Raw genomic sequence first — 49,487 nt, 5'->3', positions numbered from 1 at the left:
ACCAATTGTAATATGCAGAGGTTTTATTCTATTTTTCCTTTTGACATTTTATAAAAAATCAAATTTCTACTGTTGGAATTACTTCTATTTTATTTTCTGATGGTTTTACTCCATATTTAATTAAAAAATATGTTAAAATCGCCACCATACCACCATTATCCATACATAATTTTTTTTCAGGGATAAACAATTTAATTTTTTCTCCAATTTTTTCTTTTATTCTTCCCCTTATATATTCATTTTGAACTACTCCTCCACCCAAAAGAAGGGATTTTACTTTATATCTATTTATTGCTCTTTCAATTTTTATACATAATGTATCTGCAACAACTTTTTGAAATGAAGCACATATATCAGGAATATTATTTAATCCATTTTTTTTAATGTGATAATTAACTGCTGTTTTCAATCCACTAAAACTGAAATCAAGGGAGTTTTTTGAAATTAAGGCAACTGGAAATTTTATTTTATTTTCATCTCCTTCTTTTGCGTTTTTTTCTATTTGTGGTCCACCAGGAAAGGGAAGGGCTAACATTCTGCCAACTTTGTCAAATACTTCTCCACAGGCATCATCAAGAGTTCTTCCTAAAAGTTCAAAATCAATATGGTTTTTAAGATAGTAAAAAGAAGTATGCCCTCCGGAAATCACAAGTCCAATTGCAGGAAACTCAATATTTTCATCAAAATAATTTGCTGATATATGTGCTTTTAAATGGTCAATTTTATAAATTGGTTTTTTTAAAGAAAAAGAAAGCCCCGACGCAAATGAAACACCAACAATTAATGAACCTTTAAGTCCTGGTTGAGATGTGACACCAATATAATTTATATTGTTAATATTAATTTTGGTTTTTTCAACAGCAATATTAAAAAGAATATCTATCTTCTCTAAGTGTTGCCTGCTTGCAAGTTCAGGAACAACACCACCAAATTTAGAGTGTATATCTTCCTGTGAAGCAACAATATTTGCTAATAATTTATTATTTTCTAAAATACCAATACTTGTTTCATCACAGGATGTTTCTATACCAATTATTATCATAGACCTTCACCTTTTTTCTGGAACATGGTTCCGGGAGGAGGAATTTATTCAACTAATGCAGAGGCAGGAACTATTTTTATACCTTCTTCTTTCAGTTCAGGTAATTTTTCTTTTAATACCTTTAATGTTTCTTTTTTTGCATGTCCAATAGCAACACATTTTCCATTTTTTTTTGCTACTTTAATAAGTTTATTTAACTGCTCTTTAATATATTCTGGATTTGATTCATTATCAAGAAAAATATCTCTTTTTGCTGTTTTTATTCCCATCTGCTCGGCAAGTGTATAACCAGTTGTATTTTTTGATGTTGCACTATCAATGAAAAACAAATTTTCTTTTTTTATATTTTCAAGAAGTACTTCCATTTTATCAGGAGTAGAAGTAAAAAGAGAACCCATATGATTGTTAATTCCTTTGATATATGGTAAATAATCATATACATTATCAAGAAATATTTTATTTATCTCCTCATCAGTCATTTCTGTTGTAATAAGTCCTTTATCCAGACATTGTTGAGGAGGTAATGGTTCAAGCGGAAGATGTAAGATAAATTCATAATCTTTCCCATTAAGCAATTTAATTAATTCTTTACTATATGGAGCTTTTGGCAAAAAAGAAAGTGTAAGTGGTTCGTTAATTCCTTCTAATTCGTTTACAATAGACCTATTCCAGCCACAATCATCTATTATTATTGCAACTGGAATTTCTTTTTCTCTTTTTTTCTCTTTTTTTTCAACTACTTTTTCCTTTTTGGCAGGTATTTTTTTACCTGGAATTTCCTCTTTTTTGTAAATTTCATTAAGAACTTTTACACCTGTAATTAAAATACCTAAAATTAAAAGGAGAACAATAGGTACAAGCCATGATGTCTCTTTTTTATCACTCTTTTTCATCTTTCTCATAAATCATATTCTTCAAAATTCTTTTTGCTTCTTGAAATTGTACATCTTCATCTGTTGCAAATATAATTTCTTTATCTTCTGGTAATTTCACTTCATAATCAACTGGTATCCCTTCTCCTTCAATACAAACATTAGAAGGTGTATAGTAATAAGCAATTGTAAGTTTTAAAGCGGAACCATCTGATAACGGAATTAAATTCTGAACAGAACCTTTACCGAATGTTTTTTCACCAACCGAGCTAATTTTTTCATAATTGTCTTTAAGCGCCCCAAAAACAATTTCAGAAGCACTGGCACTACCCTGGTTAACAAGTAAAACAATTGGTTTTTCCCAGATAGGAACTTTTTTACTTCTAAAAATACTTTTATCTTCTTTATTTCTTCCCTGTGTATAAACAATTAATTTACCTTTTTGCAAAAATAATTCACTAACTTCAACAGCAGAGGTTAAAAGACCACCAGGGTTGTTTCTTAAATCAAGAATTATCCCTTTTTTCTCTTTTTTATTAAACTCTTCTAATGCATTTTTCAAATCAGAAGATGTTCTTTCTTGAAATTCTGTAATTCTTATATATCCCATTTCACCTATGTCCTCTGTTTTTACTGATTTCACTTTTATAATATCTCTTGTTATTTCTATATCAATTAGTTTTGGCATATTTTCTCTCATAACACTTATTTTCACTTTTGTCCCTTTTTCTCCTCTCAGTTTTTTTGCTGCTTCAAGTGTTGTCATACCTTTTGTTGATTCCCCATCAATAGTAATTATTCTATCACCTGGCTTAACACCTGCTTTCCAGGCAGGACTGTCTTCTATTGGGCTTACCACTGTTATTATCCCATTTTTCAGTGTAATTTCCATTCCAACTCCTTCAAACTGCCCTTCTGTTTCAATTTGTAATTCTTTTTTAAGGTCAGGAGGAAGAAAAGCACTGTATGGGTCAAGAGACATCAGCATACCTTTAAGTGCTCCATAAATAAGGTCCTTATTTTCAACTTCTTTTACATAATTTTTTTCTACAATATTTAAAGCATCAATAAAAAGTTCTATGTTTTTATATGTTTCTTCTTTTTTATTTCTTTCCTCAGAAACTTTTACATCACTACCTAAAATTATGGTTAATAAGAAAAACCCAATAATAGTTAAAAAAAACTTTTTTCTCATTTTCTTTCTCCCTTCATCTCTTCCTATTAGGAAAGAGAAAAATATAAAATAGACGGAAAAATAAAATTATTTTTTGTTATATTAACTTTTTTATTGTTTTTTCAACAATTTCTGAATTAACTTTTCCCTTTGTTTTCTTCATAACCTGCCCTATAAGGAAAGCCATTACTTTTTCTTTCCCTTTTTTATAGTCATCAACTGCTTTTTGATTTTCGTCAATTACCTGTTTTACTATATTTTCAATAAATTCCTCATCTCCTATTTGTAGAAGACCTTTTTCTTTTACTATTTCAGAAGGAAATTTCCCTGTTTTTAAAATTTCCTTTAATACATTTTTCCCAACTGTTGAGGTTATTTTACCCTCTTCAACCATTTTTAACAAGTCAATAAATTTTTCTGGAGGTATTTTTTCAAAAAGGAATTTTATTTCTTTCCCTTTTAATAAAGACATTATCTCTCCCATAATCCAATTGGAAATAAGTTTATAATTTTTGAAAATTTTACTACATTCCTCAAAATAGTCAATTATTATTTTTTCACTCATCAAGACATCAATATCATAGGTAGGTAATCCATATTGTACTTTAATTCTCTCTTTTCTATCATCTGGTAATTCCCCTATTTCTTCTTTAACTTTATTTATGAATTCGTCATCAATTTCAACTGGTAAAAGGTCTGGGTCAGGAAAATATCTGTAATCATGTGCCTCTTCTTTCGTCCTCATGATTTCTGTTTTTTGTAATTTATCATCCCAGAGTCGTGTTTCTTGCTGAATCTTTCCACCTCTATTTAAAATTGAAATTTGCCTTTTTTGTTCATAACTTAACGCTTTTCTGACCGCTTTAAAAGAATTCATATTTTTAATCTCAACTTTTACTCCAAACTTTTCATCTCCCTTTTTTCTTACAGATATATTTGCATCACATCTTAATGAACCTTCTTCCATATTACAATCGCTTACTTCTAAATATTTTAATGTCTGCTTTAATTTCAAGAGAAATTCTTCACCTTCTTCTGGACTTGTTATATCTGGTTGTGTAACAATTTCAATAAGAGGTATTCCGCCTCTGTTATAATCAATATATGAAAAATTCTCACCCTCCTCAGAATGAATAAGTTTACCTGCATCTTCTTCTAAATGTATCCTTGTTAAATTTATTTTTTTATCTCTTACCTTCAGGTATCCCCCCTTTATAATTGGTTGTTCGTATTGTGAAATCTGATAATTTTTAGGAAGGTCTGGATAAAAATAATTTTTCCTTGCAAACCTACAAGTCCTTGCTATATCAGAATTAAATGCAATACCTGTTTTTACTGCACATTCAATTGCTTTCTCATTTATTACAGGTAAAGTACCTGGCATTCCTATACAAATAGGGCAGATATTCGTATTTGGAGAAGCACCAAATTCTGTTGAACAAGGACAAAACATTTTTGAGCAAGTAGATAATTCCACATGAACTTCAAGCCCAATTACAACTTCATATTCACCCATTTTCTTCCTTTATTACCCCTGCTTTTATCTTTACTCTCATTTCTTCATCTGGTTTTAATTTCAACTGGTCTCCTCTTTTTATTGCTTCTGCCAGATTTGGTAAAGAAGAAAATGGTTCAAGAGCAATGTTATAATTTCTTCCATACCAGGGATAATTAAAACTGCCTTTTGCAATTCTCCAGAACCATAAACACTTAAATACTGATAAAGGAAATTCAAAAAAGAATGATAATTTCCTTTTTTTATTAACAATTTCATATTTTCCTTCTTTAAGGTCAGTTAAAAACATCATATCTGATACACAATCATTTTCAGAGGGAATTTTACTTATATCAACTTTATTTCTATCAATTCCTTCTAAATATGGCCATATTCCTTCGGTTTGTTTTAAATTTGTAATTGATTTTCCATCACCATGAACAACTTTAATTTTACATTCAGGAATTTTTATAAAACAATCAGATGAAAGAAATGGTTTACCAATAGCAGGATGGTGTCCCCATATAAAATCCATATCTTCACCACCAATATTTTTTACTTTTTCCTCAATTTCAATATATGGTTTTTCTTTCTCAATAGATATAATTTTTTCAATGTAAAATGGTGTTCTATATGTTTTTACTGAAAAAAGGACTGAAATTTTTTCGGAAGAATCTTCAATAATTTTATAATCCCATGGTAGTAGAGCAATTTCTCCATGTAATCCCAAAACCGTTCCTTTATATTCACATGGGGAACTACCATTTGGAAATATTTCTTGCCATCCACCTGGATAAAAATCAATAAAATTTCCTGAATCTAACTCTTTTGTTATAGGGAACATAAAACGATTATATAAAGGAATAGGACTTCTCCACATGAAATCTATATCTTCTGGTTTGTAAAGAAATTCAACTATATCTGTTCCTTTGTCTGCAAGAATTTCTATTCTCAAAATTTCATTTTCAATTACAACTATTTTTAAACTATTCCATAAATATTCACAGCACCTACAATTACTATTTCTTGACATCATTTTTAACCTCCAAAAACGCTGCTACTAAATGGAATATACCTTTTTAAACATACAAAATGACTTTTAAAATACGAATTTTCAAGAGAATCTATTTTAACTTTCCTATCACTGCTACTGGCGTGAATAAAAAGTTTATTACCGATATAAATACCAACATGTCCAATTCCTATGCCTCTTCTAAAAAATACCAAATCACCAGGTAATGCTTCATTTAATGTAACTTCTTTGCCCAATTTTGCTTGTTGATAAGATGTTTTTGGTAATTCAAAACCTATTTTTTCATAAACAAGGCGAGTAAGAGTTGAACAATCAATACATTTTTCCCCATTCCCACCTAATTTGTAAGGCATATTAAGATAGGAAAATGCAATATCAAGAATTTTTGCTCTTGTTAATTGTTCTTTTTCTATATCTGTTTCGCTATTTGTTTGACTTTCTGGATTACTTGTTAATTGCTCTTGTTGGGGAATAATTATAATCTGCCCTTCTTTAAAATCATTATCACGCAAAAGATTATATTTTTTAAGTTCTTCAGGCAAAACAGAAAATTTCTTTGCTATTTCTTCAAGAGTATCTCCCTTTTTTACCTGATAAAAATCCTTTTGTTCAGTTCCTATTATTGGCTCTATATTTTCTATTTTAGGCACTTCAACTGGAACTCTAATTTTTAACTGCATTCCTGGTATTATTTTACTGCTTTTTAAATTATTTTCTTTTTTTATAGATGAAACTGAAATGTCATATTTTCTACTTATTTTAGAAAGGTTATCACCTTTTTTTACTACATAATAAACTGTGTCATAATTTCCAGAAGAGGTTGTTAATGATTCTTTATTTGAAGATAAATTTTTATTTTCCTCTTTCTCTATTTTTTTAACAACAAGTTTTTGTCCTTCTTTTATAAGAGATGTTTTTAAACCATTTAGTTCTTTTATCTTTTCTACACTTGTTCCATATTTTTTAGCAATTGCAATTAAGGTCTCGCCTCTTTTAACTTTATGATAGACCTTTACTATTTCACAATATCCTGAAAAAGATAAAATGAAAATAAATAATGAGGATAAAAATAAAATATTAATTTTTTTCATTTTCATTCTCCTTTATTTTTGAAAAAATTTCAGAAATTTCTTCTTTTTTCATAGCAAAATACTCATCTATTTTTGCTTTAATACCTTCTACACTTTCAAGTTTTATAATCCTTTCTTCATGCTTTTCAATTTCATCAATAACTAATTTTAATGCATCTGCAACAGGGTCGGGAAGATTACTATGGTCAAGTTCTATTTTCCTTTTTTTCTGTTGTTTCACAACTCTACCTGGAACACCAACAACTGTTGAATCAGATGGAACATCTTTAACCACAACACTACCTGCACCAATTTTTGCACCATCCCCAACTTTAACTGGACCCAAAACAATTGCTCCTGCTCCAATAACTACATTATTTCCAATTGTTGGATGTCTTTTCTTCTTCTCATGAGTTATTCCGCCTAAAACAACCCCCTGGTAAAGCAAAACATCATTACCAATTTCTGTTGTTTCTCCAATAACAACTCCACAACCATGGTCAATAAAAAATCTTCTTCCTATTTCTGCTCCTGGATGAATTTCAATTTGTGTAAAAAATCTATTCACATTAGAAATTATCCTTGCAAATGTTTTCATATTTCTTTTCCATAAAAAATGAGCAAAACGATGTCCCCACAGCGCATGTAAACCAGGATAACTTGTAATTACTTCAAAAATATTTCTTGCTGCTGGGTCTTTTTCAAAAACAGTGTTAATATCCTCTTTTATTCTCCCTATCATTTGTCATTAAGTTTTATATATACAATATAAACCATACATATATAGCACAAAGTTATTAGTAGTGTAAAATGTACAATTGAAAACAAAAAAGAACTAAATTTTTAGATTTCAAGTCATAATTTTCATCTTTTGCTTTCAGTTTTAAATTATTAGTTATCATTTTAAAATTTACACTTTTACCTTTAAATTTATAAATTTTCTCTCTTTTTTTACTTTGTGCCTAATTGTATATATTATAAAACTAAAATTGAGGGATTTTCAAGTATTTCTTTAAAATAGTTATAAAAAGAGCCAGCATAACTTCCATCAATAACTCTATGGTCAAAAGAAAAAGAAACACTCATAATTCTTTTTACTTCAATTTTATCTTCTATAACAATAATACCTTTTTCTATTTTACCAACTCCCATAATTGCAACTCCTGGTGGATTTATTATTGGCTGAAAATTCTCAACTCCATACATCCCTAAATTTGAAATAACAAACCTTGCTCCTTTTAAATCATTCTCTTCTAATTTCCCTTCCTTTGATTTCTTTGCAATTACCTTTCTTTCTTCAGATATTTCTTCAAGTGTTTTCTGACAGACATTTCTTATTACAGGAACAACAAGCCCCGTTTCTACTGCAACTGCAAGACCTATATCAACTGACTTATAAACTCTTATCTCATCATTTTCAACAGAAGCATCAATTAAAGGGTATTTCTCAATTGCTTTCCCAGCAAAAAATAAAAGAAAATCAGTATATGAAAAATCATTACCTTCTTTTTTCTTCAATTCCTTTATAAGTGCAATCTGGTCCATAATAAATTTTCCTTGAAAATAATAATGTGGAATTTCTCTTTTACTTTCTGTCAGTCGTTTTGCAATAATTTTTCTAATAGGAGTCCATTTTATTATTTCATATTCTCCTACTCCAACTGCTTTACTTTCAATATATTTTTCAACATCCCTTTTTTCAATTCTTCCACCAGGACCTGTTCCCCTTATATTAGAAATATCTATTCCTCTTTCCTGAGCAATTCTTTTTGCAACAGGTGTTGCTTTTATTTTCTCCCCTCCTTCTACTATTTTTTCTTCTACTTTTTCTTTTTGTACTATTTCTACTTTCTCTTCTTTTACTTCTTTTTTCTCAATCTTTTCTTCTTTCTCAGGTAATTGTTCATCTGGATTATCACTTATATAACCTATAACTGTTGTTACAGGAATTGCTTCATCGGATGAACTAAAAAGTATCTTTCTTAAATATCCAGAATAAGGCGATTCTACTTCAAAATTTGTTTTATCACTCATAACTTCAAAGAGAACTTCGCCTTTTTCAACTTTTTCACCTTCTTGTTTTTTCCAGGAAACAAGGTACCCCTCCTCCATTGTTTCTCCTAATTTTGGCATAATAATTTCTCTTATCATTTCAATACCTCCTTCACTCCTTCTTTAATTCTTTTAACATCAGGTATTGCAAGTTGTTCAAGAACTTTACTTTTTGGCATAGGAACATCTGCACCTGCAACCCTGATAATTGGAGCATCTAAATAATCAAAAGCATTTTCTATTATTTGCATCCCTATTTCTGCGCCTGTTCCCCCCGTTTTACAATCTTCTTCCACTATAACAACTTTATTTGTTTTTTTTACTGAATTTACCATTGTTTCAATATCCATTGGAAGGAGTGTTCTTAAATCAACAACTTCTACACTTATTCCTTCTTTTTCAAGTTCTTCTGCTGCTTGAAGTGAAAATAATGTCATCCTTGAATATGTAAAAATAGTTACATCTTTCCCTTCTTTTTTCACATCTGCAACTCCAATTGGTATAGTATATTCTTCTTCAGGAACAGGTCCTTTTGTGTTATAAAGCATTTTATGTTCAATAAAAACAACAGGATTATCATCTCTTATTGATGATTTCAAAAGACCTTTCGCATCATAAGGAGTTGAAGGCATAACAACTTTTATACCAGGAATATGAATTAACCATGATTCTAATGACTGTGAATGATGTGCTCCCAATGTTCTTCCTGCACCACCTTCTGTTCTTATTGTCAAAGGAACGGTACATTTTCCACCAAACATATATCTGATTTTTGCCACTTGATTATTTAACTGGTCCATACAAAGACCAATAAAATCAATATACATAATTTCTGCAACTGGTCTCATCCCTGTTAAAGCAGCACCAAGTGCAGTTCCAACAATAGCATTTTCAGATATAGGAGTATCAATTACTCTGGTATCCCCATATTTTTCTAATAAACCCAATGTAACACCATAAGCACCACCATAAATTGCAACATCTTCACCAAAAATAAATACTTTTTCATCTCTCATCATTTCTTCGTCAAATGCCTCATTTAACGCCTGTCTATAAGTTATCTCTTTCATTTTTCATCTCCTGTTAAACATATAAGTCAGTATAAAGTTCTTCTGGCTGTGGGTCTGGACTATTTATTGCATATTCAGTTGCTTCTTCTATTTCTTTATCTGTTAGTTCATCTATTTCTCTTATTTCTTCTTCTGTTAAAACACCAACTTCTTTCATTTTATCAGAAAAAATTAAAATTGGGTCTCTTTCTTTCCAGAACTTTTCTTCTTCTTTTGTCCTGTATACCCTCGGGTCACTTCTACTATGTCCATAATATCTGTATGTATTTGATACAATAAAACTCGGACCATTTCCATCTCTGGCGTAATTCACCCATTTATTTACAATTTCTCTTACTGCAAGAACATCCTGTCCATCTACATTTTCACTTGGCATATCAAAAGCAAGTGCCTTTTTAGTTAAATCAACAACAGAAGATGCTCTTTCAACTGATACACTCATTCCATATTTATTATTCTCACATAAATAAATAACTGGTAATTTCCATAAAGATGCCATATTCAAACATTCAAAAAATATACCATTATTAGTTGCTCCATCACCAAAAAAACATATAACAACTTTATCCTGTTTTTGTAATTTTATTGAAAGACCTGCCCCTGTTGCAATTCCAAGCCCACCTCCAACAATTCCATTTGCCCCTAAATTACCTTTTGAAAGGTCTGCTAAATGAAGAGACCCACCTTTCCCTTTACAAACACCTGTTTTTTTCCCTAATATCTCTGCCATAAGTGCTTTTAAGTCCCCATCTTTTGCAATTGCATGACCATGTCCTCTATGTGTGCTTGTTATATAGTCATCAGGTCTTAAAACAGAAATTGCTCCAACTCCTGTCCCTTCCATTCCTGCGTATAGATGTGAACCACCTTCTGCAATGTTTTTTGAAAGCAATTCCATAATTTTATCTTCAAATTTCCTTATTTCCATCATCTGTTTTAAAAGTTTTATTGCAAGTTTTCTATCAATCTTTTCCATTTAAAAGTCCTCCTTCCTTTATCTTCTGTTATTAAAAATTTTTTAAACTCTGTTTATATTTTAGTAGTGAGTAGAGAGTAGAGAGAACTAAATTTCCCCACTTCTCCACTGTGCTTGGAAATTCCTAAAAATCCCCTCATCCTCGCCCTCGGGCGTAGCCCTACGGGCGAGCCTTCTCCCCATCGGGGAGAAGGGTGAAATCCCCCTTAATCCCTCCGCCAAAAAGAGCGTCGGACAGGCCTTTTTAAAAGGGGGAACTAATTTACTCCCTCATCCCCCTTGACATAATCCACCGGGCGAATCTGCGGATAAAACCATGCCCTAAAAACATAGACACGAAGATATTAAAAAAGTAAAATGTAAAGAGTAAAATTAAAAACAAGACAGCAAAAAAATTTTGAATTTTACGCTCTATCTTTACACTTTTAATTTTAAATTTAATTTTGCTACTTGCTACTCTCTACTTTTCAGGAATTACTATAACTTTCAGCCCTTTTTTATCCTCTGCTGTTTTTAATGCTTGTTTGATTTCTTCTAATGGAAATTTATGAGTTATGTATTTCGTCCCATCTATTCTTTTGTTTGCAAGAAGAGATATTGCTATTTTATTGTGAACAGGAGAAGAACCGTGAGTACCTGTTATAAAAAATTCTCCATAATGAACAAGGTTACTATTCAAATTTATAAAAGGTACTTCTTTTGGCAGCCCTCCAAAAAAATTAACTGACCCTCTTTTTGCAACAATTTCAACTGCTGTCTCTTGTGCTTCTTTTGCACCTGCTGCAACTATAACTCTGTCTGCCATTTTTCCTTCTGTTTCTTCTTTTACAACTTCTTTTATATTTTCTTTACTCATATCAACAAGTTTTGCTCCTGTAAATTTAGCCATTTCTAATCTTTCAGAAGAAATATCACCAAGTATTACTTTACTTGCTCCATTTATTTTTGCAAGTTGACTGTGAAAACATCCAATAGGTCCTGCACCTATAATAACAACTGTATCTCCTATTTCAAGCATACTTAAAATTTGACCATTTATTACACAAGCAAGTGGTTCAGCAATCGCTGCTTCTTCAAAACTTAAATTTTCAGGTAATTTATTTACACAACCATTTAAAACAGCATTTTCAGGAACTCTCATATATTCAGCAAATCCACCATTATAAAGATAACCAATTGTTTCTAAATTATCACACATTGATTGTTGTCCCTTTCTACAATACCAGCATCTTCCACACGGAATAGCAGGAGCAACAGCAACTTTATCACTTTCCTTAAACTCACTTACTTTTTTACCTTTTTCAGCAACAATACCACTTACTTCATGCCCTGTAATTCTTGGAAAAACAATTAACTTATGTCCATGATGATAGACCTTTATATCTGTTCCACATATAGCACAAACCTTTACTTTTATAACTATTTCATTTTCTCCAGGTATTGGTTTTTCAATATCAATAATTTCTAAATTCTCTATTTCTTTTAGAAGTGCTGCTTTCATTTTTTATTTCCTCATAATGTTTTAAAATTTCATCTATAATTTCTTTATTTTCCAGTTTACATATTTCTTTAAGAACAAATTCCACACTATTATTTCTTATTATTTCTTCTAATTCAACTGCCTGCTTATCATTTTGGTAATTATAACATAAACAGGCAGAAGCAACAACACAAATATTGGCTGGAAAGATATTTTGAGAAAGACATAAGTTTATACTACCAATTATTCTATCATCTGGACCAAGTTTCCTTAAAGGGTCTCTTCCAACGCGAAAAACAGTATCCCCTAATAATTTATTTTTAAATCTTGTTTGAAGGTCATAAATATAATCATCAATTTCTTTCTCATCAAATTTATGTTTCTTTATAAGTGCTTCTTTAACCTCATTTAATACGCCTTTAAAAATTTTTAGAATTTTTTTATCTTCCATGCATTGCCAGATATATGTATATCCACTTAAATACCCTAAATAAGCAAGACACGCATGTGAAAGATTATGAACAAAAATTTTTAATTCTTCATATGGATATAAATTCTCAACAGGATAAAGTCCTTTAATATCAGGAATTTCTCCTTTAAATGCCTTTTTATCAACAGGCAATTTGTTATATGGTTCAACTCTCACAATTAAAGGATTTATTTTCTTTATTTCATCAGTAATAGGTGCTACCATTCTGCTTACAACTGACTCAACAAAACCAACTTTTTGAAAAACAACTTCTTTAAATTCAGGTGGAAGATATTCTAAAACTTCTGAGTATAAAATTTTTCCACTCCCAAGTAAATTCTCACAAATTATAATATTAAGATAATCCGATTTATTTGCAGAGAATTTTTTCAAAATCCCTTCAGAAATTAAAGGTGCAAGAGATTTTAAGTTGTTCACACCAACAGCAGTAAAAATTAAGTTTGCTTCTTTTATTTCATTTGATACACTTTCTTTATCATCAAAATATATACCTTTAAAATTCTCTATGAATTTCTCTTCTTTTTCTTTACCCAGTATCCATAAAGGATATTTTTTTTCTTTATTAAGTAGGTCAATTACATTTTTAAAAACATCAACAAAAACAAGAAAATAACCTGAACTATAACATATTTCTCCTATAAAACCCCTTCCAATCTGCCCTGCCCCAAATATAATAACCTTTTTTCTCATTTTAATTTTTATATATTAAAAAAGTGCAATATCTTTTCTATAATGTTTCCCTTCAAAATCAATGGTGCTTGCTGATTTATAAACATTTTCCCTTGCTTTTTCTATTGTTGAGTTAAGTGCAGTTATTCCAAGAACCCTTCCACCATTTGTATAAAACTTCCCATTTTCTTTTTTGGTTCCTGAATGAAAAATTAAAACATTTTTTTCAACTTTTTCTAAATTTTTTATTTCTTTCCCAGTTTCATATCCTCCTGGATATCCACCAGAAGATAGTATTAAACAAACACTTTTTTTATTACTCCATTTTATATCTATTTTTTTCAGTTCCCCTTCGCAAACCGCAGTCATTACATCAATAATGTCTGTTTCCATTCTCGGTAATATCACCTGTGTTTCCGGGTCTCCAAACCTAACATTATATTCTAAAACATAAGGACCTTTTTCAGTTATCATTAAGCCAAAATATAAAACACCTCTATAATCAATATTTTCTTTCCTCAATCCATATATTGTCCTTTCAACTATTTCATTTTTTATTTTATTATCAAGTTCTTCATTAAAAAAAAGTGGTGGAGAATAAGAACCCATTCCACCTGTATTTTGTCCTTTATCTCCATCAAAAACTCTTTTGTAATCCTTTGCTGGCACCATTGGAATATATGAAATTGTGTCTGTAAAAATAAGATAGGAAAGTTCTTTCCCAATTAAACAATCTTCAATTATAATTTTCTTTTCATTACTTTTAAAAATATTATCAATAAAAATTTCTTTTAAGTACTTTTCACCTTCTTCAAAACTCTCAATTACTCTAACTCCTTTCCCAGCAGCAAGCCCATCGTATTTTATAACATATGGGACTTCCTTTTTTTCAATTATTTTTATTGCTGACTCATAACTTTCTGCTATCTGGAAGTTTGCAGTTGGAATATTATACTTTCCCATAAACTCTTTGGCATAACATTTTGAACCTTCAAGAATAGCACCCTTTTTTATTGGACCAAATGCCTTAATGTTTTTTTCTTTTAAAAAATCTACTATCCCATAAACAAGAGGATTTTCAGGTCCCACTACAACAAAATCAATTCCTTTATTTTTTATAATGTTAAAGGCATCACTAAAATCTTCAATATCACCTTTAATACATTCAGCAATTTCAGATATTCCTCCATTTCCAGGCAATGCGAACAACCGTACATTTTTATTTTGTTTGATTTTCCAGCAAATACAATGTTCTCTTCCACCAGAACCAATAACAAGTATTTTCATTTTTTGCCTTTTTTCGTTTATTATATCACAAAATTTTGTCCTGCTTGGTGAAATTTAATAAAAAATACAAATAAATTTGTAAAAAAGTTATTGAAAAAATGAAGACCTATTGATGGCCAGAGATACCTATGCCTCTCAAAAATAATTGACAGGAAACAACCAAAAATAAAAATTCCGGCAAAAGTAAAAAGGTCATTGTGAAAAAGAGAAAAAACTAATGAACTTAAAATTACAGCAATTGAAAAAGAAAAATTATTTCTCAATGACTTATATAAAATACCTCTAAATATTATTTCTTCTGTCAAAGGAGCGATAAAACAACTTAAAAAAAACATAAATAAAATTATTTTAATTGACTTAATTTCTAAATAAAAAGAGACCATTTTTTGAATTTCTACATTTATATGTAATTGTTCAAAAATAGCATATACAATGAGAGAGACAATTGAAATAATAGGAATTATAATCAAATAATACTTAAAACCAGAAAAAAAAAGAGAAAAATTAGAAAAGATGTTTTTGAAATATTCTGGATATTTGATAAAAGAAAAGTAAATAATTCCAACTTCAGTCAAAAAAGTAAAAATACCCCCCTTAAATAACTTTTCCTCAATTGTTAAGTTTCTAAATAAAAAAGAGAATATGAGTGACAAAATTAGTATAATTGAAATGATAGAAATGGAGAAAAAAAGGTCTGGTTCTTTCCTATTCTCCAATAATTTTTGAGTCCTCATCTAAGTAAATTCCTCTTAAATTCATTTCAAGTGCATGTGGTGATGGAGATGCAGCAAAACCTTCTTCTTTACTAATTATATCATTTTGAATTAATTGGACAAGATGTTGATTAAATGTTTGCATCCCTACTTCTTTATCTGATGCCATAGCAGCATATATTTTGTTTAATTTGTTGTCCTGTATAAGTTTAGAAATTACAGAATTTACAATCATAATTTCACAGACAGGAACAAGTCCAGAATTATCTTTTTTGGTTAAAAGTTTTTGACATATTGTTGCCCGTAAATGATAGGCAACAATTTTTCTTACTTGTTCATGTTGAGAAGATGGGAAAAAATCAAGAATTCTTGTAATTGTTGTAATTGTATCTATTGTATGCAAAGTAGCAAAAACAAGATGCCCTGTCTCACAGGCATTTATTGCTGCCTGAAATGTATCTACATCTCTTAATTCTCCGATTAAGATAATATCTGGGTCTTCTCTTAAAACACGTTTCAAAGCAGAATCAAAAGCAATTGTATCAATTCCAACCTCTCTCTGGTCAATAATTGACTTTTTATCTTTATAAATATATTCAATTGGGTCTTCAATTGTTACAATATGAACAACTTTATTTTTGTTAATATTCTCAATCATAGAAGCAAGAGTTGTTGACTTTCCGCATCCAGTAGGACCTGTAACAAGAACAAGTCCATCGGAAAATGAAGCAATTTTATTTAAAACAGGTGGTAAATTCAATTCTTCAATGGTGGGGATAACATCTTTTATTCTTCTTAAAACAAGACCAATATGTCCTCTTTGCCAGAAAGCATTTACCCTATACCTGCCAACTTCTTCCTGTTCAAAGGCAATGTCCATTTCTTTTTGTTTCTTAAATATCTCAATTTGTTCAGATGGAATAATTATTGAACAAATTTTATTTAATTCTTCATCATTAAAAATATTCTCCCATTCTTCTACTTCTTCTAATTCTCCTTTTATTCTAAAAATTGGTTTCCTTCCAAATTTTATATGAAGGTCAGAAGCATCTTTTTCCTTCATGCATTTCAGTAATTGAGTAAAATCATTCATTTTCTTATCCTGTAAATAATATTTAATGAACCTTATAGGTAAGGTACACAACCTGCAGGAATATTTATTTTATACTTTTTTATTTTTTATCACCACTAAGTAAATGTTCTTCTATTACTAATTCATGTGGTGCATTGCCACTTTCGTCTGATTTTATTTTTGCAGGTGCACCTGAAATTATTTCATGTGCTCTTTTTGCAAGAATAACTATCAGCCGATATATATTTTCTTTTTTATATACTTTATCAAGAAGTTTTAAATTTTTATTCATTTTTCACACTAATTTTATAATTACTTCCCTTGCTCCATCTCCTCTTCTTGTGGAAAGTTTAATTATTTTTGTATATCCACCTGGTCTATCAGAATATCTCTTTGCAACTTCTTTAACTTTTTTTACACTTTCTGGATGATTTAAAAAAGCATTGAGCATCCTTGTACTCTTTAAGTCCTGCTTTTTACCAAGTGTTATCATTCTTTCAACAACTCTCTTTAATTGTTTACCTTTAACTTCTGTAGTTCTTATCTCATTTGATTGGAAAAAACTTATTGTCATGTTCCTTATCAGCCCTTTTCTATGGGACTTATTTCTACTTAATTTTTTAATATCTTTTTTATGTCTCATCTTCTTCCTCTTGTTTTTCTGCTAATTCTTTTAATGTTAAGAGTTTAATGTCCCTTTTTTTCAAAATATTTTCTATTTCTTTAATGGATTTTTTACCTAAATTTTTTAGTTCTTCTAATTTTTCCCTTGGAGTATTTATAAGGTCCCTAATTGTTTTAATATTTTTACCTGTTAAAGCATTAATAACTCTTGTTGAAAGTTTTAAGTCACTTATTGGAATATCAAGGTCTATCTTGCCAACTTCTTCTTTTTTTACTTCTTTCCTTCCAATTGTCTGCTTATCTTTTATTAAATTTAGATGACTAAGAATAAGGTCTGTTGCATAACTAACTGCATCTTTCGGAGTAATTGCACCAGTTGTTCCTATTTCAAGAACAAGTTTTTCATAATCAACTGATTGGCCTACCATTATATTTTCAATATGAAAAGATACTTTCCTAATAGGAGAATAAATTCCATCTATTAAAATTGTACCAATTGGAGGAGTAGAAATCATAAGTTTCATTTTTTCAACAGGTAAATAGCCAAAACCATTAGTTATTTCTATTTCCATTTTGTATTTCTTAGTCGGGTCAACCGTAGCAATATGCAAACCACTATTTATTACATATGCGGAACCATCGGGTATTAAATCCCCTGCTACTATTTCATCTTTTCCCTCTATTTCAATTTCGACTTTATGAGGAAATTCAGATATAACTGGTTTTAAAGCAACATTTTTCAAATTCATAACTATTTCAACTACATCTTCTTTTACCCCTTCAATTGTTGAAAACTCATGCATAACACCATCAATTTTCAGAGATGTTATTGATATCCCAGGGATTGAAGAAAGAAGAATTCTTCTGTACAAATTACCTAAGGTGACTCCATAACCTCTTTCAAGCGGTTGAATTTCAATAATTCCATAATTCTCTCTGTATGTATCTTCATCCCAAATAAAACTACTGGGAAACAAAAATTCTTTCATATTTACACCTCACATTTTTTATTTTGAATAAAGGTTGATAATGAGTTGCTCATCCACAGGTATAGAAACTTCTTCCCGTGTTGGATATCTTACAATTTCTATTGAATAATTTTCATTGTTAACTTTCATCCATGTTGGAATCTGTCTATGTTTAAAAATATCAATATTTTCTTTAACTTTTTCTATGTATTTAATATTTGTTTTAATTTTTATTTCTTCCCCTTCTTTTACAATATATCCATCCCTATCTGCTTTTCTCCCATTGATTATAACTGCACCATGAGAAATAATTTGTTTTGCTTGTTTTCTCGAAGAGACAAAATTTGCCCTATAAACAACATTATCAAGACGTCTTTCAAGAAGTTGGAGTAAATTTTCACCAGTAACACCCTTTTGTTTCTTTGCCATTTCAAAATATCTTCTAAATTGTCTTTCTCTTACTCCATAGTATATCTTTACCTTGTTTTTTTCTCTTAATTGATGCCCATATTCTGATGTCTTTTTACTCTTTATTAATCTTATATTCTTTCTTCTGGGGTCTATTGCACATTTATCCGATTCACACCTTATGCCTTTTAAATATAACTTTATTCCATATTTTCTACAAACTTTACAATCTGTTTCAACAACTTTCGCCATTATACTCTCCTTCTTTTCGGTGGTCGACAACCATCATGTGGTATCGGGGTTACATCTTTTATTGAAACAACATTTAAGCCAGTTGATTGTAATGCCCTTATTGCTGTTTCCCTTCCAGGGCCAGGTCCTTTAACAAAAACAGATACTTCTTTCATATTAAACATGTTTATTGCTCTTTTGGCAACATTTTCACTCACAAGTTGAGCAGCAAAAGGTGTTCCTTTTCTTGTTCCTTTAAAACCAATACTCCCTGCACTTGCCCATAACAAAACTTTCCCTTCAAGATCCGTTAGAGTAACTATTGTATTATTAAAAGTTGCCTTTATATGTACAATTCCTCTTTCAATAGATACCCTTTTTTTTCTCTTTTTTACATATTTTCTCGCAGCCATATTATTCTTCCTTTCCTTTTTCCTGTCTCATTGCTTTCCTTGCTGTTTTATCTCTAACTATTCCAACTGTTTTTCTTGGACCTTTTCGTGTTCTCGCATTAGTTCTTGTTCTTTGCCCCCTTACGGGTAAGGAACGTTTATGTCTGAAACCTCTATAAGAATTTATTTCTACTAATCTTCTAATATTTTCAGAAATTTCTTTTTTTAAATCACCTTCAACTTTAAAATTTCTCTGGATATAATTTGTTATTTTGCTTAATTCTTCATCAGTCAGCTCTTTAACTCTTTTTTCGGGAGAAACACCTGTATCTGACAAAATTTTTTTTGCTGTGGGCTTACCAATTCCATAAATATAAGTTAAAGAAATTTCAATTTTCTTATTATCAGGGATTTCAACCCCAAGTATTCTTGCCATATTTCACCTCATCCTTGTTTCTGTTTATGTTTAGGTCCATCCTGAGGATTCGTACAAATAACCCTTACAATTCCTTTTCTTCTTATTATTTTACATTTAGGGCATATTTTCTTCACTGATGCTCTTACTTTCATTTCCTTAACTCCTTTAATATCTTTTTATTATTCTACCTTTTGTTAAATCATAAGGTGAAATTTCAACTAAAACTTCATCACCCGGTATTATTTTTATATAATGCATTCTCATCTTTCCTGCAAGATGAGCAAAAACCTTATGGCCATTTTCTAATTTTACCTCAAATGTAGTTCCCGGTAAAGCATTTATTATTTCTCCTTTTAATCTTATTTTTTCCTCTTTATTCATTTAACTTAAAATTTCTCCTTTTTCTTTTCTTACAAGAACTTCATTTTCATAATGAGCAGAATATTTTCTATCAGAAGTTATAGCAGTCCATCCATCATCAAGAATTTTCACTTTCCATGTACCTTCATTAACCATTGGCTCAATACATATAACCATACCATCTTTCAAAATTTCTCCTTCGCCCTTATTCCCAAAATTTGCTAATTCAGGGAAATCATGTAATTTTTTACCAATACCGTGTCCAGCGAACGCCTTTACAACTGAAAACCCATTACTTTCAACAAATTGCTGAATTGAATTCCCTATATCACCTGTCATTACTCCATCTTTTATGTAATCCACTCCAATATAAAATGCTTTTTTAGTAACATCAATTAGTTTTTTATGTATCTGCTTTATCTCTCCAACAGGAAATGTATCTGCACAATCACCATAAAATCCATCATAAATTACCCCAATATCAACTGAAACAATATCTCCTTCTTTCAATATTCTCTCCTTTTTAGGAATTCCATGCACAACCTCTTCATTAATTGAAACACAAATATTTGCAGGAAATCCTCCATAGTCCTTAAAGGCAGGTACAACTTCCCTTTTTTTCATCATCTCATAGGCAAGTTCATCAATATCATATGTACTTATTCCTGGCTTTATAATTTCGCTTATTCCTTCTAAAATTTCTCTTACTATTACACATGCTTTTTTTACTTTTTCTATTTCATCAGATGTTTGAACTATCATTTTAAAATCCTTTTTATTTCGCTTAATGTATCTTCAAGTTCCCCTTCGCCAGAAATTTCATAGAAATTGCCATTTTTCTTGTAATAGTCAATAATTGGTCCAGTATAACTATGATAAACATCTAGTCTATTCTTTACCACTTCTGATTTATCATCTTCTCTTTGAATTAATCTTCCTCCACATTTATCACAAATACCATCTTTTTTTGGTGGTAAATTTATAAGATGGTAAATATATCCACATTTTTCACAAATTCTTCTATTAGAAAGCCGATTAATTAAAAAATGATCAGAGGCAGAAAGATAAATAACAATTACTTTATTATTATTCATAAGTATTTTATTTAAATCCTCTGCCTGTTTTAAAGTTCTCGGAAAACCATCAAGAATAAATCCATTTTTACAATCTTCATGTCCTATCCTTTCTTTAATAATATCCTCAACAATTTCGTCAGGAACAAGTTCCCCTTTTTTAATATAAAAATATGCCTTTTCACCAAGTTGAGTATGGTTTTTCACATTGTCTCTCAATAGGTCACCAGAAGAAATTAAAGGCAAATTATAAAAAGAACTTATATTTCTTCCAACAGTCCCTTTTCCTGCTCCTGGGGGCCCTAAAAGTATCAAGATTTTCTTCATCTTATTCCTTCCTTTTTAATAAATCCCTGATAATGTCTTAAAAGAAGATGAGACTCAATCTGTCGGATTGTTTCAAGTAAAACAGAAACAACAATTAAAAGACCAATACCACCAAAAATATGTGCAACTATATATGGAATTTTTTTGTAAGCACTCATAATTATATATGGAAATATAGCAATAGCCGCAAGCATCAAAGCACCAGGTAAAGTTATTCTATTTAGAATTCTTTCAAGATAAAGAGCAGTTGATTTTCCAGGTCTTATACCCTGAATATATCCGCCATATTTTTGTAAGTCCTCTGCAACACGGTCTGGACTGAAAATTATACTTGCATAAAAATAACAGAAGAAAATTATCAAAACAATATAAAGAAACATCCCTGGTCCTGAACTTGGTGATAAATATGCAGCAACTTTTTGTATAACTTTATTTTCAGAAAAAGTTAAAATTGTTGCAGGAAAAGTTAAAATTGAGATTGCAAAAATTAAAGGAATAACTCCTCCCTGGTTTAACTTTATAGGTAAATAAGTTGATTGTCCCCCATAAACCTTTCTGCCAACAACTCTTTTTGCATATTGAATTGGTATTCTCCTTTCACTTTCATTTACAATAATAGCAGCAGCAACTACAATAAAAATCAAAACAATCAATAGAAGAACAACAAATAAACTTATTTCACCAGCAGAAACAAGTTGTGCAATTCTATGTACTGCAATAGGCATTTCTGAAAGAATGCTGGCTGTTATTATTAATGATATACCATTACCAACTCCCTTTTCTGTTATTTGTTCTCCCAAATACATTAAAAAAATAGTTCCTGCTGTTAAAGTTAGCATTGTAACAATTTTAAAAGTCCATCCAGGATTTGGAACAATTACATATCCAGCAAAATGCTCTGGATTTTCAAGCCATAAACTTATTGCAAAACCCTGAAATAAACATAAAATTACTGTACCTATTCTTGTTAATTGAGTAAGTTTTCTTCTTCCTTCAACTCCACCTCTCACAAGATTTTCAAAATATGGGATTATAGAGGAAAGAAGTTCAAGTATAATAGAAATACTTATGTAAGGCATTATTCCTAACGCAAAAATTGTTGCATTTCTTAATGCTCCCCCTGCAAAAAGGTCAACTAATTGAAAAAGAGTATTTGGAAAATTTTCAAAAAAACTTGCAAGAGCCTGTCCATTTATACCGGGAGAGGGAATATAACAACCTAAACGATATACACTTATTAAAAAAATTGTAATCCCTATTTTTCTTCTTAAATCAGCAATTTTAAATGTATCTTTAAACGCATCTATCATTTTTTAATTTTTTCCAGTAAAATTGTTTTACCACCAACATTTTCAATTTTTTCTTTTGCTTTTTTTGAAAAAGCATTGGCAGAAACATTTATTTTTTTTGTTAATTTACCATTACCAAGAATTTTAACAAATTCACCTTTTTTTACTAATTTTTCTTTTTTTAATAATTCAACATCAACATTTTCTCCATCATTGAACTTATTTTCAAGTTCTTCAATTTTAACAATTTCAACTATTTTTTCTTTTAAATGTGTAAAACCTCTTTTTGGTAATCTCCTTACCAATGGCATTTGTCCACCTTCAAAATTAAAAGAACGCGTATATCCACTCCTTGCTTTATGTCCCTTATGTCCCTTGGTAGAAGTCCCTCCATGTCCAGAAGCATCCCCTCTTCCAACCCGCTTTCTCTTCTTTTTTGCTCCATAAGGTACCTTTAACTCATTCAGTTTCATTTTTTTTATCCTCTTTTTTCTTCTTTAACTGACTCAATGCCTTTATAGTTGCTGAAAGAACATTTAATGCATTTGTAGACCCTAAACATTTGCTTGTTATATCTTTTATTCCTATAACTTCAAATATTGCCCTCATTGTTCTACCTGCAACCATACCATGCCCTTTAACTGCTGGTTTTAATATAACAATAGAAGATGAACTTTTTGCAGTTATATCATGAGGTATTGTTGTGTTCACAATTGGAATTTCAATCATATTTTTTCGTGCTTTATCAACTCCCTTTTTTATTGCATCAGGAACCTCAACTGCTTTCCCAATACCATATCCACATTTCCCTTTACCATCTCCAACAACAACAACTGCTCTGAAATTCAAATTCTTTCCACCTTTTGTAACTTTTGTAACTCTTCTTATTTCAATAACTGCTTGTTTTTCATTCTCCTGCTGGGTTATTTCATTTTCTTTCAAAATTTTAGACCTCCTTTTCTTGCTGATTCTGCTAAAACCTTTAATCTTCCAGTATATTTGTATCCACCTCTATCAAAGGTAATTTTTTCAATACCAATTTCTTTTGCTTTTTCTGCTACTAACTGCCCAACAATTCCTGCTGCATCCTTTGTCCATGTCTTAATATTTTTCCCTTCTGAATATTTTTTAAATCCCTCCGATAATGTTGAAACAGTCGCTAGAACCTTACATGGTGTTTCATCATCATTAACAAAAGAAGCATAAATATGCTTCTGACTTCTGAAGACCACAAGTCGTAATCTTTCCCAATTTCCTTTCACCTTTCTTCTTACCTTCAAATGCTTTCTCTTTCTTTTTTCTTCTTTTTTTATTTTCATTGTCCTGTTCCCACAGCAGCCTTACCTGCTTTATGTCTTACATATTCTCCTCTATATCTTATTCCTTTTCCTTTATACGGTTCTGGTGGAGCGATTTTTTTAACTATTGCTGCAAAACTTGAAACTCTTTGTTTATCTATACCTCTTACAAAAATTACTGTATTTCTTGCAACTTCAACTGAAACATCAAATGGTATATCAATCTCAATAGGATGAGAAAATCCAAGTGTTAAAACAAGTTTTTTTTCTTTTACCTCTCCTTTATAACCAACTCCATGAATTTCAAGAACTTTCTCATATCCATCTTTGACTCCAACAACCATATTTTTAATTAAACTTCTCATTAATCCCTGAAACTCCCCACCCTTTTTATATAACTTCCTATTCTCTTCTGGAATTATATTTTTTACAAATATTTTATTGTTATCAATAATTTCAACTTTTAGATAGGACAATACTTCCTTTTCTAATTTCCCTTTTGGACCTTCAATTATAATTCTATTATTTTCTACCTTTCCTTTTACTCCCTCTGGTATTTCAACAGGTCTTTTACCTAATCTTGCCATTTTTACCCCTCACCATATTGTAAATAAAATTTCTCCACCAATTCCTATTTCCCTTGCTTTTTTATCACTAATAATTCCTTTTGATGTTGTCAAAACAGCCATTCCAAATCCATTTTTTATTACTTTATTTGTATTTTCTTTCTTTATGTATACTCTTGCACCCGGCTTACTTACTCTTTTTATCTCAGTAATAACTCTTTTCCTATCTGGATAATACATAAGATAAATCCTTATTACTTTTTTATTTTCAATTTCTATTATCTCATAATTTTTAATAAATCCTTCTTCCTTCAAGACAATAGCAATTTTTTCTTTCATTTTACTAAAAGGAATATCAACCGATCTCTTATAATTCAAATTACCATTTCTAATTCTTGTTATCATATCTGCTATTGGGTCCGTAACTGTCATTTTTCCACCTCTCCTAAAAATTGGATGAATATACACCTCACCAACTTGCTTTTTTTACCCCTGGAATTTCTCCTTTTGATGCTAACTCTCTAAAACAAAGTCGACAAATTCCAAATTTTCTATAATATCCTCTTGCCCTGCCACATCTAAAACACCTATTTTTGCCCCTCACTTTAAATTTTGGTTCTCTATTTGACTTTTCAATTAATGCTTTTCTTGCCAATTCATTCCCTCCTTATTGGTAATCCGATTTCCCTTAACAATTCAAGTGTTTCTTCAGGTGTTTTCGCATTTGTAACCAATGTAATATTCATCCCTCTAATTTTATAAATAGTGTTATAATCAATTTCAGGAAAAATAACATGTTCTTTTATCCCGATTGTATAACTGCCCCTTCCGTCAGTAGAATTTACTGGCAGCCCATTAAAGTCCCTAACTCTCGGGAGTGCAGCAACAATCGTTCTATCAAGAAATTCCCACATTCTTTTTCCCCTTAAAGTTACCATTAATCCACATATATCTCCCTTTCTTAAATTAAATGCTGCTATTGAAGTTTTTGCTTTTGTTATAACTGGTTTTTGCCCTGTTATAAGAGATAATTCCTTTTCCGCTGATTCAATTGCTTTTGTATCTTTATTATCTTTTCCAATTCCAATGTTTATTACTATTTTTTCCAATCGCGGAACCTGCATCTTATTTTTATAATTAAACTTTTCCATCATATGGTTAATCACAACTTCTTTATATTTTTCTTTTAATCTCGGTTCCATCATTTCTCCTCAACAATCTCATTACATTTTTTACAATATCTCACTTTTGTACCATCAGATAGTTTCTTAATACCAAGTCCTACTGCTTTTCCACATTTTAAGCAGAAATATCGGATATTTGAAATTGATATTGGTTTTTCAATTTGAATTATTCCTCCCTGCATATCAACGGACCTTGGTCTTGTATGTTTTTTTACAAAATTCACACCTTCAACAAGAACTCTTTCCTCTTCTGGAAAAACTTTTATTACTCTCCCTTTTTTCCCTCTATCATTACCTTTTATTACACAAACAAAATCATTTTTTCTTATTTTAATTCCCATTAAACAACCTCCGGAGCTAGAGAAATAATTTTAGTAAAATTTTTATCTCTCAATTCTCTTGGAACAGGTCCAAAAATTCTTGTTCCTCTTGGATTTTTTTCATTATCTACTATAATAGCACAATTATGGTCAAATTTTAAAATTGTTCCATCTTTCCTTTTTATTGGTTTAACTGTTCTAACTATTACTGCTTTCACTTTTTCTTTTTTCTTAACAATACCATCTGGAAGTGCATCTTTAACACTACAAATGACTATATCTCCAGTTCTTGCATATCTTTTCTTGGAAACACCTATAAACCCAATAACCATGATTTTCTTTGCACCTGTATTATCTGCAACTATTAAAGTAGTCCTCAATTGTATCATTTTTGCCTTTCTGTTTTTTCAATTATTTCAACAATTCTCCATCTTTTTAGTTTACTCAATGGTCTGGTCTGAACAATCCTGACCGTATCTCCAACTTTTGTAATATTATCTTCATCATGTGCATAAAATTTCTTTCTCTTCCTTAAAATTTTATTATAAAGAGGATGGGCTGATTTCCACTCAACAGAAACAACTCTTGTTTTATCCATCTTATCACTTAAAACAACCCCAACTTTTTCGATTTCTCGTGAATTATTCATTTTTTAACCCTCTGTATACTTTTTTCTCTCTTTATTGTGTTTAAAATAGCAATGTTTTTTCTTATATTTTTCAAAACAGAACAATTTTTTAACTGCCCCATTTTTACCTGTGGTAATAAATTAAAAAGTTGTTTTTCTAACTCAACTATTTTAAGCCCTATTTCTTCTTCTGTTGCTTCTCTCCATTTTTTTATTTCATCTTTTTTCATTTTTATTCCTTATGAAACTATCTTTTGTCTTTTAACTATTTTACTTTTCACAGGAAATTTTGAGGATGCTCTTTTAAGTGCTCCGACAGCTGTTTCTTCATCAACTCCAACTATCTCAAAAGCAATTCTTCCTGGAAGTACAACAGCAACCCAGTGAGAAACATCTCCTTTACCCTTTCCCATTCTTGTTTCTGCTGGTTTTTTTGTAACTGGTTTATCCGGAAAAATTCTAATCCAAACTTTCCCCTTTGTTTTTAAATGGTGTGTAATAGCAACTCTTGCCGCTTCTATTTGAACATTTGTAAGCCAGCACGGTTCCATAATTTTCAATCCATAATCACCGTAATATAAAGTGCTGCCTCTCATTGCTTTACCTTTTCTTCTGCCTCTTTGTGCTTTTCTATACTTAACTCTCTTTGGCATTAACGGCATTTTTATCCTCCTGCCTTTTACCCTGTAAAACTTCACCTAAGTACAACCATACCTTTATACCAATTGTTCCCGACCTCGTAAATGCTGTCGCAGTTGCATAATCAATTTTTGCTCTTAATGTATGTAATGGAACTTTGCCTTCAATATATTGTTCAGACCTGGAAATTTCCACTCCCCCTATTCTTCCACTTATTCTTACCTTAATTCCTTCAGCTCCACTTTCCATCGCAAGAGCCATTGCTCTTTTTATTGCATATCTATGTGAAAATCTTTTTTCCAATTGTATAACTATTGTATCTGCAAGAAATTGTGCACTTTTACCTGGAGGATTTACTTCAACTACATCTATACTCACCTGTTTTTTCAACTTCCCAATTAACTCATCCCTTAGTTGATTTATTTCGCTCCCTTTTCTTCCCAAAATAACACCTGGTCTTGTTGTATAAATAATAATTTTTATTTTTTCTTTGATAACTTTTTCAATTTCAATTTTGCTTATTGTCCCTCTTGGATATTTTTTATTTATATTGTCTCTTATAAAAATATCCTCTTTCAATGAGTCCTTAAAATCCTTTTTACTTGCAAACCATTTCGTTCGCCAATCCTCAGTTATTCCTAATCTTAATCCAATTGGATTTACTTTCTGTCCCATTATTTTTCCCCTTCTTCTATATCCTGTAAAATAACTGTTATATGAGAAGTCCTTTTTCTCACCATTACACCTCTTCCCATTGTAGTAGCCCTAAACCTTTTAAATGAGGGGCCACTATCAACCAATAAATTCTTTACCATCCATATTCCGCCTTTCTTTTTACCTTCTGCATTACTCTGGGCTGATTTTAATGTTTTAATCAAATATTCTGAACCTCTTTTTGGCAAACTTTCTAAAATTTGTATTGCCTCATTAATTTCTTTCCCAATAACAATATCCTTTATCATTTTCAACTTTCTCGGACTTACTCTAATATATTTTGAAATTGCTTTTACTTCCATTTTTATATCCTATTATGTTTTCTCTCTTGTTCTTTCAGTATGAGCACCATGGCCTCTAAAAACTCTTGTTGGAGCGAATTCTCCTAATCTATGGCCTACCATGTTTTCTGTAATATAAACATTTAAAAAATTTTTACCATTATGAATAGCAAAAGTATAACCAACAAATTCAGGAATAACAAATGATGCACGAGCCCATGTTTTAATTATTTCCTTTCTACCTTCTCTTCTTAATTTTTCAACTTTCTTCATCAATTTCAAATCAACATAGGGACCTTTCTTTTTAGATCTCATCCTTTACTCCTTTTTCTTCTTTCTACAATTAATTTATCTGATGGTTTTTTCTTCTTTCTTGTTTTGTGACCTTTTGTACTCCATCCCCAGGGACTCTGTGACTGATGTCCTTTACTTCTTCCCTCTCCACCTCCATGAGGATGGTCAACGGGATTCATTGCTACTCCTCTTACAGTTGGTCTTATTCCTAAATGTCTGGTTCTTCCTGCTTTACCTAAGGAAACATATTTATGGTCAATATTGCTAACCTGTCCTAATGTTGCAAAACAATTCAAATCAAACAACCTCACTTCACCAGATGGCAACCGAACTTGCGCATATTTTTCTCCTTTTACCATTAAAGTTGCAAGAGTCCCAGCAGACCTGACAATTTGTCCACCTTTTTCCGGTACCATCTCAATATTAAAAATCTGTAATCCCTCTGGTATATTTCTCAGAGGTAATCTATTACCTGTTTTAATTTCTGCATTTTCCCCACAATTAATTATATCTCCAACTTTAAGACCATAAGGAGCAATCAGATAACTTTTTATCCCATCAGTATAGTGAACTAAAGCAATTCTGCTACTTCTATTCGGGTCATATTCAATACTTACAACTTTCCCTTCCATATTTTTTCTACCTTTAAAATCAATAATTCTATATAACTTTTTATGTCCACCACCTCTATGTCTTACTGTAATTCTGCCAGTATTATTTCTTCCACCTTTTTTCCTTTTTCCAATAACAAGTGATTTTTCCGGATACTTTTTTGTTATATCAGAAAAATCATCTAAAATTGCATGTCTCTGTCCAGGTGTAACCGGTTTTAATTTACGTAATGGCAATTTTTTCTCCTTCTTTTAACTTAATAATTGCTTTTTTATATCCAGACCTGAATCCTTCAATATTCATCCTATATTTCTTTTTCTTTTTAGGAACATTTATCACATTTATTTTTTTAACATGAACCTTATATATTGTTTCTATTGCTTCTTTTATTTGATTCTTATTTGCTTTTTTATCAACTATAAAAACATACTTATTTTCTGCCTGTAAATCAGTTGCTCTCTCTGATATAAGAGGAATTTTTATAATTTTATACGCTTCAACTGCCATTTTCTTTCTCCAATGTTTTCTTTATTACTCCAAAAATATTCTTATCGTCTAAAAAAACTTTATCAACTTTTAAAATTTCATATGCATTTATTTTGTCCGAATAATCATATTCAATAGTATCTATATTTCTAATTGATTTTATTATAACTTCCTTATTTACATCTCCTTTATTAAGAATGAAAAGAATTTTTTCCTTATTACTACCTATTTTCTTCAAAAAATTATAGACATTTTTTGTCTTTATTTCATTTAAATTACTCATTTCTATAAGTAAAAATCTATCTTCAATAATTTTATCTTTTATTGCTTCAATAAGTGCCATTCTTTTTATTTTTTTAGGTAATCTAACTTTATATTCTTTTGTCTTTGGGCCAAAAACAACTCCTCCGCCCTTCCATATGGGATTTCTAATTGAACCAACTCTCGCCCGTCCAGTTCCTTTCTGCCTCCATGGTTTCTTGCCTCCACCAGAAACATCTCCCCTTGTTTTAGTTGAAGATGTTCCCTTTCGCTGATTCGTAAGATATGCATTAACATAATAATAGAGAACATCTTTATTTATCTTTTCATTTTCTATTTCAATTTCTTCCTCACCAACAATTTCACCATTAATATCATAAATAGGGATTTTTCTCATTTGCTAAGACCTTTTATTGCCTTTCTAACTAATAAATATCTATTTTTAGGACCAGGAACAGCCCCTTTTATTAAAATTAAATTTTTATCATGCATTATTTGAACAACTTCTAAATTTTGAATAGTTTGTTTCTCATTTCCCATGTGTCCTGCCATTTTTTGTCCTTTTAGGACCCTTGCCGGAGTTGTACCACCAATTGAACCAGGTTTTCTATGAGACATAGAACCGTGTGTAGCGGGACCTCCTTTAAATCCATGTCTCTTTACAACTCCTTGAAACCCCTTTCCTATTGTTTTACCAGTAATATCCACTAAATCACCTTTTTTAAAAATTTCAACATTTAATTTTTGCCCTATTTTAAAGTCATTAACTTCATCATCATTTTTCATTCTCAGTTCTTTTATAACTTTTAATGATGGTAAATTATTTTTCTTTAACTTACCTAATTCTGACTTTCTAAGTTTTTTATCTTCAACTTCCTGGCAACCAATTTGAATTGCTGAGTAATTATCTTTCTCGCTTTCTTTTTTTATACCAATTACATAATTATCTTTAACTTCAATAATCGTCACTGGAATAACATCCCCATTTTCATTAAAAATCCTGCTCATCCCCAATTTCTTTCCAATTAAACCTATTCTCATTATTATATCCTTTAACTCAAATCCATTTTAATATCAATACCCTCTGGTAGACTTAATTTAGTTAAAGCATCTATTGTTCTTCCAGTTGGCTCAATTATTTCTATCAATCTTTTATGAATTTTCATTTCAAACTGTTCTCTGCTTTTTTTATTTACATGAGGTGACCTTAAAACAGTATAAACTTCCCTTTTTGTTGGTAAAGGAACAGGTCCTGAAATTCTTACTCCTGTTTTCTTAGCAAGTTCAATAATCTCTTTTATTGATTTATCTAACAATCTATGGTCAAAACCCTTTAATGTAATTTTAATTCTTTTTTCTTCCATATTTTTCTCTTTTCAGGTCAAGTTTTTTATTTTACTTATTTTATTCTCTTCTGTCAATACTTATTCAATAATTTCAGTAACAGCACCAGCACCGACTGTTTTTCCACCTTCTCTTATAGCAAATCTCTGCCCCTTTTCAAGTGCTACTGGATATATTAACTTTATATCCATCTCTATATTATCTCCTGGCATTACCATCTCAACCCCCTCTGGTAACTTTATCTCCCCTGTTACATCTGTCGTCCTTATGTAAAACTGCGGCCTGTATCCATGGAAAAATGGCGTGTGCCTGCCACCTTCTTCTTTCTTCAATACATATACCTGTGCCTTAAAATGTGTGTGCGGTGTTATACTCCCTGGCGCCGCCACTACCATACCCCTCTCTATCGCATCCTTATCTATACCTCTTAATAATAAACCTACATTGTCTCCTGCTACCCCTTCTTCTAATTCCTTCCTGAACATCTCTACCCCTGTCACTACCGTCTTAGTTATCTCATGCTTTAACCCTACTATCTCTACATTATCCCCTACTCTTACTTTACCCCTCTCTATCCTTCCTGTCGCTACTGTACCCCTGCCTGTTATACTAAATACATCCTCTACTGCCAACAAAAATGGCTTGTCTATATCTCTCACCGGCATCGGTATGTACCTGTCTACTGCATCTAATAAATCCCATATCCTCCCACACCACTCACATTCCCTCTTACCACATCCACACTCCAATGCCTTCAATGCACTCCCCTTTATTACAGGTACCTCCTCACCTGGAAACCCATACTTGCTTAATAACTCCCTTACCTCTACCTCCACTAACTCAACTAATTCCTCATCCTCTACACTATCCATCTTGTTCAAAAATACTACCACCGCCGGCACCTCTACCTGCCTGGCTAATAATATATGCTCCCTGGTCTGTGGCATAGGACCATCTGGCGCACTTACTACCAATATCGCCCCATCCATCTGTGCCGCACCTGTTATCATGTTCTTTATGTAATCAGCATGCCCAGGACAATCTATATGCGCATAATGCCTCGTCTCTGTCTCATACTCTATATGCGATATGTTTATCGTTAATCCCCTCTCCTTCTCCTCAGGCGCCTTGTCTATCTCCTCATACTTCATCTCCTTTGCCTTGTTCTCCTTCGCCAATACCTTCGTTATCGCACTCGTTAATGTCGTCTTCCCATGATCTACATGCCCTATCGTCCCTACATTTACATGTGTCTTGCTCCTTATAAATTTCTCCTTTGCCATTTTATTCCCTCCATTTCGGTAAAAATTTTCTATTTAGGTTCTTACTGAAATTCTTTATTATTTTGTAAGAATTTCTTCATTAACACTTTCATAACATAATGGTTCTATTATACAACTTCCTTTTCCCTGTGTCAAGGAACGAAGAGTAGTTGTATAACCAAAAATTTTCCTGAGCGGTATTCTTGCTACTATAATTTTTAAATCTTTAAGTGTTTCAATACTTTCTATTTTCCCTTTTCTAAAATTTAAATCATCTAAAATCTCTCCTAAAAATTCTTCTGGAACAGTAATTTCAACTTTCATTATTGGCTCTAAAAGAATAGGATATCCTTTTCTATATGCGTCTTTAAAAGCAATCGTTGAAGCAATTTTATAAGCAACTTCATCTGAATCCGTTGGATGAAAAGAACCATCAATAACAACTGCTTTAATATCAATTACAGGAAAACCCCCCAATGTCCCAACTTCCATACCTTCTTTTATTCCTTCCTCAATAGCAGGTATAAATTCATCAGGAATTTTTTCACTATCCACTTTTGATTCAAAAATAAATCTTTTGCCTCTTTCTAATGGCTCTAATTTTAATACTACATGCCCATATATTCCTTTTGTCCCACTTTGCTTTATAAATTTCCCTTCCCCAATTGACGGAACTGTAATTGTTTCTCTATAGGCAACATGGGGTCTGCCTACCTTTACTTCAAGTTTATCTTCTCTTTTTAACCTTCCAATAACAACATCAAGATGTAATTCACCCATTCCCATAATTATCATCTGCCCTGTTTCAGCATCAGTTCTGATTTTTATTGTAGGGTCTTCATCTGCAATTTTTAAAAGTGCATTATAAACATCCTCGTGTTGACTCATTGTTTTGGGTTCAACTGCTAAATAAATAACCGGTTCAGGAAACTCAACACTCTCAAAAATTATAGGACTTAATTCATCACAAATAGTATCCCCAGTATATGTTTTCTTTGGTCCCAGTAAAGCAACAATTTCACCTGCTTTTCCCTGTTCTTTTTCATAATATTTATTTGTATGGACTTCTAAAATTCTCATAAGTTTTTCCTTTACATTTCTGGAACTATTATATACTTTTTCCCCTTTTTTGATTTTGCCTGAATAAATTCTTGTATATAAAACCCTGCCCAAATGAATATCATTATATACCTTAAAAATGAGACCTGAAAATGGTTGATTTTCATTTGGATGCCTTTCAATCTTTTTTTTCTTATCAGTAGAAAACCCTTCTATTTTACCTCTGTCAACAGGTGAAGGTAGATAATTAACAATTCCATCAAGTAAAAATAATGTCCCTTTATTTTTTAGTGCAGACCCACAAAATACAGGGCAAAATAAATTTTTAATTGTCCCTTTCCTTATTGCTCGTTTTATCTCACTTTTTTTTATTTCTTCCTCTTCAACATATTTTCCCATCAAATAATCATCTACCTCTGCTACTTTTTCAATTAAATTCTTTTTATAATATAAAAATTTTTCTCTATTTTTTTCCTCAATATCTTTTACTTCTGCCTCTGTTTCATATGTCTCATTATATATAACTTCCTTTTCCTCAATAATATCAATAAGACCAATAAATTCTTCATTGTCATCATATATAGGTATATTCATAATTAATGGGCTTGTATTCAATTTAATTTTTATTTCATCAATAACTCTAAAAAAATCTGCTCCCACTCTATCTAATTTATTTACAAAAACTAATTTAGGGACATTATATTTTTCACTCTGTCTCCATACTGTCTCTGATTGTGACTGAACCCCTGCAACACCACAAAAAACACCTATTGCTCCATCAAGAACTCTTAATGACCTCTCAACTTCTGCTGTAAAATCCACATGTCCTGGAGTATCAATAATATTAATTTTATATCCTTTCCATAAACATGTTGTTGCAGCAGCACTTATTGTTATTCCTCTTTCCTTTTCCTGTTCCATCCAGTCCATGACAGCAGTACCTTCATCAACTTCTCCTATTTTGTGTGTTTTTCCTGTATAATAAAGGAACCTTTCAGTCGTTGTGGTTTTCCCAGCATCAATATGAGCAATAATTCCTATATTTCTTATTTTATCCATAAAAAATTGACCTCTAAAAGGTAAAATGTGAAATTTCTACCATCTATAATGAGCAAAAGCTCTGTTTGCTTCAGCCATTTTGTGTGTTTCGTCTCTTTTCTTTATACTTGCCCCCTCTCCTTTATACGCCTCTAATATTTCTTCAACAAGTCTATCAACTATTGATTTTCCTTTTTTACTTCTTGCGGTTTCAACTATCCATCTTATTGCTAAAGATAAACCTCTATGAGGAGAAACTTCAATAGGAATTTGATAAGTTGCTCCTCCAATTCTTCTCGGTCTTACTTCCAATTTCGGTTTCACATTATTTAGTGCCTTTTTAAAAACAGGTAAAGGGTCCTGATTCATTTTTTCTTTTATTTGGTCCATCATATCGTAAAAAATTCTATATGCTAAATCTTTTTTCCCATCCCACATAAGTTTATTTATAAATTTTTCAATTTCATAATCATTGTATCTTGGGTCTTCATCAATTCTTTTCTTTATTACTCTTTTCCTTCTTGGCATTTAACCCTCCTGTTTTTTCTCTTCTTCTTTTGGTTTTTTTGCACCATATTTTGACCTTGCCTTTTTTCTTCCCTCAACTCCCCCCGCATCAAATGTCCCCCTCACTATATGATATTTAACACCTGGTAAATCCCTAACTCTTCCGCCTCTTACAAGAACTATTGAGTGTTCCTGTAAATTATGCCCAATACCAGGAACATAAGCAATTACTTCTTTACCATTTGAAAGACGAACTTTTGCTATTTTTCTGAGTGCAGAATTTGGTTTCTTTGGTGTCATTGTCTTAACATAAAGACATACACCTTTCTTAAAAGGATTACTTTGTAAAGCAGTTGATTTACTTTTTTTCCTTCTTAATCTTCTTTTTTTTCTTATCAATTGGTTAACTGTTGGCATCATTTCCTCCCTTTTTACTTTTGTGTTTCAATAAATTCAGCTTTCTCTTCTGTAATTTCTTTTGTGAATTTACCTGTTCCCGCTGGAATTAATCTTCCTAAAATTACATTTTCTTTTAAACCTTCTAAATAATCTTCTGCTCCAAGAATTGCTGAATTTGTCAGAACTTTCATTGTTTCTTGAAATGAAGAAGCAGAAATAAAACTGGAACTACTTAATGCAACTCTTGTAATTCCTAAAACCAATGATTTATATGTTGCTGGGTTTTTCCCTTTTGGTAATGATTCATTTATTTTTTGTATTTCAACTCTACTGATTTCTTCTCCTTCAAGAAGATAGGTATCCCCTGCATCTTCAACTTTTACTTTTGAAAGCATCTGTCTGACAATTATTTCTATATGTTTATCACTTATTGTAACACCTTCTACTCTATAGACCTTTTGAATTTCGTTTAGTAGATACTCCTGGACTTTTTTCTCTCCCTGTATTTTTAAAATATCCTGTAGCACCACAGGTCCATCAGTTAACTTTCTTCCAGCAATAACATAATCACCATTTCCAACAAGAAGATGTTTTCCATAAGGAATTATATAGATTTTCTCTGTTTGTGTCTCCTCATTTTTTACCTTTATTTTTCTTGTTCCTTTTTCAGAAGGCATTATTTCAACCTCACCATCTATTTCACTCAATACAGCAGGATTCCTGGGAACTCTTGCTTCAAATAGTTCAGAGACCCTCGGAAGTCCAGCAGTAATATCCTGTGCCCTTGCAGTAGTATGAACTTTCTCAGCAATAATATCACCTGGCTCTACTTTTTCACCTTCTTTTACAACAATTCTTGCTCCTTCTGGAATATGATACCCATCAATAATATTATTTTTTTTATCTCTCAAAATTATTCTCGGGTCTTTATCTTCTTTGTGAGGTATTATAATCATTTCTTTATTTGCTGTTTTTCCAATTTCTATGTCTTCATATTTTATAAATCCTTCCTTATCAGTAATTATAGGTGTTGAATATGGATTCCAACTTGCTATAAGTTGTCCTTCTTTAACTTTACTTCCATCTTTCAATTCAATAATAGAACCAACTCTTAATGTATATTTTTCAAATTCTCTGCCTCTTTCATCAACAATTTTTACATTCCCTTCTCTATGAACAACTACCATTTTACCTTCTTTATTCATAACTGTTTTTAAATTATCTTCATATTTCAATATTCCATCTTTTTTAACAGTGAATTGAGAAGAACCAATTCCTCTTGAAGCAGTCCCCCCAGTATGGAATGTCCTTAATGTAAGTTGTGTCCCTGGCTCTCCAATTGATTGCGCTGCAACAACTCCTACTGCCTCTCCTATATTAACAACTATTCCTCTTGACAAATCCCAGCCATAACATTTAGCACAAACACCTTTTTCTGCTTTACAAGTGAGAACTGACCTTATTCTTATTCTCTGTATTCCTGCCTCAACAAGACGTTTTGCCTTTTCTTCATCAATAACTTCACCTGCTCTTACAATTTCCTCATCAGTAACAATATCAACAACATTATCTACTGCAACTCTACCAATTATCCTTTCTTCTAATGGTATTATTACTTCATCTTCTTCAACAAGAGGACCTATAAGGATACCTTCAAGCGTTCCACAATCTTCTTCTGTGACTATAACAGAATGAGCAACATCAACTAACCTTCTACTCAAATATCCAGCATCAGATGTCTTCAAAGCAGTGTCAACAAGCCCTTTTCTACCTCCATGTATTGATGTAAAATATTCAAGAAGGTCCAAACCTTCTCTAAAATTTGATATAACAGGGGTTTCAACAATTTCTCCAATACCTCCTGTAACTTTTTTAGTAGGTCTTATCATCAGTCCTCTCATTCCCATCAACTGATTTACCTGATTCTTATTACCTCTTGCACCTGATGTTACCATCAAATATATTGGATTGATTCTAAATGGCTTTATACTTCTATCTTTTTCAATTGTATCCATTAAATAATCGCAAACTTCATTTGTGGTAGAGGTCCATATATCCACAATTCTATTATATCTTTCATCCTCTGTTATAATTCCTTTTTTATAATTTCTTTCAACTTTTTCTGCTTCTTTTGTTGCTCTTTCAATAATATCTTTTTTCTTTTCGGGTATCTTAAGGTCATCTATACCTATTGTAATTCCTCCAATTGTTGAATATAAAAATCCAATTTCTTTAAGTCCATCAAGAACTTCTACTGTTTTTTCATAGCCAAATTTATTAAATATTTCTTTTATAAGAGATTCTAACTTCTTTACTTCAAATTCCTCATTTTTAAAAGGCAATTCAAACGGAAGAATTTCATTAAAAAGAATTCTTCCGACAGTTGTTGTAATAATTTCTCCTATTTCATCTCTCACTCTAATAGGTCTGTGCAATTCAACAAACCCATTATGGTAAAGAAATTTTGCTTCTTCAAAACTTGAAATATATTTTCTCTCATCTTCAGGATATTCTTCTTCATCACTAATAAAAGTAAGATAGAAACAACCCATACCAATATCTCTTGATGGAGAAACAATTGGTTTACCACTGGCTGGAGAAAGTATATGAGTTGTTGCCTTCATTAAAAGTTCTGCTTCTAATATTGTTTCTGGCAATAGTGGAATATGAATACTCATTGTATCTCCATCAAAATCAGCATTAAATGCTGAACAAACAAGAGGATGGAGTTTAAGTACATTACCCTCTATAAGCCGTGGTTCAAATGCCTGGATACTCAGTCGGTGCAAAGTTGGTTGTCTATTAAGAAGAACTGGATGATGTTTACTAACCCTTTCAAGTATTTCCCAGACCTCCTCTTTATTCTCTCTTATTGCTCTTTTTGCACTACCAAGTGTGTGGAAATATTCTTTTTTCCTCAATTCTCTTAAAACAAATGGACTAAAAAGTTCAAGAGCCATTTCTTTTGGAACACCACACTCATTTAATTTTAATTCAGAACCAACAGCAATAACCGCTCTTCCTGAATAATCAACTCTCTTGCCCAAAAGGTTCTGTCTGAATCTACCTTGCTTACCTCTTAATGCATCTGCAAGTGATTTTAAAGGTCTTCTCCCTTTTCCAAGAATAGTATTTCCATGTTTCCCATTATCCATTAAAGCATCCACTGATTCTTGAAGCATCCTTTTCTCATTTCTTATGATAATATCCGGTGCCTGCAATTTTATAAGTTTCTTTAGACGATTATTTCTGTTTATAACTCTTTGGTAAAGGTCATTCAGGTCAGAAGCAACAAATTTCCCTCCATCAAGTGGAAGTAATGGCCTTAAATCAGGAGGTATAACAGGTATAATATTTGTAACAAGATATTCTGGTTTAGTATTCGTCTTTAAAAGTCCCTGGATCATCCTTAATTTTTTAATAAGTTTTCTTTTTGTTTCACGCTCGTTTTTTTTCATTTTACTCAATGACTGCTTTATCTGTTCTTCAAGAGATATAAGGTCTATTTCTTTCAAAAGGTGAAAAATTGCCTCTGCACCAATTTCTGCACGAAATGCATTTCCATGTTTTTCAGTCATTTCATAATATTCTGATTCTGTTAATAATTGTTTTTTAGTCAGGTTTGTTTTACCAGGGTCTATAACTATATATCTCGCATAATAAAAAACCATTTCAAGTTCACTTTGAGATAGGTCAAGTAACATTCCCATCCAATTAGATGAACTTTTAAAAAGCCATACATAAGATACAGGAGTGGCAAGCTCAATATGTCCCATTCTTTCTCTTCTTACTCTTTTTGTTGTTACTTCAACACCACATCTATCGCATATTATTCCCTTGTATCTTAATTTTTTATATTTACCACATGCACATTCATAATCCTTTGTTGGACCAAATATTCTCTCACAGAATAACCCTTCTCTTTCAGGCCTCAATGTTCTGTAATTAAGTGTTTCTGCTTTTTTAACTTCACCATGAGACCATGAACGCATTACAGTTGGAGAAGCAACTTTTATTGTTACAATTTCCTTTGATTTACCCCCAATATTTCTTTTTTCAACTCTCAAATCAAATCCAAGTCCCTGTAATTCTCTTTTTAATACATTAAACGATTCAGGAGTATTATTTGATTTGAAATCAATACCTTTTGCAATACTCTCGTATATTTGTTTTCTTCCTTCAGTATCATCACTTTTTACAGTAAGCATTTCTTTAAGCGTATGTGCTGCTCCATATCCCTCAAGTGCCCAGACCTCCATTTCTCCTAAACGCTGTCCTCCAAATTGGCTTCTCCCTCCCAATGGTTGTTGAGTTATAAGTGAATATGAACCAGTTGCTCTTGCATGAATTTTTTCATCTGCTAAGTGAATCAATTTCATCATATAAATATAACCAACAGTAATTGGCTGAGAAAACTTTTCTCCTGTCTGGCCATCATATAAAGTCATTTTCCCATTTTCTGATAGTCCACCTTTTTTAAGTAGTTCTTTAATTTCCAATTCTTTTATACTTTTAAATATTGGTGTTTCATAACTATATCCAAGCGTTTTTAATGCAATGCCTAAATGTGTTTCAAGAATCTGCCCAATATTCATTCTTGATGGAACACCTAAGGGATTTAATATAATATCAACGGGTGTTCCATCTTCTATAAAAGGCATATCTTCTTCTGGCAAAATTTTTGATATAACTCCTTTATTTCCATGTCTACCACTCATTTTATCACCAACAGATACTTTCTTTTTAACTGCAATTTCAACAACAATTTTATATATAACATCCATTTCAAGTTCAGGACCTTTTTTTATTTTATTTTCTTTATCTCTTAGTTCCTTCTTTAATTTTTTAATTTCTTCGTTTTCTATATCTATTAATTTCTGTAATTTCTCTTTTACTTTTTCATCCTGTATTTTTTCAACTATTTTATTCCATGTCTCTTTTGTTGTTGTAACTTTTGCCTTTATATTATGTAATTTAAGAGTTTTTTCTATTTGCTCTTTTATAATCTCTTTTATTATTTTTTCCTTTTCTTTATATTCCTTATTTACTTTATTAAGTTCCTTTTTTATATCTTCTTCTTTTATATTTTCTCTTCTTTCATATTTCCTAACATTAACAACAACTCCTTTAATTCCTGGTGGAACTTTTAAAGATGTATTCTGAACATCCTTCGCTTTTTCACCAAATATTACCCTTAAAAGTTTTTCTTCAGGAGTTAATTCAGATTCACCTCTTGGAGTAATTTTCCCAACAAGAATATCATCTGCTTCAACTTCGGCTCCAACTCTTATTATTCCATTTTTATCAAGGTTTTTTAGCCGGGATTCTGGAACATTTGGTAGGTCAGCAGTTATTTCTTCAGGACCTAATTCTGTTTCTCTTGCTTCAACTGGAAATTCCCTTATGTGAATAGAAGTAAAAACATCTTCTTTAACCATTCTCTCACTTAAAATAATTGCATCTTCATAGTTATATCCATGCCAGGGCATAAAAGCAACTAATAAATTTTTTCCTAATGCAAGCTCTCCTTCTTTTGAAGTTGCTAGACCATCTGAAATAATTTGTCCTTTCTTAACTCTGTCCCCAATATCAACAACAGGTCTTTGATGAAAACATGTATCCTGATTGGTTCTCGTAAATTTCTTCAAATAATAAATATCTTCTTTTTCCCATGGGAAAATACCTTTTTCCTGTTTCTCAATAACAATTTTTTCTGCACTAACATATTTAACAATTCCATCACTTCTTACTTTTACAACAGACCCGCTATCTCTTATAACAAATCTTTCCATCCCTGTTTTTACAAGAGGAACTTCACTTTTAATAAGTGGAACTCCTTGTCTTTGCATATTTGAACCCATAAGTGCTCTGTTTGAATCATCATGTTCAAGGAATGGTATAAGAGATGCAGTAACACCAACTATTTGAATAGGAGAAACCCCTATATAATCAACCTCATTTTTTGGGACAACTTCAAATAAACCATCTTTTACTCTAACTTTTACTACTTCTTCTTTTATTTCCTTTGTTTTTGGGTCCACCTCAACATCAGGAGGAGCAATTTTAAAATTCTCTTCATCATTTGCATTTAAATATTCAATTTTATCTGTAACTTTCCCATTTTCAATTTTAAAATATGGAGTTACTATAAATCCAAGTTCCCCTATTCTTGAATGAACCGTTAAAGAACCAATTAGTCCTATATTTGCTCCTTCTGGTGTTTCAATAGGGCATATTTTCCCAAAATGTGTATAATGTACATCTCTCACTTCAAAACCAGCCCTTTTTCTTTCTTTTATTCCACCTTCTCCCACTGCTGTAACTCTTCTTTTATGAGTTATTTCTGAGAGTGGATTTATTTTCTCAAGAAATTGCGAAAGTTGGTTTCTTGCAAAAAAATCATTTAAAACAGTCATTAAAACTTTACCATTTATAAAGTCCTGTGGAGTAACTTTCTTATCAACTTCTTCGGGAGGAATAATTTTCATCTTCTCTTCACAATACCTTCGCATTCTTAAAAAACCTTCATAAAGATGTTCCTTTACTATTTCACCTGTTGTTCTTACTCTTTTGTTTCCTAAATGGTCAATATCATCAGTTGTCCCCTCACCTTTTTCAGTAAGATTTAAAAGATACTTTATTATCCCAATTATATCTTCTTTTGTTAAATGCTGTTGTGTAAGATTAAGGTTTAATTTTCTATTTATCTGTGCCCTTCCTGCTTCTGACAAACTATATAATTCATCTGAAAAAAAGAGAGAATTAAAAAAACTTTCCGCTTCTTTAATGATTGGAGGATAACCAGGTCTTAGTTCTTTATAAATTTCTTTTAAGGCATCTTCTCTGGTCTTTGTTGTATCTCTCAGTAATGTCTGTCTTAGAATTGAATTTTCAGGCATTTTCTCCTCTGAACCATAAAACTCCTTAACAATATCTTCATTTGTTAAACCCAATGCTTTGAGAAACATTGTCCCGATAACTTTTTTCCTCCCAAGAAAAAGGATAAGACAATTATGGCTATCAATGTGGAACTCTATCCATAAGCCGCGTAAAGGATATACCTTGGCAGAATATAATGTTTTTTGGCCATTTATTTCTTCTTCTTTAAAATAAACACCAGGGCACCTTAAAAGTTGATTTACAACTACTCTTTCAATTCCATTTATAATAAAACTACCACTTTCAGTCATCAATGGAATACTTCCAATATATACTTCCTGTTCTTTAACCGAAATAATTTTCCCTGTCTCATGATTTTTTATAGCAAGACGAACTTTTATTTTAAATTTTCCATCATAAGTCAGTCCATTTTCAATACATTCCTCAACTGAATAAACAGGCAACTCAATAGTATAATTAACATATTCAAGTATTAAATTCCCATTTTTACTTTCAATAGGGAAAATTTTTCTTAAAACTTCTTCAATTCCTTTAACTTCTCTTTTTCCAGGAAGAATATTTTGCTGTAAAAATTCTTCATATGATTTTTTCTGAACAAGAAGGAGGTCTGGTATTTCAACATTTTCTACCACTTTGTTATTAAACTCATTTTTTTCTTCTAAAAAAGAAAAACTACTACCTTTTCTTTCCATATTTATTTTCTCCCTCTATAAAGTTTTTTTTATTTTATTTCTACTTCTGCCCCCACTGTTTCCAATTTCTTCTTTATTTCTTCTGCTTCTTCTTTTGAAATTTTTTCTTTTATTGGTTTTGGAGCTGATTCAACCAATTCTTTTGCTTCTTTCAATCCCAAATTTGTAATTGCCCTTACTTCTTTTATTGTCTGTATCTTATTACTTCCAAATCCCTTTAAAATTACATCAAAAGTTGTCTTTTCTTCTTTCTTTTCTTCCTGTCCTGCAACACCTGGTACAGATGACACTGCAACAGGACCCACCATACCTTTAACTCCAAACTTCTCTTCTAATTTTGTTGCCAATTCCGACAACTCAATCGCTGTAAGTTTTTCAACTTTCTCAACAATCTCATCCAATACATTTTTTTCCTCAGCCATTTCTTTCTCCTTTTTGATTTATTTTTGAGATATTTGGTTTAATATATTTACAATTCTTACCACAGGACTTCTCATTAAATTGGTAATTCTAATAACAGGGAATTTTATTGCATATATAAGTTCACTTTGAATTTCTTTTATTGAAGGAAGTTTACTTAATTTTTCAAAAAATTCTGCATCACTTATTTTATTATTTATTACTCCACCTTTTACTGCTATTTTACCAACCCTTTTCCCGAAGGCATAAAGTTTTTTTATTATTTCAATTTCATCCCCATCTTTTGTCCATACAACAAAAATTGGACCACCCAAATAATTAACTGCTTCATCTTTACTTAAATTCTTAAATGTTCTTTCAATTAAACTTGATTTTATAACTTTTATATCACCATTATTTTCTTTTATAAGTTGTCTTAAATTCTGCATTTCTAAAACAGAAAGTCCTGAAAAGTTAACTAAAAGATATATTTTACTATTTTTAAATTCTTCTGTCAACCAATTTACAATTTCTTTTTTCTTATTCTTGTTCATTTTTTTCATTTTACACCCCTTATATGAATATTTACTTCGCTCTCTCTATTTAATCAGCAAGTTACAAGTAAAAAGTAAGGAAAAAAACTTAACCCCTGTATCCTCCTTGTTTTTTATTTGTTTTTCTATCTTGCTACTCTCCACTCCTTACTTCCCATGGAACTCGAAAGTATTCATTCTCTCAGGAAATTTTTAATTCTTGTAATATCCTGGTAGAATTAAGTTTTAAAGAAGGGGACATAGTTAAAGATAAATACATATTGTTTATATATATTCCTTTAACAGAAGATGGTTTAACGCTTAACACATTCTTAATTGCCTCAATAATATTTTCTACCAATTTCTCTTTATCAAAAGAAATTTTCCCACATGGAATTTGAATATTTCCCTCTTTATCCATTTTATAATCAATTCTTCCCTTTTTTAATTCCTTAACTATTTCTTCTACATTATTAGTAACAGTTCCTGTTTTTGGATTTGGCATTAACCCTCTTGGACCAAGTATTTTACCTAAGGGTGAAACAACTTTCATCATATCAGGAGTAGAAACAACTGCATCAAAGTCCAACCAGCCACTTTTTATTTTTTCTACAAGTTCGTTTCCACCAACATAATCTGCTCCTGCATTTTTTGCTTTTTCTGCTAATTCACCTGTTGCAAAAACTAGTATTTTTACTTCCTTCCCTATCCCATATGGAAAAACAACACTTCCTCTTATTGGTTGTTGCAATTTTTTCGGGTCTATACCTAATTTTATAGATAATTCAACTGTTTCATCAAATTTCACAGAATGCATTTCTTTCAATTTATCTATTGCTTCTTCTATCGTATAAAGTTTATCTTTTTCTGCTTTTTCTAATAAAGTAGAATACCTTTTACCCAATTTTTCCTCCTGTCTAATCAATAATTTCAATACCCATGCTTTTTGCAGAACCCTCAACAATTTTCATTGCTTCTTTTATATCTTTTGTATTTAAGTCGGGTAATTTAATTTTTGCAATTTCCTCAATTTGTTTTCTTGTTATTTTGCCAATTTTTTCTCTATTAGGAATTGCTGAACCCTTTACAATATTTGCGTATTTTTTTATTAATTCGGAAGTTGGAGGTGTTTTTATTATAAAATTAAATGTTTTATCTTCATAAATTGTTAAAACAACAGGGACTGTTCCTTCTTTTCCTTTTGTCACATCATTAAATGCCTTACAAAATTCCATAATATTTACACCATGTTGACCAAGTGCCGGTCCAACAGGTGGTGCTGGAGTTGCTTTTCCTGCTGGTATTTGAAGTTTAACAACTGCTTTGATTTTCTTTTCTACCATTTTCACTCCTATATTTTTTCAACCTGCCAGAAACTAAGTTCAAGAGGAGTACTTCTTCCAAAAGCAGAGACACTTACTTTAAGTCGTCCCTTATCAGGATAAACCTCCTCAACAATTGCTGTAAAATTCATAAATGGACCTTCTGTTATTTCAACTTTATCTCCTTCTTTAAACTCAACTTTCGGAGTTGGTTTGCTTTTTCTTTTTTCAACTTCTCCTATAACATTTTTTGCTTCTTCTGGTTGTAAAGGAACTGGCTTATCACCTGCACCAAGAAAATTTAGTACTCCTGTCGTTGTCCTTATTCTGTGCCATAAAATTTCATTATCAAATTCAGGCGCTATTTCAATTAACATATATCCAGGCCAGAATCTTCTTGTTGTTTTTTTCTCCTCTTTTCCTCTTTCAACTATTTCTTCCTTTGGGATAACTATTTGTGTAATTTGTTTTTCTTTCTTATTAAGTTGATTCTCAAGAAGTTTTCTAATTTTCTCTTCCTGCCCTGTTCTAACATGTAAAATATACCATTTTCCCATAATTACCTCAAAAATAAAATAATCACTTTTGAAAATATCAGGTCAATAATTCCAATATAAAGAGCCATTATGAAAATAAAAATAACAATAATAACTGTTGTTCTCTTTAACATTTTTTTTTCAGGCCAGGTAACTTTTTTTAACTCTGCCTTTACTTCATTAAAAAAATCAGATATTTTCTTTTTCATTTAATTACTTGTTCAGGCCTGGGAGGACTTGAACCTCCAACCCTCGGATTTGGAGTCCGTTGCTCTCCCAATTAGAGCTACAGGCCTATAAATAATTTATTATACCACTTTTTATATATATGTCAATAACACGAATAAAATACCAAACATTTATAAATTCAAAAAATATTTTTCAGGTAAATAGATTTTACAAAAATATTATTATACCATTTAATTTAATAATATCAAATATTTTTGTCAAATTTTATTTACCCTCTTTATGGAGAACATGCTTCCCACATTTAGGACAAAATTTTTTTAATTCAATTTTCTTCTTCTGTCCTGTTTGTTTTTTCTTTGTAGTGTAATAATTTTTATTTCCACATTCTGAACAAACTAAAGTTATTATATTTCTCATTTCTTATTCACCCTATTCAATAATTTCAGTAACAGCACCAGCACCGACTGTTTTTCCACCTTCTCTTATAGCAAATCTCTGCCCCTTTTCAAGTGCTACTGGATATATTAACTTTATATCCATCTCTATATTATCTCCTGGCATTACCATCTCAACCCCCTCTGGTAACTTTATCTCCCCTGTTACATCTGTCGTCCTTATGTAAAACTGCGGCCTGTATCCATGGAAAAATGGCGTGTGCCTGCCACCTTCTTCTTTCTTCAATACATATACCTGTGCCTTAAAATGTGTGTGCGGTGTTATACTCCCTGGCGCCGCCACTACCATACCCCTCTCTATCGCATCCTTATCTATACCTCTTAATAATAAACCTACATTGTCTCCTGCTACCCCTTCTTCTAATTCCTTCCTGAACATCTCTACCCCTGTCACTACCGTCTTAGTTATCTCATGCTTTAACCCTACTATCTCTACATTATCCCCTACTCTTACTTTACCCCTCTCTATCCTTCCTGTCGCTACTGTACCCCTGCCTGTTATACTAAATACATCCTCTACTGCCAACAAAAATGGCTTGTCTATATCTCTCACCGGCATCGGTATGTACCTGTCTACTGCATCTAATAAATCCCATATCCTCCCACACCACTCACATTCCCTCTTACCACATCCACACTCCAATGCCTTCAATGCACTCCCCTTTATTACAGGTACCTCCTCACCTGGAAACCCATACTTGCTTAATAACTCCCTTACCTCTACCTCCACTAACTCAACTAATTCCTCATCCTCTACACTATCCATCTTGTTCAAAAATACTACCACCGCCGGCACCTCTACCTGCCTGGCTAATAATATATGCTCCCTGGTCTGTGGCATAGGACCATCTGGCGCACTTACTACCAATATCGCCCCATCCATCTGTGCCGCACCTGTTATCATGTTCTTTATGTAATCAGCATGCCCAGGACAATCTATATGCGCATAATGCCTCGTCTCTGTCTCATACTCTATATGCGATATGTTTATCGTTAATCCCCTCTCCTTCTCCTCAGGCGCCTTGTCTATCTCCTCATACTTCATCTCCTTTGCCTTGTTCTCCTTCGCCAATACCTTCGTTATCGCACTCGTTAATGTCGTCTTCCCATGATCTACATGCCCTATCGTCCCTACATTTACATGTGTCTTGCTCCTTATAAATTTCTCCTTTGCCATTTTATTCCCTCCTTATGTTTTTAAGCTGCTGATGGGATTTGAACCCATGACCCCGTCCTTACCAAGGACGTGCTCTACCACTGAGCCACAGCAGCAACATTTAGAAAATTGTATTCCCTCATTAGTTATAACATTTTAAAAAATTCTGTCAATATAAATTTGTTAATGTAAAACTAAAAGTATTTTTTCATTTTACTTCTTTAAAAATATATTTTTTAAACATATTTTACTAAATCACCTAATTTTTCTACAATTAAATCTGGTAATACATTAGAACTTTCAAGCATTTCTCTATTTGTTTCACCTGAAAGTGGCAAAATATATGTTACTCCTATATTCTTTGCAAGTACTCCATCAGTATATAACCTGTCTCCAATCAATACAACTTTATTTATATCAACTTTTAATTCTTTTATCTTAAATTCTATCATTTCTTTATTTGGTTTCCCAAATATCTTAAATGGGCCCTTTTTTGTTGTGAGTTTAAATGTTTCAATTAATGTTCCTACATCAGGAACTGGCCCATTTTCTGTAGGACAAACAATATCACAATGAGTGGCTATGTACTCAACTCCATTATTTACATAATATATTCCTTTGACCAATTTTTTATATGTAAGTTCTGTATCATAACCTAAAACTACAAATTCAGGATTTTTTGACTCCGGATTAATTTCATTATCTTTAATTTCTTTTTTAAATGACTCTGTTCCTATTGTAAAAACATTTTTAATTTCATTACTTTTTAAAAAATCAATTAACCCATCAGTTGAAAGAATTATTTGCTTTTCTTTAACATTTATACCATATCTTCTTATTTTTTTTACATAGTCCTCTTTTGATTTAGAAGAATTATTAGAAATAAAAAAATATAATTTCCCATTTTCATAAAGTTGATTTACAAAATCTACTGCTCCATCAACAATTTTATTTCCTATATAAACTGTGCCATCTAAATCAATAAAAAATACTTCTTTATCTTTTAATGACTGAATTTTAGCAAATCTTTTTTCACTTGAATAATTAACAATATTCTTTCCCATTTTTTTAAATAAAAATTTATCTTTACTGTTTATAAAGGTTAGAATTATATCATATAACTTATTCAAATAAAAGAGAACATAACCTCTAATCTTTGCTACTTTTGTCGGTAGCAGTTGTGCTATCTGAAAGACGATAACGCACCAAATTACTCCCTCCTTTAAAAAAGGAGGGATGGGGTGGATTTAGAAAAATCTCCCATAACCCCAGTTGTGCTATCTGGAAAACGATGCCGCACCAACTCTGCCTTACCAATCCTCGCTACTTTTGTCGGTTTGAACCCAAAAGGTTCAACTCCCTTACAAATTTAGAGATAGAGCGGGAGACGGGATTTGAACCCGCGGCCCCAACCTTGGCAAGGTTATGCTCTACCGCTGAGCTACTCCCGCTTTTCGTATTGTATTATAACAAAATTTGGTTTTATTATCAATAATATGCTAAAATTAAGCAGAGGAAAAAATGATAAAAGGAACTACAAAAATTACAGGTGTCTTTGGAAATCCAGTGTCTCATTCTCTTTCCCCTATTTTTCACAATGCTGCTTTTCAATATCTTTCTCTTGATTTTGTTTATATTCCATTTGAAATAAAACCATCTTTTCTTAAAAAAGGAATTGAAGCAATTAAATTTTTTAATTTTAAAGGGGTAAATTTAACAATACCGCATAAAAAAGATGCTTTTTTTCTTGTTAATGAAGTTGATGAAGAAGCAAAATTGCTTAAAGTAATAAATACAATTAAAAATGAAGATGGAAAATTAACTGGAT

Annotated in this window: 61 protein-coding genes and 3 tRNA genes; 1 reads left to right on the top strand and 63 read right to left on the bottom strand. The window is 31.3% G+C overall.

Features of this window, described 5'->3' with window-relative positions; genetic code table 11:
- Positions 1–58 precede the first annotated feature (58 nt).
- The 63 genes from tsaD to PLW95_01730 form a co-directional block, all read right to left on the bottom strand.
- Complete coding sequence (gene tsaD / locus PLW95_02040) at positions 59–1,042, bottom strand: tRNA (adenosine(37)-N6)-threonylcarbamoyltransferase complex transferase subunit TsaD (GenBank protein ID HOV21447.1); 984 nt, start codon at positions 1,040–1,042, stop codon at positions 59–61.
- 44 nt (positions 1,043–1,086) lie between these two features.
- Positions 1,087–1,944: a divergent polysaccharide deacetylase family protein gene (locus tag PLW95_02035; protein HOV21446.1), complete on the bottom strand. Its 858-nt coding sequence runs from the start codon at positions 1,942–1,944 to the stop codon at positions 1,087–1,089.
- Entirely contained in the window at positions 1,922–3,109 is a 1,188-nt protein-coding gene (locus tag PLW95_02030; GenBank protein HOV21445.1) for a S41 family peptidase, read from the bottom strand. Before PLW95_02030 ends, PLW95_02035 begins: the two co-directional genes overlap by 23 nt.
- 76 nt (positions 3,110–3,185) lie before the next feature.
- The gene (gene gatB, locus PLW95_02025; GenBank protein HOV21444.1) at positions 3,186–4,604 is read right to left on the bottom strand and encodes an Asp-tRNA(Asn)/Glu-tRNA(Gln) amidotransferase subunit GatB; all 1,419 of its coding nucleotides are present in this window, start codon (positions 4,602–4,604) and stop codon (positions 3,186–3,188) included.
- The gene (locus tag PLW95_02020; GenBank protein ID HOV21443.1) at positions 4,597–5,619 is read right to left on the bottom strand and encodes a DUF4432 family protein; all 1,023 of its coding nucleotides are present in this window, start codon (positions 5,617–5,619) and stop codon (positions 4,597–4,599) included. The genes gatB and PLW95_02020 overlap by 8 nt, the downstream gene beginning before the upstream one ends.
- Before the next feature lie 2 nt (positions 5,620–5,621).
- Entirely contained in the window at positions 5,622–6,707 is a 1,086-nt protein-coding gene (locus PLW95_02015) for a LysM peptidoglycan-binding domain-containing protein (protein ID HOV21442.1), read from the bottom strand.
- Positions 6,694–7,428, bottom strand: a complete 735-nt coding sequence (cysE, locus tag PLW95_02010) for a serine O-acetyltransferase (protein ID HOV21441.1) — start codon at positions 7,426–7,428, stop codon at positions 6,694–6,696. The genes PLW95_02015 and cysE overlap by 14 nt, the downstream gene beginning before the upstream one ends.
- 233 nt (positions 7,429–7,661) lie before the next feature.
- On the bottom strand, positions 7,662–8,837 hold the full coding sequence (locus tag PLW95_02005; protein ID HOV21440.1) for a dihydrolipoamide acetyltransferase family protein: 1,176 nt from the start codon (positions 8,835–8,837) through the stop codon (positions 7,662–7,664).
- On the bottom strand, positions 8,834–9,808 hold the full coding sequence (locus PLW95_02000; protein ID HOV21439.1) for an alpha-ketoacid dehydrogenase subunit beta: 975 nt from the start codon (positions 9,806–9,808) through the stop codon (positions 8,834–8,836). The genes PLW95_02005 and PLW95_02000 overlap by 4 nt, the downstream gene beginning before the upstream one ends.
- A gap of 13 nt (positions 9,809–9,821) precedes the next feature.
- On the bottom strand, positions 9,822–10,784 hold the full coding sequence (locus PLW95_01995; protein HOV21438.1) for a thiamine pyrophosphate-dependent enzyme: 963 nt from the start codon (positions 10,782–10,784) through the stop codon (positions 9,822–9,824).
- 460 nt (positions 10,785–11,244) lie between these two features.
- Complete coding sequence (locus PLW95_01990) at positions 11,245–12,285, bottom strand: zinc-dependent dehydrogenase (protein ID HOV21437.1); 1,041 nt, start codon at positions 12,283–12,285, stop codon at positions 11,245–11,247.
- On the bottom strand, positions 12,239–13,444 hold the full coding sequence (locus tag PLW95_01985) for a mannitol-1-phosphate 5-dehydrogenase (GenBank protein HOV21436.1): 1,206 nt from the start codon (positions 13,442–13,444) through the stop codon (positions 12,239–12,241). The genes PLW95_01990 and PLW95_01985 overlap by 47 nt, the downstream gene beginning before the upstream one ends.
- 15 nt (positions 13,445–13,459) lie before the next feature.
- Positions 13,460–14,710, bottom strand: coding sequence for a phosphoribosylamine--glycine ligase (purD, locus tag PLW95_01980; protein ID HOV21435.1), 1,251 nt, complete (start codon positions 14,708–14,710; stop codon positions 13,460–13,462).
- A 20-nt stretch (positions 14,711–14,730) separates the two neighbouring features.
- A complete protein-coding gene (locus PLW95_01975; GenBank protein HOV21434.1) occupies positions 14,731–15,444 on the bottom strand; it encodes a CPBP family intramembrane metalloprotease in 714 nt (237 codons plus the stop codon).
- Positions 15,416–16,516 carry a PilT/PilU family type 4a pilus ATPase gene (locus PLW95_01970; GenBank protein HOV21433.1) on the bottom strand — a complete coding sequence of 367 codons (1,101 nt, stop codon included), beginning with the start codon at positions 16,514–16,516 and terminating at the stop codon, positions 15,416–15,418. The genes PLW95_01975 and PLW95_01970 overlap by 29 nt, the downstream gene beginning before the upstream one ends.
- Before the next feature lie 79 nt (positions 16,517–16,595).
- Complete coding sequence (locus PLW95_01965) at positions 16,596–16,787, bottom strand: DNA-directed RNA polymerase subunit omega (GenBank protein HOV21432.1); 192 nt, start codon at positions 16,785–16,787, stop codon at positions 16,596–16,598.
- Positions 16,788–16,790: 3 nt separating this feature from the next.
- Positions 16,791–17,138: a 50S ribosomal protein L17 gene (rplQ, locus tag PLW95_01960; protein ID HOV21431.1), complete on the bottom strand. Its 348-nt coding sequence runs from the start codon at positions 17,136–17,138 to the stop codon at positions 16,791–16,793.
- Entirely contained in the window at positions 17,128–18,108 is a 981-nt protein-coding gene (locus PLW95_01955; protein ID HOV21430.1) for a DNA-directed RNA polymerase subunit alpha, read from the bottom strand. The genes rplQ and PLW95_01955 overlap by 11 nt, the downstream gene beginning before the upstream one ends.
- An 18-nt stretch (positions 18,109–18,126) precedes the next feature.
- Complete coding sequence (gene rpsD / locus PLW95_01950) at positions 18,127–18,747, bottom strand: 30S ribosomal protein S4 (protein HOV21429.1); 621 nt, start codon at positions 18,745–18,747, stop codon at positions 18,127–18,129.
- Complete coding sequence (rpsK, locus tag PLW95_01945) at positions 18,747–19,139, bottom strand: 30S ribosomal protein S11 (protein ID HOV21428.1); 393 nt, start codon at positions 19,137–19,139, stop codon at positions 18,747–18,749. The genes rpsD and rpsK overlap by 1 nt, the downstream gene beginning before the upstream one ends.
- Before the next feature lies 1 nt (position 19,140).
- A complete protein-coding gene (gene rpsM, locus PLW95_01940) occupies positions 19,141–19,554 on the bottom strand; it encodes a 30S ribosomal protein S13 (GenBank protein HOV21427.1) in 414 nt (137 codons plus the stop codon).
- Positions 19,555–19,562: 8 nt separating this feature from the next.
- A complete protein-coding gene (rpmJ, locus tag PLW95_01935; GenBank protein HOV21426.1) occupies positions 19,563–19,688 on the bottom strand; it encodes a 50S ribosomal protein L36 in 126 nt (41 codons plus the stop codon).
- A gap of 13 nt (positions 19,689–19,701) precedes the next feature.
- Positions 19,702–19,917: a translation initiation factor IF-1 gene (gene infA / locus PLW95_01930; GenBank protein HOV21425.1), complete on the bottom strand. Its 216-nt coding sequence runs from the start codon at positions 19,915–19,917 to the stop codon at positions 19,702–19,704.
- Complete coding sequence (gene map / locus PLW95_01925) at positions 19,918–20,658, bottom strand: type I methionyl aminopeptidase (protein ID HOV21424.1); 741 nt, start codon at positions 20,656–20,658, stop codon at positions 19,918–19,920. It lies immediately after the preceding gene.
- Positions 20,655–21,296, bottom strand: coding sequence for an adenylate kinase (locus tag PLW95_01920; GenBank protein ID HOV21423.1), 642 nt, complete (start codon positions 21,294–21,296; stop codon positions 20,655–20,657). Before PLW95_01920 ends, map begins: the two co-directional genes overlap by 4 nt.
- The gene (gene secY / locus PLW95_01915; protein HOV21422.1) at positions 21,293–22,606 is read right to left on the bottom strand and encodes a preprotein translocase subunit SecY; all 1,314 of its coding nucleotides are present in this window, start codon (positions 22,604–22,606) and stop codon (positions 21,293–21,295) included. The genes PLW95_01920 and secY overlap by 4 nt, the downstream gene beginning before the upstream one ends.
- The gene (gene rplO, locus PLW95_01910) at positions 22,603–23,058 is read right to left on the bottom strand and encodes a 50S ribosomal protein L15 (protein ID HOV21421.1); all 456 of its coding nucleotides are present in this window, start codon (positions 23,056–23,058) and stop codon (positions 22,603–22,605) included. Before rplO ends, secY begins: the two co-directional genes overlap by 4 nt.
- Positions 23,045–23,530: a 30S ribosomal protein S5 gene (gene rpsE / locus PLW95_01905; protein ID HOV21420.1), complete on the bottom strand. Its 486-nt coding sequence runs from the start codon at positions 23,528–23,530 to the stop codon at positions 23,045–23,047. Before rpsE ends, rplO begins: the two co-directional genes overlap by 14 nt.
- The gene (rplR, locus tag PLW95_01900; protein HOV21419.1) at positions 23,524–23,904 is read right to left on the bottom strand and encodes a 50S ribosomal protein L18; all 381 of its coding nucleotides are present in this window, start codon (positions 23,902–23,904) and stop codon (positions 23,524–23,526) included. The genes rpsE and rplR overlap by 7 nt, the downstream gene beginning before the upstream one ends.
- Positions 23,901–24,470, bottom strand: a complete 570-nt coding sequence (rplF, locus tag PLW95_01895; protein ID HOV21418.1) for a 50S ribosomal protein L6 — start codon at positions 24,468–24,470, stop codon at positions 23,901–23,903. Before rplF ends, rplR begins: the two co-directional genes overlap by 4 nt.
- Before the next feature lie 9 nt (positions 24,471–24,479).
- Positions 24,480–24,881 (bottom strand): 30S ribosomal protein S8, encoded by a 402-nt coding sequence (rpsH, locus tag PLW95_01890; GenBank protein HOV21417.1) that lies wholly within the window; start codon positions 24,879–24,881, stop codon positions 24,480–24,482.
- Positions 24,882–24,918: 37 nt separating this feature from the next.
- The gene (locus tag PLW95_01885; protein ID HOV21416.1) at positions 24,919–25,104 is read right to left on the bottom strand and encodes a type Z 30S ribosomal protein S14; all 186 of its coding nucleotides are present in this window, start codon (positions 25,102–25,104) and stop codon (positions 24,919–24,921) included.
- Position 25,105: 1 nt separating this feature from the next.
- Positions 25,106–25,651: a 50S ribosomal protein L5 gene (rplE, locus tag PLW95_01880; protein ID HOV21415.1), complete on the bottom strand. Its 546-nt coding sequence runs from the start codon at positions 25,649–25,651 to the stop codon at positions 25,106–25,108.
- Positions 25,651–25,974: a 50S ribosomal protein L24 gene (gene rplX / locus PLW95_01875; GenBank protein ID HOV21414.1), complete on the bottom strand. Its 324-nt coding sequence runs from the start codon at positions 25,972–25,974 to the stop codon at positions 25,651–25,653. Before rplX ends, rplE begins: the two co-directional genes overlap by 1 nt.
- Complete coding sequence (rplN, locus tag PLW95_01870; protein HOV21413.1) at positions 25,974–26,342, bottom strand: 50S ribosomal protein L14; 369 nt, start codon at positions 26,340–26,342, stop codon at positions 25,974–25,976. Before rplN ends, rplX begins: the two co-directional genes overlap by 1 nt.
- A complete protein-coding gene (gene rpsQ / locus PLW95_01865) occupies positions 26,339–26,602 on the bottom strand; it encodes a 30S ribosomal protein S17 (protein HOV21412.1) in 264 nt (87 codons plus the stop codon). Before rpsQ ends, rplN begins: the two co-directional genes overlap by 4 nt.
- On the bottom strand, positions 26,599–26,811 hold the full coding sequence (rpmC, locus tag PLW95_01860; GenBank protein ID HOV21411.1) for a 50S ribosomal protein L29: 213 nt from the start codon (positions 26,809–26,811) through the stop codon (positions 26,599–26,601). The genes rpsQ and rpmC overlap by 4 nt, the downstream gene beginning before the upstream one ends.
- A gap of 9 nt (positions 26,812–26,820) precedes the next feature.
- Positions 26,821–27,243 carry a 50S ribosomal protein L16 gene (rplP, locus tag PLW95_01855; protein HOV21410.1) on the bottom strand — a complete coding sequence of 141 codons (423 nt, stop codon included), beginning with the start codon at positions 27,241–27,243 and terminating at the stop codon, positions 26,821–26,823.
- Complete coding sequence (rpsC, locus tag PLW95_01850) at positions 27,218–27,895, bottom strand: 30S ribosomal protein S3 (GenBank protein HOV21409.1); 678 nt, start codon at positions 27,893–27,895, stop codon at positions 27,218–27,220. The genes rplP and rpsC overlap by 26 nt, the downstream gene beginning before the upstream one ends.
- On the bottom strand, positions 27,895–28,236 hold the full coding sequence (gene rplV / locus PLW95_01845) for a 50S ribosomal protein L22 (protein ID HOV21408.1): 342 nt from the start codon (positions 28,234–28,236) through the stop codon (positions 27,895–27,897). Before rplV ends, rpsC begins: the two co-directional genes overlap by 1 nt.
- Positions 28,237–28,248: 12 nt before the next feature.
- Positions 28,249–28,530 carry a 30S ribosomal protein S19 gene (gene rpsS / locus PLW95_01840; GenBank protein ID HOV21407.1) on the bottom strand — a complete coding sequence of 94 codons (282 nt, stop codon included), beginning with the start codon at positions 28,528–28,530 and terminating at the stop codon, positions 28,249–28,251.
- Complete coding sequence (gene rplB, locus PLW95_01835; GenBank protein ID HOV21406.1) at positions 28,527–29,357, bottom strand: 50S ribosomal protein L2; 831 nt, start codon at positions 29,355–29,357, stop codon at positions 28,527–28,529. The genes rpsS and rplB overlap by 4 nt, the downstream gene beginning before the upstream one ends.
- The gene (gene rplW / locus PLW95_01830; GenBank protein HOV21405.1) at positions 29,344–29,628 is read right to left on the bottom strand and encodes a 50S ribosomal protein L23; all 285 of its coding nucleotides are present in this window, start codon (positions 29,626–29,628) and stop codon (positions 29,344–29,346) included. Before rplW ends, rplB begins: the two co-directional genes overlap by 14 nt.
- Positions 29,618–30,265, bottom strand: a complete 648-nt coding sequence (rplD, locus tag PLW95_01825; protein ID HOV21404.1) for a 50S ribosomal protein L4 — start codon at positions 30,263–30,265, stop codon at positions 29,618–29,620. The genes rplW and rplD overlap by 11 nt, the downstream gene beginning before the upstream one ends.
- Entirely contained in the window at positions 30,262–30,909 is a 648-nt protein-coding gene (gene rplC / locus PLW95_01820; GenBank protein HOV21403.1) for a 50S ribosomal protein L3, read from the bottom strand. Before rplC ends, rplD begins: the two co-directional genes overlap by 4 nt.
- Before the next feature lie 11 nt (positions 30,910–30,920).
- Positions 30,921–31,232 carry a 30S ribosomal protein S10 gene (gene rpsJ, locus PLW95_01815; GenBank protein HOV21402.1) on the bottom strand — a complete coding sequence of 104 codons (312 nt, stop codon included), beginning with the start codon at positions 31,230–31,232 and terminating at the stop codon, positions 30,921–30,923.
- 60 nt (positions 31,233–31,292) lie between these two features.
- Positions 31,293–32,495 (bottom strand): elongation factor Tu, encoded by a 1,203-nt coding sequence (tuf, locus tag PLW95_01810; protein HOV21401.1) that lies wholly within the window; start codon positions 32,493–32,495, stop codon positions 31,293–31,295.
- A 57-nt stretch (positions 32,496–32,552) separates the two neighbouring features.
- Entirely contained in the window at positions 32,553–34,592 is a 2,040-nt protein-coding gene (gene fusA / locus PLW95_01805) for an elongation factor G (protein HOV21400.1), read from the bottom strand.
- 36 nt (positions 34,593–34,628) lie between these two features.
- Entirely contained in the window at positions 34,629–35,099 is a 471-nt protein-coding gene (gene rpsG, locus PLW95_01800) for a 30S ribosomal protein S7 (protein ID HOV21399.1), read from the bottom strand.
- Positions 35,100–35,495 (bottom strand): 30S ribosomal protein S12, encoded by a 396-nt coding sequence (gene rpsL, locus PLW95_01795; GenBank protein HOV21398.1) that lies wholly within the window; start codon positions 35,493–35,495, stop codon positions 35,100–35,102.
- Positions 35,496–35,509: 14 nt separating this feature from the next.
- Positions 35,510–43,069, bottom strand: a complete 7,560-nt coding sequence (gene rpoC / locus PLW95_01790) for a DNA-directed RNA polymerase subunit beta' (GenBank protein HOV21397.1) — start codon at positions 43,067–43,069, stop codon at positions 35,510–35,512.
- A gap of 29 nt (positions 43,070–43,098) precedes the next feature.
- On the bottom strand, positions 43,099–43,491 hold the full coding sequence (rplL, locus tag PLW95_01785; GenBank protein HOV21396.1) for a 50S ribosomal protein L7/L12: 393 nt from the start codon (positions 43,489–43,491) through the stop codon (positions 43,099–43,101).
- Positions 43,492–43,509: 18 nt separating this feature from the next.
- Positions 43,510–44,031, bottom strand: coding sequence for a 50S ribosomal protein L10 (gene rplJ / locus PLW95_01780; GenBank protein ID HOV21395.1), 522 nt, complete (start codon positions 44,029–44,031; stop codon positions 43,510–43,512).
- Positions 44,032–44,203: 172 nt separating this feature from the next.
- Entirely contained in the window at positions 44,204–44,905 is a 702-nt protein-coding gene (gene rplA, locus PLW95_01775) for a 50S ribosomal protein L1 (GenBank protein HOV21394.1), read from the bottom strand.
- A 13-nt stretch (positions 44,906–44,918) separates the two neighbouring features.
- On the bottom strand, positions 44,919–45,344 hold the full coding sequence (rplK, locus tag PLW95_01770; protein ID HOV21393.1) for a 50S ribosomal protein L11: 426 nt from the start codon (positions 45,342–45,344) through the stop codon (positions 44,919–44,921).
- An 8-nt stretch (positions 45,345–45,352) separates the two neighbouring features.
- The gene (gene nusG / locus PLW95_01765; GenBank protein HOV21392.1) at positions 45,353–45,880 is read right to left on the bottom strand and encodes a transcription termination/antitermination protein NusG; all 528 of its coding nucleotides are present in this window, start codon (positions 45,878–45,880) and stop codon (positions 45,353–45,355) included.
- A 2-nt stretch (positions 45,881–45,882) separates the two neighbouring features.
- Positions 45,883–46,068 carry a preprotein translocase subunit SecE gene (gene secE, locus PLW95_01760; GenBank protein ID HOV21391.1) on the bottom strand — a complete coding sequence of 62 codons (186 nt, stop codon included), beginning with the start codon at positions 46,066–46,068 and terminating at the stop codon, positions 45,883–45,885.
- Between the two features lie 13 nt (positions 46,069–46,081).
- Positions 46,082–46,155, bottom strand: a tRNA-Trp gene (locus PLW95_01755).
- A 157-nt stretch (positions 46,156–46,312) separates the two neighbouring features.
- Entirely contained in the window at positions 46,313–46,465 is a 153-nt protein-coding gene (gene rpmG, locus PLW95_01750) for a 50S ribosomal protein L33 (GenBank protein ID HOV21390.1), read from the bottom strand.
- Positions 46,466–46,477: 12 nt separating this feature from the next.
- Positions 46,478–47,680 (bottom strand): elongation factor Tu, encoded by a 1,203-nt coding sequence (tuf, locus tag PLW95_01745; protein ID HOV21389.1) that lies wholly within the window; start codon positions 47,678–47,680, stop codon positions 46,478–46,480.
- Between the two features lie 23 nt (positions 47,681–47,703).
- A tRNA-Thr gene (locus PLW95_01740) sits at positions 47,704–47,775 on the bottom strand.
- A 120-nt stretch (positions 47,776–47,895) separates the two neighbouring features.
- Entirely contained in the window at positions 47,896–48,723 is an 828-nt protein-coding gene (locus tag PLW95_01735) for an HAD-IIA family hydrolase (protein HOV21388.1), read from the bottom strand.
- Between the two features lie 315 nt (positions 48,724–49,038).
- Positions 49,039–49,110, bottom strand: a tRNA-Gly gene (locus PLW95_01730).
- Between the two features lie 70 nt (positions 49,111–49,180).
- On the opposite strand from PLW95_01730, the gene PLW95_01725 reads away from it, so the two are divergent.
- A partial coding sequence (locus tag PLW95_01725) for a shikimate dehydrogenase (protein ID HOV21387.1) occupies positions 49,181–49,487 on the top strand: 307 nt, incomplete at its 3' end.

Source organism: bacterium (genome assembly GCA_035370465.1).
Taxonomy (GTDB): domain Bacteria; phylum Ratteibacteria; class UBA8468; order B48-G9; family JAFGKM01; genus JAGGVW01.
The sequence above is the reverse complement of the archived record's forward strand: the minus strand, read 5'-3'. Positions and strand labels throughout refer to the sequence as shown.

Coding starts and splice junctions, on each gene's coding strand:
- tuf (HOV21401.1), bottom strand. CDS start 32,495: ATGGCAAAGGAGAAATTTATAAGGAGCAAGACACATGTAAATGTAGGG.
- rplX (HOV21414.1), bottom strand. CDS start 25,974: ATGGGAATTAAAATAAGAAAAAATGATTTTGTTTGTGTAATAAAAGGT.
- rpsC (HOV21409.1), bottom strand. CDS start 27,895: ATGGGACAGAAAGTAAATCCAATTGGATTAAGATTAGGAATAACTGAG.
- rpmG (HOV21390.1), bottom strand. CDS start 46,465: ATGAGAAATATAATAACTTTAGTTTGTTCAGAATGTGGAAATAAAAAT.
- rplV (HOV21408.1), bottom strand. CDS start 28,236: ATGGAAGTAAAAGCAATTTCAAAATATATTAGAGTAAGTCCGAGAAAG.
- rpsK (HOV21428.1), bottom strand. CDS start 19,139: ATGGCTGCGAGAAAATATGTAAAAAAGAGAAAAAAAAGGGTATCTATT.
- secY (HOV21422.1), bottom strand. CDS start 22,606: ATGATAGATGCGTTTAAAGATACATTTAAAATTGCTGATTTAAGAAGA.
- PLW95_01965 (HOV21432.1), bottom strand. CDS start 16,787: ATGAATAAAAATTTAAAACTTCTTGATAAAGTATATAAAAAAGAAAAT.
- rplE (HOV21415.1), bottom strand. CDS start 25,651: ATGGAACCGAGATTAAAAGAAAAATATAAAGAAGTTGTGATTAACCAT.
- rpsQ (HOV21412.1), bottom strand. CDS start 26,602: ATGAATAATTCACGAGAAATCGAAAAAGTTGGGGTTGTTTTAAGTGAT.
- gatB (HOV21444.1), bottom strand. CDS start 4,604: ATGGGTGAATATGAAGTTGTAATTGGGCTTGAAGTTCATGTGGAATTA.
- rpsH (HOV21417.1), bottom strand. CDS start 24,881: ATGACAGTTACGGACCCAATAGCAGATATGATAACAAGAATTAGAAAT.
- rplW (HOV21405.1), bottom strand. CDS start 29,628: ATGGCAGTTGAAGCGTATAAAATTATAAAAATTCCTCTTATATCAGAG.
- rplC (HOV21403.1), bottom strand. CDS start 30,909: ATGAGAATAGGTTTAATTGGAAAGAAATTGGGGATGAGCAGGATTTTT.
- rplN (HOV21413.1), bottom strand. CDS start 26,342: ATGATACAATTGAGGACTACTTTAATAGTTGCAGATAATACAGGTGCA.
- rpsM (HOV21427.1), bottom strand. CDS start 19,554: ATGGCAAGAATACTTGGGGTTGAAATCCCTGATAATAAGAAAATTGAA.
- PLW95_01735 (HOV21388.1), bottom strand. CDS start 48,723: ATGGGAAAGAATATTGTTAATTATTCAAGTGAAAAAAGATTTGCTAAA.
- PLW95_01975 (HOV21434.1), bottom strand. CDS start 15,444: ATGAGGACTCAAAAATTATTGGAGAATAGGAAAGAACCAGACCTTTTT.
- PLW95_01920 (HOV21423.1), bottom strand. CDS start 21,296: ATGAAGAAAATCTTGATACTTTTAGGGCCCCCAGGAGCAGGAAAAGGG.
- rplF (HOV21418.1), bottom strand. CDS start 24,470: ATGGCAAGATTAGGTAAAAGACCTGTTGAAATACCAGAGGGAGTAAAA.
- rpsL (HOV21398.1), bottom strand. CDS start 35,495: ATGCCAACAGTTAACCAATTGATAAGAAAAAAAAGAAGATTAAGAAGG.
- rpsG (HOV21399.1), bottom strand. CDS start 35,099: ATGCCAAGAAGGAAAAGAGTAATAAAGAAAAGAATTGATGAAGACCCA.
- rplP (HOV21410.1), bottom strand. CDS start 27,243: ATGCCGTTAATGCCAAAGAGAGTTAAGTATAGAAAAGCACAAAGAGGC.
- cysE (HOV21441.1), bottom strand. CDS start 7,428: ATGATAGGGAGAATAAAAGAGGATATTAACACTGTTTTTGAAAAAGAC.
- PLW95_02015 (HOV21442.1), bottom strand. CDS start 6,707: ATGAAAAAAATTAATATTTTATTTTTATCCTCATTATTTATTTTCATT.
- PLW95_01970 (HOV21433.1), bottom strand. CDS start 16,516: ATGAATGATTTTACTCAATTACTGAAATGCATGAAGGAAAAAGATGCT.
- rplO (HOV21421.1), bottom strand. CDS start 23,058: ATGAAACTGAATGAGTTAAAGGTACCTTATGGAGCAAAAAAGAAGAGA.
- rplL (HOV21396.1), bottom strand. CDS start 43,491: ATGGCTGAGGAAAAAAATGTATTGGATGAGATTGTTGAGAAAGTTGAA.
- PLW95_01990 (HOV21437.1), bottom strand. CDS start 12,285: ATGAAAGCAGCACTTCTAAAAGAAATAGAGAATTTAGAAATTATTGAT.
- PLW95_01985 (HOV21436.1), bottom strand. CDS start 13,444: ATGAGAAAAAAGGTTATTATATTTGGGGCAGGGCAGATTGGAAGGGGT.
- tsaD (HOV21447.1), bottom strand. CDS start 1,042: ATGATAATAATTGGTATAGAAACATCCTGTGATGAAACAAGTATTGGT.
- secE (HOV21391.1), bottom strand. CDS start 46,068: ATGAAAAAGAAAATATCTGATTTTTTTAATGAAGTAAAGGCAGAGTTA.
- infA (HOV21425.1), bottom strand. CDS start 19,917: ATGAATAAAGAGGAAAAAATAAGATTAAAAGGAGAAATAATAAATGCT.
- rplR (HOV21419.1), bottom strand. CDS start 23,904: ATGAAAATAAAAAAAGAAGAAAAAAGAAAGAGAAAGCATTTGAAGGTA.
- PLW95_02000 (HOV21439.1), bottom strand. CDS start 9,808: ATGAAAGAGATAACTTATAGACAGGCGTTAAATGAGGCATTTGACGAA.
- rpsD (HOV21429.1), bottom strand. CDS start 18,747: ATGGCGAAAGTTGTTGAAACAGATTGTAAAGTTTGTAGAAAATATGGA.
- rpoC (HOV21397.1), bottom strand. CDS start 43,069: ATGGAAAGAAAAGGTAGTAGTTTTTCTTTTTTAGAAGAAAAAAATGAG.
- nusG (HOV21392.1), bottom strand. CDS start 45,880: ATGGGAAAATGGTATATTTTACATGTTAGAACAGGGCAGGAAGAGAAA.
- tuf (HOV21389.1), bottom strand. CDS start 47,680: ATGGCAAAGGAGAAATTTATAAGGAGCAAGACACATGTAAATGTAGGG.
- fusA (HOV21400.1), bottom strand. CDS start 34,592: ATGGATAAAATAAGAAATATAGGAATTATTGCTCATATTGATGCTGGG.
- rpmC (HOV21411.1), bottom strand. CDS start 26,811: ATGAAAAAAGATGAAATAAAAAAATGGAGAGAAGCAACAGAAGAAGAA.
- purD (HOV21435.1), bottom strand. CDS start 14,710: ATGAAAATACTTGTTATTGGTTCTGGTGGAAGAGAACATTGTATTTGC.
- rplJ (HOV21395.1), bottom strand. CDS start 44,031: ATGAAAAAAATGAACAAGAATAAGAAAAAAGAAATTGTAAATTGGTTG.
- rplD (HOV21404.1), bottom strand. CDS start 30,265: ATGAGAAAAATCCCTATTTATGATATTAATGGTGAAATTGTTGGTGAG.
- rpsS (HOV21407.1), bottom strand. CDS start 28,530: ATGAGATCTAAAAAGAAAGGTCCCTATGTTGATTTGAAATTGATGAAG.
- rpmJ (HOV21426.1), bottom strand. CDS start 19,688: ATGAAAGTAAGAGCATCAGTGAAGAAAATATGCCCTAAATGTAAAATA.
- rpsJ (HOV21402.1), bottom strand. CDS start 31,232: ATGGAAGAAAAAAGAATTAAAATTACATTAAAGGGTTTTGACCATAGA.
- PLW95_01955 (HOV21430.1), bottom strand. CDS start 18,108: ATGAAAGAATTTTTGTTTCCCAGTAGTTTTATTTGGGATGAAGATACA.
- PLW95_02035 (HOV21446.1), bottom strand. CDS start 1,944: ATGAGAAAGATGAAAAAGAGTGATAAAAAAGAGACATCATGGCTTGTA.
- PLW95_02005 (HOV21440.1), bottom strand. CDS start 8,837: ATGATAAGAGAAATTATTATGCCAAAATTAGGAGAAACAATGGAGGAG.
- map (HOV21424.1), bottom strand. CDS start 20,658: ATGATAGTTCAAACATCTGATGAAATAGAAAAAGTAAAAAAAGCATGT.
- rplQ (HOV21431.1), bottom strand. CDS start 17,138: ATGAGACATAAAAAAGATATTAAAAAATTAAGTAGAAATAAGTCCCAT.
- PLW95_01995 (HOV21438.1), bottom strand. CDS start 10,784: ATGGAAAAGATTGATAGAAAACTTGCAATAAAACTTTTAAAACAGATG.
- PLW95_02030 (HOV21445.1), bottom strand. CDS start 3,109: ATGAGAAAAAAGTTTTTTTTAACTATTATTGGGTTTTTCTTATTAACC.
- PLW95_02020 (HOV21443.1), bottom strand. CDS start 5,619: ATGATGTCAAGAAATAGTAATTGTAGGTGCTGTGAATATTTATGGAAT.
- rplK (HOV21393.1), bottom strand. CDS start 45,344: ATGGTAGAAAAGAAAATCAAAGCAGTTGTTAAACTTCAAATACCAGCA.